We start from the raw sequence: 57,671 nt of genomic DNA, 5'->3' as shown, positions 1-57,671 counted from the left end.
AGGAAAATGAATGTTCATCATCTTGATCGTATAAAGTATGAAACAGTATTCCTTTTTGCAAAGGTGATAAACCATATATATCAATAACGTCTCCCATTTTTACACCCTCTTCTTTGTTAATTTAAGTAATACTTTGCTCAAGCTTTCTTCCGTAAGATCCTCTGCATCAGCAAAATCTGATACCGTAAAAGCAGACTCTGTTGTTGGTTTATTTATAAGTTGACGAAGATGCCTCAACATACCATCTGCTATCAATTGAATTTTTAATTTAGAAAACTGTTCTCTACTATACATCCAAACAAAATGTAACTTTTCATCTTTCACCATTCCGATAACATCAATTAGATGAGATGGTTTGGAATCTGGATCATGATCTAAAAATGTAAATCCTGTCTCTTGCATAAACAAAGATTCCCTTGAGAAAACCTGATCAAATTGGCCCAAATAGTTAAAACTTATTGAAGGCTTTTGCTGATAAAACGGAAGTAATCCTTTATTCAAGTAACGTAAAATACCATAGTCAACTCCACGATTCGGAATTCGACGCAATTGTTCTTTGACAGCCTTTAACCCTTCAATAGGTGTTTGAGTTCCTTGAAAATTGAGATGAACGGGATAAATACTCGTGAACCAGCCCACTGTCCTTGATAAATCAATACCTTCAATTACCTCTTCTCTTCCGTGTCCTTCTAGATGAATAGAAACCGTTTGCTGATTTGTACAATCGACGATAGCTTGTCCTAATGCCGTTAATAGTACCTCATCAATCCTTGTCTTATGAGTTACTGGAACTTCGTGTAACAATTCATATGTTTCTTCTATTCCTAAAGTCCCTGTCACTTGATCAATCGATTCTTCTGTTGTTTCTTGTATTGGATAGTCCATTGGAATTTTCATCGTTTCTTTTTCTACTTGTTCATTCCAATAATCTTGTACTTCTTTCGAAATACCCGAATCACTGTACGTCTGGAGTCGTTCAGACCAATCTTTAAAAGATGTACTTTTCGCAGGTAAGCGAACTTCTTGACCTTGTTTCATCTGGTTATATACCGTCTGTAAATCTTCCAATAGAATCCTCCATGATACTCCATCTACTACTAAATGATGAATCACCCAGAATATTCGATCATTTCCAGTCAAGTTATCCTCAAAGTACACTATCCTCATTAACGGACCAGTAACTAGATTGAAACTAGCTTGATTAATGTTCATCTCTTCTTGTATTATTGTATTCCACTCTTTTTCATTAACTTGATTCCGTTTTACAACATGGAGTACTGACAGCTCATCAGTCCCTTCATTTCTCTGCCTCCACGTTCCGTTTGGTAACTGTTTGTACCGGAAACGTAAAGCATCATGATGTTTGAGTAAAGTTACTATCGCTCCCTCTAGTAACTTCACATCGAATCTTTCTTTTACTCTTAATAGCATTGATTGATTCCAATGCTCCAGATGTGGATGTTCTTGCTCGAAGAACCAACACTGAATTGGAGTAAGAGACACATCACCTATCACAATTCCCTGCTCCGCTTGTACTCCCTGCGTTTTTATAGCCACTTGTGCCAGCTCAGCGATAGTTGGGCATTCAAACATTTGCTTTGGAGTAAGTTTTAACCCCACTTGACTTGCTTGAGATATGATTTGAATACTGAGAATCGAGTCGCCACCAATTTCAAAGAAATTATCATAGATTCCCACCTTTTTAACACCTAATACTTGCTTCCAAATGGTAGTCAGTATCTGTTCGTTACTATTCCGAGGGCCAACAGATTCACTATTAATCTGCTTTTCCTCCGGCATAGGTAAGGCCTCACGATCAACTTTACCGTTAGCTGTAAGTGGAATAGCTTCCATCACCACAAATCCCGAAGGAACCATATAACTTGGTAGTTTCGCTTTAAGATACTCTCTCCACGCATCTACATTTCCATCTCCTACAACATATGCTACTAATCTTTTATCGCCTGGCTGATCTTCTCTTACAATTACAACTGCCTCTTTTACAGATGCATATGTATGTAAAGTAGACTCAATCTCCCCAATCTCAATTCGGAAACCACGTATTTTAACCTGATGATCAATTCTTCCACGATAATCCAGATTTCCATCTGGCAAATACCTCGCTAAGTCTCCTGTCCGGTATAATCTCGCTTTCGGATCACTACTAAATGGATGAGATATAAAACGCTCTGCTGTTAATTCAGGTCTCTTTAAATACCCACGTGCCAGTCCTGCCCCACCAATATAAAGTTCACCATCAACACCTATAGGAACAGGTTGTTGATAAGCGTCCAGTATATACACTTCTAAATCGGGAATCCGCTTGCCAATATTACTTCTTGAAGCATGCTGCACATCTTCTAGAGTAATTGGATAATATGTAACATGAACGGTAGTTTCTGTAATTCCATACATATTAATTAACTGTGGTTTTTTCTCCCCATACATTTGAAACCACGGTAACAAGCTAGTAGGTTCTAACGCTTCTCCGCCAAATATGACATAACGCAGTTGCAAATTTTTATTCATATCTTCTTGTTCACACACTTGTATTAATTGTCGAAATGCGGAAGGTGTCTGATTTAGAACTGTGACTTCTTCCTCCACCAATAATTGATAAAAATCCTTAGGTGATCGACTAATCCAGTACGGAACAACAACTAATTTCCCACCATATAATAATGCTCCCCAAATTTCCCATACTGAGAAATCAAATGCATAAGAATGAAAAAGCGTCCAAGTATCTTTTTCATTAAACTGATACCAACAATCCGTTGATTTAAATAACCGAATGACATTGTGATGCTCTATCATAACACCCTTTGGATTCCCCGTTGATCCCGAAGTATAGATCACGTATGCTAAATTTTGGGAACTGACATCAGAAACCGGTAAAGTCTTACTTTCTTTCCCAATCTCATCTTGATCACGATCCAGGCAAATCGACTCAACATTTTCTGGTAAACATTTCAATTCTTTTAAACTTTCTTGCGTTACGAATAACTGAATGCTAGCATCTTCTAAAATATATTGAAGTCGCTGCTCTGGATATGTTGAATCAAGTGGAACATAAGCCCCACCAGCCTTCAAAATCCCTAAAATACCTACAATCATTTCGAGGGAACGTTCAACGCACAGTCCCACTAAAGTATCAGGTCTTACTCCCTTTTTCTGCAAATAATGAGCTAACTGATTTGCGCGTTCATTAAGCTCTCTATAAGTAACTTTTTCTTTTCCATACGTAACTGCAATATCGCGTGGATAGTTCAACGCTTGCTGTTCGAACAATTCATGAATAGTTACTTGAGATGGGAAATCCAGCTTAGGATTGTTGAACTCAACTAAACTTCTTCTTTTATCTTCATCAGAAATGATTTCGATTTCAGCTACCTTCTGCTTTGGTTTTTCAAAAGTGTTTTCCATTATCGCTAACATCACGTTAAAAAAACGTTTTATCTCTTCCTTAGAAAATAGCTCCTCACGATAATCAATATGTACATGTAAAGAGTCAATATCAATTAGATTTTCAATATGCACTGCAAAATCTTGCACCTCTTCATGGTTTGGAATCCATAGTGAGTCACCACTTTCATCACGATCCCTATAATCAATCGTAGTTCCGAAAAGTCTCACATTACTATTATTCTCTTTATTAATCTGCTTTAATAACAAATCAAATGGATATTTCTGGTGTCTCAATAATTTGCTTTGTTTTCTGGATACCCTACTAATAAATGAAAGTACTTCTTCTTCCGGATCAATATCCATTCTTAAAGGAACTGTACTCACCATCATTCCAATCAATTTTCGCTCCATTTTAGTCATACGATTGCCGTAAGCCATTCCTAAACCAATATCAAGCGATGAGGTCCACCGATACATGGATAACGAGAAAGCAGCAACAAAAAAAGTGTATAAACTAATTTTGTAATCTTCAGAAAATTTTTCTATCTTTCTCTTCAAATACTCCGTTAATATAAATGTCTCACGTGATGCTTTGGTACTAACTTGGTACGTATTATAGGGCTTCAATCCGGTCACAGATGGCAGTGTTTTAAATTCCTCTAACCAGAATTTTTGATCTTTTTGAAAGCGACTACTATTCAAGTATGTTTGTTCATTAGTCAGAAATTGAACATATGAATTTTCACTTTCGCCTTCCTCATTCTCGTTATACATTTCATAATAATATTTTGCAATCTGCTCAGTAAATATTTGAATTGATAAACCATCCATAATAATATGATGAACATTTCCAAAGACTGCACATTCATTATCGTTTAATTTTATTAAAGCGAAATAGTATAAATTTGAATTAAATAATGTAAACGTTTCTTTTGTTTTCTGCTCAATCCATTCCTCAAGCAAATTTGTATTCTCCACATTACTGAAATCAAAAAACTCAAATTCTTGTTCTTCATGTTTAATAAAATATTGTTTCGGTTCCTGATGCCCATTTTCTTTTAACCTAATGCACAGACCGTCATTTTCACTAATGACGCGATTCACAACTTGGTTTAATTTTGAATAATTCATTTTTCGATGAAGTTTAAATAAAAATCTTAAATTACATATTCCTTTATCAGAATGAATAACTTCTGTATACCATATTCTTCGCTGCGAATGGCTTAATGGATAACATTCCTCATTGGTCATAAAAATCTTCCCTTCAAAAATTATTTGCTCTTATAGGTTCGTGTTTATGTTTAGCCCATAAATATTTCTGCAGTGAAACTCCAATTACTCCAATGATAACAAGCCCAATCCCTCCATAAACATAAAGTTGAGTTACTCCGAACAAATGCACTAATGGGCCACTCATAGCAGGAGAAATAATTAAAACTGCGTTTGTTAAACTGCTTTGAATACCAAATACTCTTCCTACTTGATCTTGATCCGATTCTATTTGTAAAATGACTTGATTAGATACAAGCATCAGCCCACTTCCAATACCAGCGATAAAACTAATTAAATAGGCCAAAACGAAGACCGTACCGGGCGTTATCAAACCAATCCCCCCAAAACCAATTCCCATTAAAACCATACCTCCACATACTACCCAGCCATATTGAAATTGTTTTAATTTCTGAGTTAGTAATGCACCAAGTATTCCGCCAAGACCAATAATAGAAATGATATATCCCATTTTACTTTTATCATGTGGGAATAAGCTCTTAAATAAAGTTGGGAATTGTGAGTCTACTAATTGTAATACTGCCATGGCTATTGTAACAAAAATCATAGTTGATAATATTATCCGATTAGATAACACATAACCCCACCCTTGTACCCAAGCGGTCCAGGTACTTTGTTTTTGCTTTTCAACAAATTCTTTCGATATAGTTTCTTTAAATTTTATTGTGGGTATCAGAACTAAGGTAGCTAATAAACAACTTATAGCTCTTATAATGAGGCAGAACTCTGGTTGAAACCAGCTCAGCAACATGCCCCCTATAAGTGGGCCTACTATCTTGGTACCCTGCTCTACTATTCCGTTGATACTTACTGCTTTAGTAAGCAAATCCGGGGAGACAATCTGTCTTGTTAGTGTTTGCTGTGCAGGATAATAGAAAACAATAAAAATGGAACGAATCATTAATGCCACTAAGAGCCAGTGGATATCTTGTACAAATAAAAGAGCAATCGTTATTAGACCAACCATTAGATTACAGAACATCATAATTGGAATTTTTCTAAAACGATCTGCAATAACACCCGCCCATGAGCCAAAAATAATTCCTGGAAGTGCATATGCAACAGGAATCAATCCAATCATAGTAGGATCTACTTCCCATTCAAACCCAACTATAGTCATAATCGCTAACATATCAATAAAAACACCAAGCATAAGCAATGAATAGGCAGAGAAAACTTGTAAATAAACCCTATTTCCTAATAGGCCTTTTGAATCAATAGTTTTCATAAAAGCAAGCTCCTTAGGTTACTAATATAAACGCTTTTGCGTATAAGTTACCCCTTTATTAAACCTAATTAATCATTATAAAGATTTCACCTAGAATTTAACTTCGTCAAAACCTAGACTAATCTCAAGGTTCAGCGTATTTTAAATAGTCAGATAAATTTGAGTACACCTATTTCTTTGTCTTTATATCAACTGTTACAAAATAGACCTTTACCTTACACTAAAAACAGTTAAACATTAACTTAATATAACCATTTACAGTTGTTGCACATTCAATTCACATCCTTTTTAAAATTGGCTTTTTTCTATCTCAAATACTATCACACAAATATTTCACCTACTATATTCATAAAGTTGAAATATTTGAATCAGAAAATTCGGATAAAAAACCAAATCCACAAATCATAACAAACTATTATTTAGTTATATTTTCATTTTATAGATAGCTTTAACCATAAGAATATTAAGAATTAAGTTTTTTAATTTTATTAACATAATAGTTTATAGAGACTATAAATCCTACTAAATAAAAAGGTACATATACAATAAAGTATATGTACCTTTCCCTATCCTACATATTTTCTATTCAAATTAATTCCAATAACTAAAATAGATATTAAAAATATAATACTAACAATTACTAATGCACTCATAACAAAGATTGAATAATATATAGTATTGATTTTTTTACATTTACTACCTACTTAACTTATTGGACATTACTGCTTTAAAAAAATTACACATTATACGCAATCGGGATAAATCCCCAAAATATGATTTGACTATGTTATTATATAATATTGTTATGAATATATTTTAAGGTAATGTAACATCAGTTTTTCTATAAAAGAACTTAATTTTTATGTAGTACGAATTTATTTAGTAATATAATATATTAATTTAGGTATAAGAATGTTTAAAGATCACCTATTTCCGTAGGTGATCTTTTCTTGTGATACTGTATTTGTGCACTACTGTAGAAATATATCGTAGATACACTTTATTTGCTAAATTTTTAGTTCTTTCCATTTATTAAAAAACATAGCTTAATACAATTAATATCATATTTGTTAAATTGCAAACTATTATTTTGTCTTCTGTACAGGCAAACTACTAAAAATCAATTCAGCAACTTTTACATATCCTTTTGAGTTTGGATGAATTAAATCCTTAGACCAAAGCGTATTGTCATTAACTAAATGATGATTCCAAAAATCAACATGATGAAGCTTATACTCTCTGCTCAGTGAATGTATAACTTCATTTGCCTCTAATAATTGTTCTTTTATTACTTGTTTTTTTTCAGAAGCAAAAGGAAGCCTAACTGTAAAATCGGGAAGGTTTGCTATAATAATATCCGCCCCTGCTTTACTTAATGTATCTATCATAAATTCCATATCGTTCTTATATGCATCATGATTCCAACGTCCTTTTAAAACATCGTTTGCCCCTGCAATGAGACTAACCAAATCTGGATTAAAAGTTAATGCCTTTTCCAATTGCTGCGAGCGAATTTCTTTAGTTACTAACCCACGCTTTGCAAAATTGGCATATTCTATATCTTTTTCACACAGTTGAACCAAATGATCTACCCAGCTTTTTAATGCAATTCCCTCAACTTCATCCCCTATCCCCTCTGTAAAACTATCACCAATCGAGACAAATCGCTTCCACATATCTATTCCCCCTTTTTATTATTCATATCTATACTATACATTAGCTCACAATGTAATTGTTCTTTCTAAATGTTTTTGATTTCAATTATATTCCACTTTATTATATTTACATTTAGAATCCAAAATTGACCGATTCCTAAGTATACTTAGGAATCGGTCATATTCATATATTTACTAAAGAAATGAAGTTAAACTTTAATCAGTAGAGGTTTTCTTCATCCCTCACTGATTATTAGTTGAACCAATTGGGCTTTTACGGACAGTTAATTTCCCACCTAACTTCTTTGCTCTCGCTGAATTTTGAAGTGAGGGATCTTACTGTCCGGCAAATAGCGGGATATAATCCCTCTAGGTATTATACTTTTTTCAATAAATTTGTTGTTCTTTGTTTTGCCCAGTTGATACATTTCTTTTCGATTAAATGATACGAAACTATAGAAAAAAGTAGTGTCATTGTAATGCACAAAGTAAGAAGGAAAAAGATAGGTATCTTTGTATACAAAAGTTTAAATAGTACCATCATGATTGGAAAATGACACAAATAGATACTGTATGAAATTTCTCCTAAGTATACAAACACACTCTTATTTAAAAGTATTTTTACTTTTAGGTTACTCATAGCCATTATAATAAATATACTAACCCCCATTACGACACCCCAATCTTTTAATAAGAAAGTAGTATCATTACGGGAAAAACCATAAATTAAAATGGAATATAAATATAGAATAATTCCTAAGGCAATAAGAAATCCTTTTTTAAATTTTTTCATATTCCTATATGAGTAGATAAGTTTTTCCTGATGCTTAAAAAGTAACATTCCAACCATAAACATAGATGTAAAATGCAGTGTATCGGCATAACCATTATAAAATCCTTCAGCTTTCCCAATATGCAACATATTAAGAAAAACACTAATTAAAGAAAAGCTCAAAGCAAATAGTATCGTTTTCTTCCAATTCAGTTTATAAAAAAGAAGGAATAACAAAGGAAACACAATAGATATACGCATTTCTTGAGCCAATGACCAAATAACTGGATTATAATTTTCCGTAAAAAAGTTATTAAGAAGCACAAAGTGGTTTATAATATCTAATTTTGTTATAGACCCTTGCCACCTATCATAGAACCAATCCCGTAGTCCTACCACTTCATATGGCGAAAATAAAATAAATAAAACAAAGGTAACGATTATCCAAAAATAATAAGGAATATAGATTCTTACAAATCTCTTAATTAAATATCCCCAATAATTTGTTTTTGAATAATAAAGTGCCATAGATAGCACAAAACCACTTAGTACATAAAAAACGATAACAGCTTCCCCACCCGCCCATAAAAACCTAAGCGGGGAAAATTTAATAGAATTAGGCAACGATGGTAGCATTAAACAAAAATGTCCAAATACCACAGTAAGTGCCGCTAACCCTCGTATGGAATCTAATTCTTTTATTCTCTTACTCATAAAATGTTCTCCTTGTAAATTGTAGATTTTGCTTTTCATAAAGGCCACTATGCAAATGTAGTGGGAGAATTGTACATATTGTTTCTTTAAATTCCTAATATAAGCAGTACAAAGTTAATTTGACCTCCATTTCTTTATATACATAATTTAAAACAAAATATTTAATACAAAGAAAAGATTTTATTAAATTTTTATAAAGTGAAACTTTAATCAGTGGGGGTCTTACTGCCCGTTAATGCGGGATAAAATCTAATTACAGAAATACTTACCGGATATTATTTTTTTATTGTCATTTGATGGAATAATGGGTGGTTTTTCATCATGTAACTTTATTAAACTAACCTTGCACCAGAATCCTTCAAATCGAAAGATTCATAATAAACGCCATCCTTTCTGTATATTTCTACAAAAAGAATAGCGTTTTTGGGGTATATGGATACAAATTTATTTTAGCTTGATAGAAATACAAAAAGTTCCGAAGGACCAAATTTGAAATGTAATACAATCTTTCATTCCAAACTATCCACATAAGAATCTATAATACTTTGAAACGTTTTGTTTCAGACTAATATTTAGTTGTATCCTATAAAATTAGCTTTTTACTATATCAACCGTACTATCCCACATACCGCTAAAAAAAGATCCTGTTTTACGTATAAAACGTGTAAACCAATTTGCTTGTTCCACATCAGATTTTGTTACAAGGTCTATTTGTAATGATTTACCTGATAAGAACCCAGAATCTGTATTATCTTTAGGAGAGATAATCATTTTACTAATAGTTACACCTTCTTTAATAGGCGCTTCTTGTTCCGTATTCAATACTTTAAATTCTTTTTTATAAATGTCTTTGTTGCCCTTCGGCATTGGAAGTGAAACAGCTTGCTTCGTTTGAACTACTACATCTTTGTCTTTTGCATTTGCCACTCGAACTGTTTCATGTCCTTTTACTACTGAATCTTTTCCATAGACATTCTTCACTTCAAAATTCGCAAATCCATAATCGTATAATTTCTTTGTTTCATCAAAACGTGCCGTATGAGATTTTGCTTTTATCACTACAGAAATTAGGCGCATACCGTTTCTTTCTACTGTACCAGTGAAACAATCTCCCGCTTCTGGAGTCGTTCCTGTTTTCAAACCATCTACACCTTCATATTGCTTAATTAAACCTTTTAACATCCAGTTAAAGTTCGCCATATCAATTGGATATTTACCACCCTCTTGGAATGTTTTTTTAGGAATTTTTGCTGTATTTAATATTTGGGGAAAATCTTGAATAAGACGTTGTGCTAAAATTGCACAATCCCTTGCAGACATTTTATTTTTCTCGTCTAGAGTCGTCCCTTCTAGGTGATATCCTTTTAAATCTTGATTTGTTAAGCCTGTAGAGTTTACAAACTTATAATCTTTCATTCCAAACTCTTTCGACTTATCGTTCATCATTTTTACAAAATTGATCTCTTTACCAGCAATCTGTTCAACTAAAGCAATTGTTGCACCATTTGCAGAGTAAATCGCCATTGCCTCATATAACTCTTTTACCGTATAAGAGCCACCATTTTCTAATGGAACATTTGATAATGAACGATCTTGCGAAATCTTATGTGCATATTCAGAGATTTTAACTTTTTGATCCCATTTAAGTTTTCCTTTATCCACCGCTTCATGAACTAAGTATTCGCTCATCATTTTTGTCATACTAGCAATTGCCAATGATTCATCTGCATTTTTTTCATATAAAATTTTTCCGGAATTTGCTTCTATTAAAATTGCTGATCCTGCTTCAACGTCTATAGCAGGAATTGTTTCCGCTGATGTTCTTCCAAATGTAACGACCATGCTACAAAATAGTGTAAGCACTGTTACTATTGCAATAAATCCCTTGCAAAACATATCTTTCACTTCTGTTACCTCCAATATTTTTGTACTCAAAAAACGTTGTTCTAACATAACCCTTCAAAAAATAGACAGCGTTATCAAATTCTATATACATATAAGACATTAGGACCACTTTCATATAGAACATCTCATCCCACCCTTTTAGACACACTGACACTTAGTATTCCCACACATATCCCTCTTTTTAATACCTTTGTATTTTTCAAAATGATTCGTACTTTCATATTTTTTAGGATTACACTTAATAGACAATATAAGTAATACATTTGTTCCACATTTACAAAAAATAAAAAACTACATCCTATACTGGATGTAGTTTTTCTAACTGATCTATTTATTTTTCACTTGATTTTTATAAAAAGCAAATAATGGTTCGATGGATGGACTAGATAACAGCGGGATTGCCTTCTCAATCAATTTCCTATCCCAATCAAACCAACGCATTTCCATTAATATATTTATCTCTATATCAGTGAATCGTTTCTTTATTTCCTTAGCAGGATTTCCACCAACTATTGTATACGGCGGAACATCTTTACTTACGACAGATCCTGCAGCAACAATTGCTCCTTCACCAATAGTAACGCCAGGCATTATTATTGCATTCATTCCAATCCAAGCATCACTTTTAATGACTGTATCACCCTTCGGTTCATATGAATGTTCAATTTGCTCAGCGAATGGATATACTGTAATCCATTCTGCGTGATGATTATGATTACCGCCCATTAAAATGACTACTCCACTAGCAATACAAACATATTTCCCAATAATAAGTCTATCAAGATGCCATCCCATCTGTTCAATTGGATTGAAAAGTGCACGGGACTTAGCATCCCCCCACAAATACCTTACACAGCCATCTTCAAAATTTTGATGACTATAATACCCTGAATAATAGGAGTACTCTCCTACTTCAATGAGTGGATTTGTTACTATATCTTTTAAATACTTCGTTTCTGACCAATGATTAAATAATGGATGCTTCATAACTTTATTCCTCGCTTCTAAGTATTGTAGATTTTTGTAATTCACTTAGAAGCTTAATACGACTGCTACATTTTTTAGCTTTCTCAAACGACGAACCATTAAATTCAAGCCTTTCTTTTATAATAAAAAATCATAACTTGATAATTTACATAAGTCAAATTGTAAAATTATATACCCAAACTTAAGATGTGCATTGAAATTTCAGTTTTAAAATAATCATGTTTTCAATTAATAAATCGCAATTACATATAATAAAGGTTTATTAGCTATATCTCTAACTTCTTTCTTATATTAGTCTTCACTCCCTCGATATAATTTTATTATTTATTAATTTGTCTGATAAATCAATAAATGTTAATATGATTATAGAAGATATTATCACCCATTAGATTTCACAGCTAGTTTTTTACAAAACGATTTCTGAATCCTTAAGTAAATAGGAGGTTTAGAACATGAAACTTTTAAGGCAATCAACAATTATTGGTGCATTGACTGTTGGAGGATTTTTATTTTCGAATACAATTGGTACGCTCCCACCTGTGTCTGCTGAATCGCAACTTACACAAGAAGAATCACGATTTTCAGATAATTGGCGTTGGCAAAGCTATTTTTTATTACATCATAATGCAGATTTTATAGAAGAGTTAGCAGTTGTTGACTTAAAACATGGAGATACATTCGATGTTACTATATTTACTGGTGGTAAAGATACTGGTATTGTAAAAATATATCAATTGAGTGGAAATGAAAATGATGAAATAAACTTGCATAGATATAAAACCATTTATGACTCGGGTTTGAAACATAATTATGGTAGATTTGTAACACCTATTACTAAGGCTTATAATCCTGGAACATATGTAGCTGTTATGAAACTTGGAGAAAATTATTATTATGGAGGCAGTTTTAAAATCTCAAAATAATTTACGTTTATCTCACCAATAAATATTGGATACCATTGTTATTAGACAAAAACTATTTTAAAAGCTCTCTGCCTTATATAAGGTAGAGAGCTTTTTGATTGTCTGCCCTTTTTAAGGTTAGAAAAAATCCTTACTTTCTTTATAAATTAGCATTTTTATTCACGAACCGTTTTCACTTCTTTATGCCCTACAATTCGATATGCAATATTGCATATTCTATATGTTCATTCTTTAAACATGCGATAATTTATTTCTATAAAGGTCTAAAATTAATATTGGAAGGAGAATATTACATGTCTTTCTTTTCTTGGTCTCCTCTTATTTTCTTAATAGTTGTCGCAATTATCATTTCTATTCAAAAGGCTAAGAAACAATAATTTATTATTTGGAGGTGTAATAATGTCATTTGCAGCATGGAGTGCAATTTTTATGACTTTAATCGGAGCAGTGTCCGGAGCAATCTTTGGTACAATATCCTCTAGAAATAAAAGTGAAAATTAAATACTAACGTAAAAAAGAATTTCTAATAAAATTCTATACAAAAAAGTAGCCTATAAAGTTTTATTGGCTACTTTTCATTTCATCCATATTATTTAGCTAAATCTTTCGTACCCTTCATTACATCAACGAAGAATCCCCAGTTATTCACAACAGAAGAAATACTAATATGTTCATCTGGTGTATGAACGTTAAAAATGTCTGGACCAAATGAAATCGCATCTAAGTCAGGCATCTTTTGAACGAATGCACTACATTCAATACCTGCATGTACAGCGAAGATTTCAGCATCCTTGTTGTATTTTTCTTGATGCACTTTTTCAAACAAATTACGAATTTGTGAATTCGGATTGTATGGCCATTCTGGATACTCTGACTCTATTTCAAATGTTGCACCAACTAATTCGGCAATACATTTAATCTCATCTGCAACATGTTGTTTTAAACTACTTACAGAACTTCTCACTTCGTTACGTAATTTAATTTCATTTTGCAACGTTTCAATAACGCCTAAATTTGTTGAACTTTCTACAAGACCTTTAATATCCATGCTCATACTTTGAATGCCGTTTGGAATTAAGAATAATGATGAAATAAGTTGCTTTTGTGTCTCTTTAGCAAATACTTTTTCTACTTTTTCATCCAATTTTGTAATTGTAACATGAACATCTGGATCAACAGCACGCATTTCTTCTTGTAATACTGTAGTCCAAGATTCTAGTTTTTCTTCTACTTTCTCTACATCTTCTGTACGTAATACAATTGTAGCTACACTTTCACGCGGAATTGCATTTGTTTTTAATCCGCCGTGAACTTCACTTATACCAAATTGAATATTTGCTGATAAATCACGTAATACTCGTCCTAATACTTTGTTTGCATTACCACGCTGTTTATCAATTTCCATACCAGAATGTCCGCCTTTTAGACCACCAACATATAGACGGTATGCATCCGTATTAGCTGGCGCTTCATCCCATATTACTGGAATTGTTTCAACAGCTTTCGCACCACCTGCGCTACTTACAAGTAATTTATGATCTTCTTCAGAATCAATATTTATAAAAATCTTACCATCAAAGTGATTTGCATCAACAGCGAAAGCTCCACCCATTGTTGTTTCTTCTTCAGTAGTAATAACTACTTCAAGTGCTGGATGCGGAATATCTTTTGAATCTAATAAAGCCATTGCATACGCAACTGCAATACCATTATCAGCACCTAAAGTCGTTTGATTTGCATATAACATGTCCCCAATGATTCGTAATTCAATTGGATCTTTTTCAAAATCATGTACGGTTGCTTGATTTTTTTCACACACCATATCCATATGACCTTGAATGATAATAGCTGGTACATTTTCATAGCCAGCAGTTGCTTCTTTTTTAATAATGACATTCATTGCTTCATCTTGAATCACTTCTAAATTACGCTCTTTTGCAAAGCCCACTAAATAATCACTAATTTCTTTTTCATTACCCGATCCTCTAGGAATCTTTGAAATTTCTGCAAAATGATAAAATACAGGGTGCTTTGTTAATTGTTCTAAAGTAGAATACATTTTTAAGCTCCTCTCAAAATGACAAAATAATATGTAAGTCTTTTATCATTATACCATGATTCATTATTTTACCTTTCTTTTAACTTTTTAATATATTGTTCATTTTATGGACAACACTCTTACAACATTGTAAGGGGGTTGTAATCTAAATCGATTTTTCTCATTTCATAATAGCCGTATACTGTGTAAAGAAACAAATTGAAGGAGATAAAGAAAATGAAAAGGTTTTTAGCGATTATTACACTATGTTTATTATTTTCTAGTTTTACTATTGGATGTGAAAGAGCATCATTAAATCGAATTGGTAAAGATGTATATTACGTACAGATACAAGGCGAAGGAACTATCGAAAAAGTTGAAGGTAAAAACTTAAGAAACTACACACTGCCTGCTTATGACGAAGACGGAGTAAAAAAACAAATTACATTTAGAAGTAAGAAAGCATCAAACGAACATAAATTAAATGAAAATGCATTTTTATGTCTTTATGTAGATCAAGATGATAAGAGTAAAAATGAAATATCATCAATTGAAGTGAAGTCATATGAAGAGGTTCAGGAAGCTGACTTACCTGCAAAAGTAAAAGAAAAGTTAAATGCTAAATAAAAAACAAAAGAAAATGCACTATGCATTTTCTTTTGTTTTTTTCACTCGTATATATTTTGAACCGCTATTATTCATCAGTTTCTCTAAACGATTTATATTTTCTGTTAATGCACCTTTCACAAGAGAGAAATCTGTATTTGGTTCTTCTTTTTTTTCTTTAAAAAATGAAGACTTTTGTACATTTATTTCAGCCATCTCTTCTCCCCCTTTTCAAAAAGATACAATCTTCTATTTATATTATATCGCAAATGTACGCAGCATGTACAAGTATCATTTTCTTTTTAATTCTTCTTCTAACTCTTCTACTTGCTGTAATGTATCTCCTTTTATTAACGAGAAATCTGTTGTATCTTCATTATCTTCTTTAAAAAAATCATTGTCATAATCTTTTATCACTACAATCACCTCTACGTGCTAGTGTAGGAATGATTGTCCGATTTTATACAAGTTTGTCTAAATTCGCTTTACCTTTATGTATAAGTGAAAAGGACAGAAGAAAATCCTGTCCTTATTTACTAAAATAACTATGATGTATTGTTAAATTATATACATTTTCAAAATCTCGATCTTGCAGATTATTTTTCTTCCCATCAATAACAATGAAAACATCACTCACAGTTTTTGCTGGTATAATGCCGACATTTTCTACTTGTACCGCTTTCTGCTCATTCAACTGCTCAATGTGTTCAAACGGAACGATAATACTAAATTGAGAACGGATACCGCGAAAGTTAGTATTTAATTCCTTTGCCGCTTCAAATACGACAATTTTCGCACCAATCTTTTCCCCATACGAATCTAAAAATACGTTTAAGCTTTTTGTATACTCTTCTTCCGTATGCCATTCCATTGTACCGAACATTGCTGGATTGACATTTTGAATAATTGTTGTATATATTTCCCCTCTTGCTTTAGAAGCAATTAAAGACCGTTTTATCGATTGAACAGTCTTGCCGATATCGCTAAATTTCGCTCCCCATATTTCGGAAATATTAGGTGTTAAAATAAATGCGATATCAACGAAAATAACCATTGCAGTGAACATTAATAGGTTTTTCCAGAGGGTTAAATCAATTCCTTTTATCATGAAATACACGGTGACTGATATTATAAACAACCCATACCAAGTCTTTCTAATACGTTGCTTTTTCTCCTCGTACAACTCTTCGTTTCTCCAGTAAAAGAACACAAGAACGAGAAAAACGATTGCTAAAATAAATAAGCCGATTCGAATGTTAGAGATCACCAATGACATCACCCTCCATTCAAAAACTACTCACGATATCATTACATGCACAAGCAGCCCTCTTTATGACAAAAGACGTGGACAAGCTTCTAAATTTAGCAATATCGCATATACATTAGAAGGTACCACGTCTTTTATCATGAATCTACATTGTATATGTAGACAAGCATGCGTTTCAAATTTTCATGTTAAAAAGAAATATGTTTCGGAATTTTCCCTTTTGGTACTTCTCCGTCCATACTTAAGTAATAATGACGAATCGGACGTAAATCATCGTCTAATTCATAAACGAGTGGAATGCTCGTTGGAATATTTAATGAAACAACACCATCGCTTGAAAGGTTATCTAAGTATTTCACTAGCGAACGAATCGTATTACCGTGTGATGAAATAATTACCTTTTCACCACTTTTTAATGATGGCGCGATTTCTGAATGCCAATAATCAAGTACTCTTTTCTCCGTATCCACTAAACATTCAGTCAATGGAAACTCACCTTTTTTAAGTGTTTTATATTTTGGATCATTCATTTCATATCTAGGATCATCCTCAGTAAGAGCAGGTGGTCTTACATCAATACTTCTTCTCCAAATATGAACTTGCTCCTCACCATACTTTTTCGCAGTTTCATCTTTATTCAACCCTTGCAATGCACCGTAATGTCTTTCATTTAGCTTCCAAGATTTATGTACTGGTACCCAAGCAAGATCCATCTCATGAAGTACAATCCATAACGTCCGGATTGCTCGTTTTAATACAGATGTATACGCGACATCAAAAGTATATCCATTTTTCTTTAAAATCCCTCCTGCTTCTCTCGCTTCACTTAATCCATTCTCTGATAAATCTACATCTGTCCATCCTGTAAAGCGATTTTCAAGATTCCATAAACTTTGTCCGTGACGAATAAGTACAAGTTTTATCATAATAATTCCCCTCTCGGAAATGTGAATTTTATTGTTCCATTGCGTACACGTATAAAGTATCTAGTAATGTATCTTTTTATCCATTCACTCTATGACCAATCCATAGTTGCCAAATGTATGGATAAAATTTGTTCTTTTTCAAACTATAAAAACAGATATATTTCTTATTATTTCTGATCGATTACAACTGCTCGTTTTGATATCCAAGCATCAAAACCTGATCGACTATTTGCCATTTCATTCATAACTTGATGCCAATTTTCTTCACATGATTCACCAAATTTTGAAAAAATAGCACTCATCTGTTGTCTTTGAACATCGCTCAATTTTTTCTCTAAATCTACACCTATTTCTGTTAAAGATAACTGTTTCACACGGCGATCATGTGTAGCTTCATTACTCTCAATTAAGCCTTTTTCCACAAGTTGTCGTAGTGGTCCGTGAAGAGCTTGTTTACTTATTTCTAACAGTGATAATAACTCATTTACACTTATCCCTGGAAATCGTGCGATAAAAAATAAAATTCGGTGATGTACTCGTTGTATGCCATACTCTTTTATAATTTCATCTGGCTTTTCAGTAAATGTTTTATATGCAAAGTAAAATAATGCTAATGCTTCATTCATCTGTTCTTCTTTATGTTGTGTCATCTGCGTTCCCCCTGTATGTAAATTATACCACAATCCAGTAATCAATATTTTAATCAACGTATTAGAACTTCTTTAATTTATTGAAATATACATTGCACAATTAGGAGATGATTCATTTGAAATCGCAATATACTGTAAGTACATATTTATTAGATCGACTAAGCGAATTAGGAATTGAGCATATATTTGGTGTTCCTGGTGATTATAATTTGGCTTTTTTAGATGACGTACTAGCACATGAAAAGCTAAAGTGGATTGGTAATTGTAATGAATTAAATGCGGCATATACCGCTGATGGATATGCTCGTATAAAAGGAATTGCAGCTCTTATTACGACCTTTGGCGTTGGAGAATTAAGCGCCCTTAACGGTGTTGCTGGGTCATACGCAGAAAACGTACCTGTTATAAAAATCACGGGGACACCACCAACAACAGTAATGGAAAATGGAGCACTCGTTCATCATACGTTAGGTGATGGAAAGTTCGATCATTTTTCCAATATGTATAGAGAAATCACGGTGGCACAATCAAAATTAACACCTGAGCATGCCGCTGAAGAAATCGATCGTGTGTTACGTGCATGTTGGAGTGAGAAACGCCCTGTTCATATTCAATTACCGATTGATGTGTATAATAAACCAATTAATAAACCTACAGAACCAATTTTACATAGACCAGTTCTAAGTAATAAAGATGCGTTGGATAAAATGCTTCTACATGCTACTTCAAAAATAAACAGTGCCAAAAAACCAGTTATTTTAGCTGATTTTGAAGTAGCTCGTTTTCATGCGGAAGAATATTTGCATCAATTCGTAGAAAAAACTGGGTTTCCTATCGCAACATTAAGTATGGGAAAAGGAATATTCCCTGAACAACACCCTCAATTTATAGGAATTTATACTGGTGATGTTAGTTCTCCATACTTACGAAAAAGAATTGATGAATCTGACTGTATTATTAGTATTGGCGTGAAATTAACTGATACTATTACTGGTGGCTTTACACAAGGCTTTATGAAAGAGCAAGTTATAGAACTCCATCCCTATACTGTGAAAATTATAGATAAAAAATATGGACCCGTTGTAATGAAAGATGTTTTACAACAGTTAAGTGATTTAATCGAACATCGCAACGAGGAAACACTTGAAATTAAGCCCTTTATTTCAGAATTACTATCTATGACAGAAGAGTTCAATCCAAAAGCTCAAATGGTTACACAAAAACGTTTTTGGCAACAAATATACCATTTCTTACAAGAAAACGATGTTTTAATTGCTGAGCAAGGAACACCTTTCTTCGGTAGTGCTGCTATCCCTTTACCAAATAACACTACATATGTAGCACAACCATTATGGGGATCAATTGGTTATACATTACCTGCTCTACTCGGTACACAGCTCGCTGATTTATCGCGACGTAATATTTTAATTATTGGTGATGGTTCTTTCCAATTAACTGTTCAAGAGTTATCGACTATACTTCGTCAAAATTTAAAACCGATTATATTTTTAATTAATAACAATGGATACACTGTTGAACGTGCAATTCACGGCGAAAATCAACCGTATAATGACATACAAATGTGGGATTACACGAAACTAGCAAACGTATTTGGATCAGAAGAAAAAAGTCTAACATATAAAGTGGAAAATGAAATAGAGTTAGCAGAAGTCTTAACTAATATAACTTTAAATAAGAATCAACTTATCTTTATTGAAGTTGTAATGAGTCAAGGGGATCAGCCTGAATTGTTAGCTAAACTCGGTGAAAGATTCGGCATGCAAAATTCTTAAAAAGAAAAGAGTAACTATAAATAATGACAACTTCAACTAAGAGATATGAAACTTGTTTATATACTCAAAATACACAAGGAAAAGGATGGCAAGTGCCATCCTTTTTGATATATATTGAACTTTCCCTATTTTTAAGACCATTCTTCAACTAACCCCAGTATAACAAGCAAAAACTTTCAATCTAGCTTTAACTTTACAGCTCTTGTAGCAATAAAAGTTTTAATATACTTATCTAATATTCTAGTTCCACCAAAATCATCCTCAAAAAAACCAGTTATAACTAAACCAGCTTCAACTTGACCTTGAATTTGGTCTTCAAGAGTATGTGCATATTCTATTGTTTGATTAGAATTTACATAATCTTGAACTTCATTCTCTGGTAAATAATCTAGTGTTGATGATGGTATTGAATGTTTAACATCTAGAATACCCTTTTGCTCTTGATTGTCATCAAAAATCCATAGTAATGGATTTGTAAATCCAGAAATAAGAATACCTCTATTCTTTAGTACCCTTGATACCTCATTCCATACAAGATGAACATCTTTTACAAACAAATTAGAAACGGGATTTACGACAATATCAAAATATTCATCTTCAAAATCACTAAGGTCTGACATATCTCCTTGCACTGTTTTTAAAGTTAACCCATCCCGTTCTGCCACCTTTTTATCTTGTTCCAACTGCTTTCTTGATATATCAGTAACTGTTACATCCGCCCCAGCAGCAGCTAGAACTGGTGCTTGTTGCCCTCCACCTGATGCTAAGCACAGTATTTTTAATCCTTCTAATGACTTTGGAAACCAATCTCTAGGAACTGATTTTTCTGTGGTAACTGTGATTTCCCATTCACCTGATTTACTTCTTTCAATAACCTCGCTACTTACAGGTTGCGTATATCTAGAACCTTCTTCAACCTTTTTATCCCATGCATTACTGTTTTGTTGAGTTGTATCCATTATAACTATTCCCCCTAGCTATCTTGTTACATTTTAAGTGTAAGATCATTTACTATTTATGCTTTCCTTTTTCTATTAACCTAAACAATAATTAATACATATTTTTCTATATTTATATTAACAGATAAAAAGTAGTAAGAAAAATAAAATATTCTAAATAGAAAAAATATAAATTCATTTAAGCAAATCAATTACATATAAAAAGGCATTCCAAACCTGTTGACGGTTGGAACACCTTTTTATATATTATTTAAATTTTCACCCTCTGAACTAAACCCATTAAACAAATATATTACATTTTTTATTCCGCAAGCGTTAACTGCCAAGACACACCATATTTATCATTTAACCAGCCAAATTTTTTACTAAATGGATAAGAACCTAAAGGCATTAGTACAGATCCATCCTGCGCTAACTTATGAAAGACCGCTTCAATTTCTTCTTCTGTCTCACAATTTACATAAAGAGACATAGATGGTGTAAATGTAAAACCATGCTTTACATAACTATCAATGCACATGAATTCTTGACCATTTAACGTAAAAGTTGCATGAATGACAGAACCCTCTTTACCTGGTCCGTTTTCATCGTAGCGAGAGATACTTACAATTTCTGATTGATCGAATAGCGACGTGTAAAAGTTCATTGCTTCCTCAGCTTTACCTTCGAACATTAAAAACGTAGTGATTTTTTGATTTGTGTTACTCATATAGAGACCGCCCCTTGTTATGTATTTATGTAAAACATACATCGGCCAGCCAGAACCGAACGTACATTCTTATAAATGTATTGTCTATAAAAAAGATGAGTTTGTCAATTAAATCCCTGTTTATTTCTTCTTAAATAATGCTGTCCAAAGAAATGATTCTCCAAACATAGTATTTTGTTGGTCAATTTGCTTCATCTTTCTAATTTCAATCACTTCAAATTCTTTAAATATCTCTCTTAATTTTTCTTCAGAATATGCAAGTCCACCTTGTAAACTCCACCCTCTATATACGTCCCAATCCGTTATTTCTGATCCATTTCGCTCATCTAAATCGCCTGCTGCAAAACATGTTAATCCAAAATAACCACCCGGTTTCAATGATTTTTTAATTAAATCCACATAATGTAGCCTTCTATGTGGTGGAATATGATGTAAACAGCCTGAATCGTACACAAAATCAAAATCATTTTGACAATCTAAATTAAAAATCGAATCACAAATAAAATCGATTTCTATTCCTTTTGCTAACGCTCTCTCTTTCGCCCAATTAATGCCCTCTATCGATAAATCCACTGCTGTTACTTCAAATCCTTCATTCGCTAAATAAATTGCATTTCTTCCTGGACCGCATCCAAGTTCCAGCACTTTCCCTCTGGAAATCCATCCTGTTTCTATATATGAAACTAGATTTTCATCTGGAACATTTGCAAAAAACGGAACATCCTTTTCCCTATTCTCATAAAATTCATTCCAAAATGGTTCTGCTGGTCTTAATAATGAATCAAGCATTTTAATAATATCTTCTTGCGTGTGCAACGTTTCATTTTTCATTTGTACTCCTCCATTTTTAAATAATCAGAAAATTATTATATATCTTTTTAAGCTTTCAGACAAAGAAAAAAACTCCTACATTTAATAGGAGTTTTTTTCTTTAAAATCCAAGTACAGCTAACCATTTTAACAGCTTCTCTTCTCGCACTTTCAACTCATTATTCCTAAGCTTACCTAACTGAATTTCGCTAACAATTTCTCCATCCACCATAAAAAGAACTCTTTCTGTTTTCGCTGCTACTTTTACATCATGAGTCACTAACATAATGGTCGTTCCATCACGGTTAATATTTAATAATATTTGCATTACCTCTTCTGTTGATTTTAAATTTAGAGCACCAGTTGGCTCATCAGCAAAAATAACATTTGGATTATTGATGAGCGCTCTACAAATAGAAACTCTTTGTAATTGCCCTCCAGATGCTTCGGTTATATAATGAGATGCTATATCACTAATCCCCATTTTCCCCATTAGCTCCAGAGCACGTTGATTTACTATTTTCTTACTCTCACATTTCGCTAAATATGCTGACAAGATGATATTATCAAATAGATTCAAGTTTCTAAGAAGGTTGCTCTGCTGAAAAATAAATCCTATTTCAGTAAGGCGCAATTTGGCTAACGCTTCTTCTTTCATACATGATATTTCTTTACTATCAACTTTCACACTTCCTGATGACATTTGATCCATTCCACTAATATTATATAGTAACGTCGATTTCCCAGAACCAGAAGGCCCCATGACCGATACAAACTCTCCCTCATAAATATCTAAATCTATATTTTTTAGTACTTGATAAATTGTATTTCCATCTATTGAATATTTTTTGTTTAATTGTTTAACTTCTAAAATTTTGTTCAAGTTACACACCCCTACTCTCCATTTGGCTTTACATCGTTTGTTTGTTTCATAGTAAAACTACTGAAAAGTGTTGTTGCGGCCACAGATATAAATAATATAGCTGGACATATTACATAAGAAACGATAGGATTCACGACAAACTTTATATGAGCTGCTCCCATAAATGAGCCTAACCAACTTACTAACATTTCACCAAACGTAGCAGCTAGTAATGTCCCTGTTACAATGCCTATTAATACAATGACAATAGAACGAGTTATATACTGTATACGAATATCTTTGTTAGAAAAACCAATACTTTTCATAATTAATATTTGTGAAGAGTCTTTTGCCAATAACATTTTAAAAAACATCGCAGTAATTAAAACTGATATCAATATAGCAATCAAAATTGCCACTTGCGTCACGAGTCTTAATTGTTTAATTGTCTCTCCTAAAGTTTGCGTTAAATAATCATCTGTATCTGTTATTTTTGCAGAACTAAAATTATGTTTATACTTCTTCACTTTTTCTTGTAAATTCACAGTAGGCTTCATATCTACGTTTACTACATACCATAATATATTTTCGCTATTATAAGAGAAGCTCGCTTTAGCTGTTTTCCCACCATTCGTTACATCTTGATATATCCCACTAATAGTTAGTGCTTTTTCTTTTCCTTCTACAAATAAAACGATTTCATCCCCTACATTCTTTTTTAATTCATTTGCATTCATATAAGATAGAGCAATCTCTTTTTCATTTTTTGGTGCTATTCCTTGAACGTAATCTAATGGAAATTGAGTGAAGTCTCCTACTTCTACATTTAAGTTTTCATGTGTACCTTCAGCGTTCACCATTTTAAATGTACTCGTTACAAATGCTGCATATTTTTCTACGTCTTCATCATTTCGTATATATGAAATTACGTCCTTAAATCGTTTCTCTATATTTTCAGATTGCTGTAAATCTATTCGAATATCACTTTTTCCTGTTCCCATGTAATTTACAAACTTCGGTGACTGAATCGTATACAAAAAGTTAACAGGTACAACAATCATGAACACGGCTATGATTAAAACGATACTTAATACGCGATATAACTTAAAGCGTTTTACGACATCTTGTATACCAATAAATATATTTACATTTGTAATTTTAGTTTGAGAGAGAGAAAAAGAACTTTTCACCTTTCCCTTTCCTAGATTACCTCTTGATCGTAAAGCATCTATTGCTGTAATTCTCCTGAAATTCCGCAAAATAATACGACAGAAAAGGATAACGGCTAGAAATAACAGAGTTGTGACTATTAATGGTACAATAAAATGTAAAACACTTGTATTTGCTGTTCCCATATAAAGTGAGATATTAGAGGTAAATATTTTTGTAACAAATAACGAAAGAATATATCCACATATACACCCGCTAGCAGCAATAACAACATATTTTGTTACATATAATTTTTGGATCTCTTTGCTTGTAATGCCGATAGCTTTCATAACACCAATTTCCCGATAATCTTCTTCCATAGAAGTCATAATCGTAAATCTTATACATAAAATTGCGATTAATATTAATAATGCACTTATTATGATAAGTACTGCAGCTATTATTCCATCTGTTAATGAATTGAGTGTTTTAAAGAGTGAATACGTAATAGAGGGACCTTTTTGAGGTAAATTCGATGACTGGTATAGATTTTCAAATTCTTTTATTTTATTTACATCTGTTAGCTGGAATTCAATAAGATATTCACTTTCTCCAAAATTCCCCTTTATTCTTTCGAAGTCTTCATCGCTTATTACAAATCGTTTTGAACTAACAAGTGATGGGTTCATTTGAACATCACGAACAAATGCCGAAATAGCCAATGCTAGTTCATTATTATTTTTAACAACCCATATTTTATCTCCAATTCGCAAATTATATTTTTGCATATAATAAATTGGTACACCTATTTCCCCTTTCCTAACATCGATCACTTCATTATTTAAATCTAATAAAAAGTCAAAATTACTATTTTGTTTAACGAAGCTAATGTCCATTACACTATTATGTTCCGCTTGATTTTTCTTCTTTATAAAAATGTTAGACCCGCCTATTTGAACCATCTCAGCCGTTTGCTGTTTTTTTACAAAAGGAGTTTTCGCTACAAATGAATCGATTGACTTTTGATTTATTTCTCCGGCATGCATTTGTACGAAGTGCGGTGCGTTTGATACTTTAAACAATTGATCCATCGAGTTCAATAGATTTATAACGTTACTTGAAGCACTTGCCATTAAAAGGCTTGATAACATGATAAACATAAATAAGATGGTAATCATCATTTTATTTTGAGAGAAATCTCTTTTTAACATTCTCCTAATCATATTAAGCTAGTTCCCCTCATTCCATAATATTTTCTTCGTCACTATCGCTATTATTATCATTATGAAACTAATAGCTAATATAGGTAAATAAATTTTCATATTGAATTCTTCAAACATAAAACCATAAATGACTTGCCCAATTGGTGCCATACATTGAGATACCGCTGTTATAATTGCCATTACTTTCCCTAGGTTTTCATTCGGTGTTTTCTTTTGGACTACAGTAATTACATAAATAGATACAATTGTCATGATCATTGCAATTAGAATAGAAGAGAGTATAAAGAGGATAAATGGTGGATAGTATCCTAAATTAAGAATAACTGGCGTAACTGATAGTGCCATCGGTATTACTAATAAAGCTATTAACAGCATCCAATAATACAATGTTTTCATCTGTAGCTTTTTCGCAAAAAAACCTATTGATAATGCACCTAAAATAGTAGCAAAATCGATCAATCCCATTCCAATTCCGTATAACGTGTCGCTACTTTCCATCGTTACTCGTATAATAATTGGAGCACCAACTACAAATAGCGGTGTTAGTATTAAATTTAGTAATGCAGCTAAAAGCATAGATTTCAAAATAAATGGTTGTTTTAAAACGAATACGAAGCCATCTTTCATATCCTTTACAATTGTCGGTATAATATGGTTTTCTTTTGCTCTTTTTATAAAAGGTATTGTAATAAATATTTCTAAAATCGCAGATAAAAAGAAAGCAAGGCAACTTATTATTACAAGTATTTTCAAACCAATTATGCCGTACAACATTCCTCCTAATACAGGAGCTACTATATTAGATAATGCTTGCACACCATTTACGATACCGTTCGCTTGTTCTAACTTTTTCTCTGGAACTAATTGAGGAATACTCGCCATTACAACTGGTGAGTACATTGCACTAATGACTGCAAGTAAAAACATAATAGTTCCAATCAATATAATAGATACAGATCCAGTAAATAATAAAACTATAAAGCTTAATACAATCACAGCGTTTATAAAATCAAAACTAACCATTAAATTACGACGATTGAAACGATCTGCTATCGCTCCGCCAACAGGAGCTAACAAAAACGGAATACTCGTTACCGCATATAATCCTGCGAATATATCAGCACGCCCTGTTATATCTAGCACATATAATGACAGAGCAAAACGTAAAAGTGTTGAACCTAAAATAGTAATAATTTGCCCACTCACCATTAAATAAAAATCTTTCATCGAAGGTTTTATACTAATAGACATCATAATCACACCCTTCCTTTAATTTAGACCGACTGTCGGTCTATAATAAACAAACAGAAAAACATTATTTCTGTTTCATTAAAACCCCCATCATATAATCAAAGGATCCTTCTTTCGCTCCAACAGATACTTCCATCATTTTAATATAAGCTTTTGCTCTCCTCATCATTTCTTCCGGTTTCCATTGGAATAACCCATCATCAAATATGACTTGCGCTGAGGATAGTAATAGTTCAATAGTTTCTTGTGGGTATGAAGTCGAAAATATTCCCTCTTCAATTCCTTGTTCTAAAACTTCTGTTAATACAGGAGATAAATGTATAATGGATTGTACTAAACTTTTTTGATGCATTTCTGCATTATTTGGTTGATGAAATTGCTCAATCATTTTATCTTTTACATCTCCTGATTTTGGCGATTGCTCCATTAAAACTCGAAATAATTTTTCTAATACTGGTATATTCGGATTAGAGACGATTACTTTCGCTTTAGCAACATCTTCTTTAATGATTCTCATAATAATCTCATCCATTACTTCCTCTTTCGACTTAAAATAATGATAAAACGTCCCCTTTGCTATCCCTATCTCTTTTAAAATGTCATTTACTGTTGTTTTCGTATAACCTTTCGTAACAAATAATCGTTCAGCCGTTTCTAAAATTTCTTTTCTACGCTCCTCATACTCCTTAATTATTCGCATTCACGTTCTCCTTCCCACCAGACCGACTGTCGGTCTATTTTAATTATATGTTTAATTAGTAAAAAGTTTCCTATTATTGTATATACAACATCCTACTTTCTATTTCCTTTATAAATTTTTATTTTTTAACGTCCGCTCAATTTGTTTAAAACGTATCTCATGTTTCTTATCGTCACCTTTCATTTTAGGAAAAGAACGATGCCCTCCGCTTGATCCTATTTTCTCGATTCTTCATCCAGACGCACAATACTTTGTAGTTTTTCAGCTCCTTCACCACAAGTCAGCGCATCTCCTTTACATCGATGATTTCAAAAAATGAAAATTGGTTCATACGATACGGTTCCCCCTGTTCGATCTATGTACTTATGAATGGATTATTTTTTTGAGTTCCAATATGTAATATTGCATATTTTGTACGTTTAATTTTTGCACATGCGATAATTTATTTGTAAAAATATAAATTATTAATAAGGGTGATTTATATGAGCAAGTTCCGAAAGAAGATGATTAAATATTTGCAAATATTTTGGGGATGCTTAGCATTTGGTGTATTAATGTTTGCTATCTTCTTAATTATGGATTTAACAGATGCATCTTTAAATACATTAGGCTGGAGAGACTGGCTAGGTTCTGCAGCAGGCGCAGCCATTTTATCTGTTGGGATGATAAATTGGATTTAAAATAAATATTTGGTCCATATTGAATGTAGGCTGTATGCCAACATTCATTTAAAGTGGTCTTCTCTGTATCTCCTTGTATTGAGCAGTTAGCTTTTGCTAGCTGCTCTTTTATTTCTTTCCTGCTCTTACTTCTTTAAGAATTCTTTAACTGCGTTTTCCCAATAAGTACAAATATCCATTCCCCTTTTTTACAAAATGAAATTTTTATTTTGTTATACGCTTCAATTTGTTCCATATTCATTCTCCCTTTCTCAACTATTAACCGGACAAGCATATATTATTGTATGGAGGAATCCACTCATAAAAATCTACCTTTCTTGCCAAAGAGCATGCTTATATGCGTGCTCTTTTTTATTTTTTTCCTTTCATTTCTGAATAACATTTTTAACCCTGTTCATACTATTTTTCAACTTTAGGTTACAAACTATTTCTGTAAGCATAGTGTTTCCTTTTGTACAACAGACAGTTAGTTTTATTCATAACAGTACACGTCTGCACTATTCATTATAAATTTTCATATATTGTATTGTGCTTGTCCAAAACGTGAGGTTATTACTCACGCAATCTAAATGAAAGAAAGGAGTGAAAATATGCGTTCATCTTGTCGTAAGCACACAAACTTTAATTGTGGAGCACAAGCCCCTAGTACGCTACCAGCTCTCGGTTTTGCTTTCAATGCTACTTCACCTCAATTTGCAACACTATTCACGCCATTACTATTACCTAGTACGGGCCCAAACCCTAATATTACTGTCCCTGTAATAAATGATACAATTAGTACTGGAACTGGAATTAGAATTCAAGTAGCTGGTATTTATCAAATCAGTTATACATTAACAATCAGCCTCGATAACGTTCCAGTAGCCCCGGAAGCAGCGCGCTTTTTCTTGACACTAAACTCATCAACTAATATTATTGCAGGATCTGGAACCGCAGTCCGTTCTAATATCATTGGCACTGGTCAAGTAGATGTATCCAGCGGTGTCATTCTAATAAACTTAAACCCTGGTGATTTAATTCAAATTGTACCGGTTGAAGTAATTGGTACAGTAGATATTCGTTCTGCCGCTTTAACAGTTGCACAAATTCGTTAATAAAAACAATATGCTTGGCAAATTAACATTTAATATTCCTTATACACCCCAAAATATATGTTATAGATTTAACACACATTTATATCAAACAAGCATATTTTATTGTATGGTGACTATCTAGTCATACTAATCTAAAGCGTTCATAAGAGCACACTTATATGCGTGCTTTATTTTTCATGAAAATCAAGCTTTAATATAACTATTTTGTTTTACTTTATACTCATCGCTCTTTTGAACATTTATCCTTTTATTGTTATATTTGCTCATTGTTTTTCTCTTTTGTTTTACTAATTAGCTGATTAATTTCACAAACCCCTTTTATTAAACATCCCATGTTTCTTCACCCCTTGAATATTTTTGAAATAAAAATACATACTATTTTCAAGCCGCCGTGTCCACGGCTAATACTTCTTTCTTTTGTTACAGCAGAAGCAGGTAGGTTCTTCACTTATCTGCTTTCTCTGTATATTTTTTATGAAATCGATAATAATACCAACAAGCTGTTTGAACTAGCAGCTTCACTCTTCTCATAATGGGGATGCAAATTATCACAATTAGCTAACTCATTGAACACATTGGCAGACAACCAAAATTGTTGTCTGCTTTTTGTATAAGATTTTTCATTTTACATATACTAGTTTTGAGCCTGTTACCAATGCAAGCCATTTTGGTGTTTTGAATTCCGACTAAGCTTTTTGTTGCATAGATTATTACATCTTTGACAACACTGATTTAAAGCGCGTTTTCTGGTTATTCGTAGTTCTAATCCAGAATAATTTTTCTCCTATTAAAGGACAGCAGATACGACTGCTAGTCCTTTTTTCTTATACCGCATAATTCCCCTTCTGGTAGCTTCGAACCACATTACCCTTATCATCGTAATAAGTAATTTCTCCATCGAACAAAACGAACAAATGAGTTTTCCAGTTCCCGATGATCGTACCCCACATGTCAGCTACATTTGCTCGCATACCCGTGTAGGCGAAATGGAGGTTACGATAATTTTACATTTTCTTGAAACCCTGCTCTGTACATACGCTTGATGTCAAAAACATCTTCATTCTCGCACTTTACAAACTTCATAAATTCCGCTATCAACATTGTTATACATTTTTGTTCTGAACTTGCTGCCAATACAGATAACTTGCTTTACTTTCCATTTCAGCAACAATAATTTTCTCGTTCGGCCAATGTTCGAAAATGGTTGTTAATTTAAAATTTGTAAATAAGAAAGCTCAATCTTCGCCCGCCCTTATTTTTTCCATCTGCCAATATGAGTTAAATCCTTCATAAACTTCTCTTGTTCCATTTCAATAATTGCGGAATGTATAATAAAAATATTCGCTCGCTTCAATACCTTTTCTTTCAACAAAAGTGTTCTACCTAAATAGTAGACATAATAAGTTCCGTTCTCTTTTTGCTGCAGCATAACATTCCAGTACCGTTTGAATATGTTACGAATTTCTTTCACCCCATCGTCCAATTCTTTGTTTGCAAAAGATGTTTTCATATCGTTATACCAATTGATTTTTTCATAATCCGTATCATCATCAGGGGAGCTAGTACGAATTGCTTTCTCTCGATTTTTTTCGATTAAATATTGTTCATATGTAAGTTGCACTTGTTCTTGAATTGGGACATGGTAGTAATACCCTTGCTCTACTGGTTTTGGACTATAAAATTTCCTTTATAAGTTTTAAAATTCATTTTAAATACGGTGAATGAAATTTTCGTTTTTTCTCGGCATCACCCTTGTTGTATACAAGCAAAAAAAGAGCCGCAACACTTTGCGACTCTTTTTGAATAATAACTATTTAACGCCCACGTCTTTGCTGACCTTGTTTTGTACTACTTTTCTTATTACTTGGCTTATTAAATGATCGATTGTTATCATTTCTCGAACTATTTCTTGGGCCACCTTTTGAACCACTTCTTGAACCTTCACGGCTATCTCTTTGACGATATTGATCTGATTTCTTTGGATCCGGCTTTGGTACCGGTTTTCCATTTTCATCTACACGTTTTATCTTCGGTTGTTCGATTATTTCTCTTTGCAATGGTGCACCAAGCGTTTTTTCAATTTCTTCTAAATGTTTTTCATCTTTCGCTGCAACGAACGTAATTGCAAGACCTGATCCACCTGCACGTCCTGTTCGGCCAATGCGGTGAATATAACTTTCTACATCTTCAGGGATATCAAAGTTAAATACGTGCGTTACACCATCTACATCAAGTCCACGAGCTGCTACATCAGTCGCAATTAAGTACTGAATTTTAGCTTCGCGGAAACTCTTCATGACTCTTTCACGTTTCGCTTGAGGTATATCACCATGAAGTTCAGCACAATTATAACCTAGTCCTTTTAAATTATCATAAAGCTTACTTGCTCTAACCTTTGTACGACAGAAAATAACAGCTAAAAATGGCTGATCACGATCCATAACAAAACGAAGTGCATCTGGCTTTGCACGATCTGTCGTCTCAATGACACGCTGCTCAATTGTATTTACCGTTACTTCTTCACTTTGTACTTGAATCATTTGCGGCTCATCCATATAACGTTTCGCCAATTTTTTAATATCTTTTGGCATCGTTGCTGAGAATAACATCGTTTGTTTACTATCAGGTGTCTCATCTAAAATATCTTCAATATCATATAAGAAACCGAAATAAAGCATTTGATCCGCTTCATCTAGTACAATCGTTGAAAGATTACTTAAATCAATTGTTTCACGACGAATATGATCTAATAAGCGTCCTGGTGTCGCAACAACTATATGTGTATTTCCTTTTAATTTTCTCAATTGCTGTGCTACATCTTGCCCGCCATAAATCGCTAGTACATTAATATCTTCTCTTTGAACAAGCATTTTTTTAATTTCAGTCGTAATTTGCAGTGCTAGTTCCCTTGTTGGTGCAACAATTAAAGCTTGAACATCACTAGACTCTGGATCGATTTTTTCTAAAATCGGTAACACGAATGCTAACGTTTTACCTGTTCCTGTTTTCGCCTGCCCAATAATATCTTTACCTGACATAATAACTGGAATTGCCTGCTCTTGAATTGGTGTTGCTTCTGTAATTCCATTTTCACGTAATGTATGATTAAAAGTTTCACTAATTCCTAATTCTAAAAAGTTTTTCAAATAGACCACTTCTTTTCCTTATTTTTCACATTAGCTTTCATTGTACCATTTGTTTCGCCAAATATGAAAAATAAAAAAATTCTTATCTTCTTTTTTTATATTCATCGTGTACTAGTTGGACAAATTCTTTTTGTTTTTTCTCTGATTTTATTAATACTTCCATGTTAGTAGTAGACAAAATGAACTTTTTAATTTTTCTATTACTCCAAATTAATTTTGTATACTTTGCATCTTCGTGTAGCCTTCGAAACCACTCGAATTCACTTAACTTTGCAATATGATGTTTTAGTTTTATGTCATTTCGAGGGTAAAATGTACTTATAGCCATTATTACATCAAGCAATAAACTCATCTTCTTCCCTCCTATACATATATATTTCAATGTTAAGGAAACATAGTTACAAGGTGATAAAATTGACTAATACATTCATAAAAATTTTTTGCGTATTTTTCTTACTATATTTTCAATCCACCACAATTATAATGGCGAAATCTCAAACAGATGTAATAAGTGAATTCAAACAAGCTTTACTCAAAAATGATAAAAAATTAATGCGGTCATATGTAACAGAAGGGATTGAACTACAATGTTAATGATTTGATTAGAATTGCGGAATCTATGAATTAAAAAAACCGATCTTTTCAATATAAGAAAGATCGGTTTTTTATTATTTTATATAATGAGTTTTCCTCCATGATAACAATAATACGTTGCTGCTTTAAGGTTTTTAATTCTCTTTAAAGATTCTTCCGCTTTTTCTATATTTAAACAAAAATTTGGATTAGCTATTACTAATTCATTATTATCTTGAACGGCCGCATCCCCTGTGATTACACATTCTAAGTCTGGAAAATATAATGAAATATGCCCTGAAGTATGTCCTGGCGTCGCTACTATTTGACATTCATTATTCAAAATCATTTGACCATCACATACTTTTTCATCGACGGAAATATGTCTTATATTTTTTAATTGCTGTATAAACCACCCACCAAATTCTTTCTCTTCAATTGGCATATGTTCTAACATTTCTTCAGCTTGAACTAGTCTCTCCGATTTTATTTCACCATTAATGTAGTTAGATTCTATTTCACTAGCAATAATATTAATGTGAGGATATTTCACTTTGAAATCATATAAAGATCCTATATGATCGTCATCATAATGAGTAATAATTATATTTTTTAAGTTTTTCATCTCATACCCATGTTTTACAATTGCATCTTCAATTAAAGGTAAAAAGTTTATATAACCTGTATCTACTAAAGTTAATTCCTTGTTTAATATAAGTAAGCTCGGATAAATACATTGTTTTCCCCCATTAAATTCAAATTCAATTGGTAGTTCTTTTATCTTCATTTTTCTTCCCCCATACCCGTTATTAAATGTTTAATAATAAATCATCCACATACATTTTACTGTACATACTTATGTAACGAAACACTCTGAGTCGTTACATAACAAACATTCTATTATTTTGAACAGGTAATTCCTTATTTTTATGGAAATATACAATAAGATAAATAATAAAATTGATTATTCCTTCACTTTTTTGTCTATCCTTTTAAAAAATCTATGTTTTTGTAAAAGGAGTGTTTATATGGAGAAACAGACACTTTGGAAAAAATTCAAAAAAAGCTCAGCAAACCTCGGGAAATCTAGCGTATATGAAAGTATTATTTTATACTATACAATGAGAAAAAAAGGGTTACCTACTAAAGCGAAATTCATAATATTAGCCGCTTTATCCTATTACGTATTAACAATCGACTTCATTCCAGATATAGCTGCTATTATTGGGGTTGGCTTATTAGATGATGTTTTAGCAATCGCTATAGCGCATAAATTTGTAATGCGTCATGCAGATGCTGAAATTCGTGAGAAGAGCAAAGTAAAAATGGAGTCATTATTTACTTCAGCACGAGCATAATGAAACTATCTAGTCATTTACCTAGGTTTTTACTTTCAAAAAAGCTAACTTTAATTATTGATAGTTCTATTTAACCTTCATCATGAGAGCATTACAGAATAAATTCTTAATTTCTCTTAGCTCTCAAGCCGTAAACAAATAGGGGCCAGTACTTGTTTCTAAGTTCTGACACCCTATTATTTGTTCTTATATTTATCTGTTATTCAATTTATTCAGGAAAGATTCCCGTAGAGACATCCTTATATAAAGAAAGACCATATTAGTGCAGATAGTTTATACAGTTACATGCGTCCCCCTATACAAAACTGCTATTGCCACTACTATAAGCATCATCCCCATAATAGCAGGTGCGGCATGACCAAGTGATACATAGATTTGTCCTCCAATAATTGGCCCAATCATTCTTGCCAAAGCTTGAATAGATTGGCTACCAGCTTGAATCCTTCCTTGTTCACTAGAATCAACAGACTTAGAGAGCATCCCATTAAATGAAGGTCCGAAAATTGAATCACCAAAGCCAAACATTAACATTCCAATGATAAGAAGAGGATATAAGGAAAACAAAGCCGATGCTGCAATAAAACTGTAGCCAATAATCTCCGAAACCATCCCAAGTATTGCTATTTGTTTATCAGTAAGCTTGATCAAAAGTTTTGGCATTATAAAAGCTTGTGAAATGATATCTTGAAAGCCCATAATTGAAAACATAAGTCCGATTAGTGCAGGCTTCCAGCTAAAAGTATCCATCGTAAATTGTGTAAAAATTGCTTGTAAAGATCCGTTAGGTATCCAAAGTAAAAACGCTGAGACAAGTAACCATTTTAAGTTTTTCATGGAAAGTATGTTTGCCAGCTGAGCAAAAGGATTTAACCTTACAAAAGTAATTTCTTTTAACCTATTATTTTTGTCAAGACTCTCAGGCATATATTTCATCCCATATAAGACATTTAATAAAGTTATGAACGCTCCGAAATATAAAGGTACAGAATGACCAAACTTTGCAAGTAATCCCCCAAGAGTTGGTCCGATAATGGTTCCTGCACCTACCACTGCACTCACCCACCCAAAATACTTCGTTCTCTGTTCTGAGGGAATGATATCTGCAAAATATGCAAAAATTGTACTGATGCTCCCGCCTGTTATTCCTTCTATTATACGTCCAGCAAATAGTACCCATAAAGTCCCTCCTATACCAAAAACTAAGTACCCAATTGCAGAACCGAAAAGGCATATTAAAAGTAATGGACGACGGCCATATTTATCGCTCAAAGCTCCGAGTACAGGAGCAGCGAAAAATACGCAAACCGCATAAACAGAGGTCAGTAGGGTAACAACTAGAGCTTGTTCTTCTGTACTACTTATATAAGGCTGCACTAAGAATGGAACAACAGGCAGTATGATACTGAAACCTATTCCACAAAGAAATACAGAAATAAGGCCGAATATTAAAGCATGTTTATCAATATTTTTTTCAGTTTCACTTTCATTTTGTGATCTAAATATAGACATTTAACTTCTCCTCTTAAAATATTTTGTTGCTTTGTCAACAAAATAATAACTCCGTTTTGTTGATTAGTCAACAAAAATACAATAATAAAAAGGTAGCCTTACTGTGAGCAGGCTACCTTTTTATTATTTAAATGTATCCCGGATTAACGAGCAATTAAGTTCGTTTTCGGGATTAACTACCCGTTAATGCCCGAATGCTTCAACTTTATTACGACTTAATATGTATACCTTGTTTCTTTATTTCTGCATCCAAATGCCTACTATACTTTTCCACGAAGCTAATTATACTGTCGAATTCTGACTCGGTTACTTGCTCAAATACAGCTTTATCCCGCTCTTGAAACTCCTTGTGCAACTCTTCGTGAATTTTATATATTTCTTTCCCTTGTTCAGTAAGCCTAAAATAGATTTCTTTTTTATTCTCTGATTTCTGGTAACTTTCGATAAGGCCTTTTTTTATGAGCTTCTTAGTCATTCTACTTATTGCACCGCGAGTCACATAAAAAGCCTCTGCAAGTTGTGTCACGTTAGAATCTGCATTGTTTTCAATATATTCAATGCAATGTACTTCAGAAGACTTAAAACCTTTAAGACCTTCTTCCATCTTATCCTTATTAAGCCAAACCATCTTATTATATAATTCCCTGAAACCGTTCATGACCTGTTCTTCCTTATTCATGGTCTATCCTCCTAACCGCTCATTCATACGTTAAGACCATTATATTAAATTTCTGTTTCCGTTTCGACAATATTGATATAATTATTTGAGTTATCAATGAAAATAGACGCTTAAATAAAATAATTCACTTTACGGAAAATAAGGCATGTGTATTAAAACTTGTACTACACATTAGACAAAAAGTAAGAGCTAAGACTAGTTTTCTTAGCTCTTCTTTCATAAAATTTATGTTTTTTAAAGATTATTTCACTTCATTAGCTACAAAAAATTGCTCACAAACACTGGAAATGCGCTGCAAGTCTACGTTTCCACCAGATATAACCGCGACTACCTTTTTCCCTTTAATATATGGATCCACTTTCCCTGCAAGTAGAGCAGCAGTAGCTAATGCGCCAGCCCCTTCTACAACAGCTTTACCACGTTGTAATAAGTCTTTCATCGCTACTTCTAATTCACCTTCTGATACAGTTACAATATCATCTACTAATTCTTTTACTACTTCAAAAGTTAAATCGCCTGGTATTTTAACTGCGCAACCATCTGCTATAGTAGGTGCCTCATAATGTTCTACAATCGTACCTTTGTCATAAGATGCTTTCATCCCATGAACATTATCTGCTTGGACACCAATTATATTAATGGATGGATTAAAAGATTTTAATGCAACAGCAATTCCAGAAATAATTCCACCTCCGCCAATTGGTACAATGACAGTATCAACATCCCACATATCATCAAGAATGTCCAAACCAATTGTACCTTGACCAGCCATTACTTCTATATCGTCATATGGATGTAAGTATGTTTCACCTGTTTTCTTAATAATCTCCTCACATTTTGCCTTCGCATCATCAAAAGTTTCACCATATAAAATCACTTCTGATCCATAGCCTCTAGTTGCTTCAACTTTCGCCTGAGGTGCAGAAATTGGCATCACAATTTTACTCTTAATACCAAGTAAATGAGCTGATAAAGCAATTCCTTGTGCATGATTACCAGCGGAACAAGCAATTACTCCTCTCTCTTTTTCCTGATCTGTTAACTGTGACATTTTATTAAATGCACCTCGAAATTTAAAAGAACCCGTTAATTGCATATTTTCTAATTTCAAGTGAATTTCTCCACCTGTTTTACTAGTCAAATAAAATGATTTTACTAAAGGCGTTTTACGAGCATTTCTGTCTAAAATGTTTTGAGCTTTTTTAATATCATCTATATGTAACGGTAGTTTTTTAGTTATCATACTAACACCTCTTCCAATGATCTATTCCTAAGTTTTCGTATGTAGCAACTCCTTTATACGAAACCAACTATATTAAGAAAAAGTCTTTATATATGTACCTCACTCTGTAATACACACAGTTGTAAACAATTCAACATCCTCTTCATATCACGTTCTTTGTAATGATTCAGGCATGCAATTTGGATCCAATTATTCTTTTGTAAATAAGATGACTCATAATGAACAATGTATCCTTGTAACGCTAACGCATCGCCAATCACCTTAGAAGACTGATTTTCATTTAATTGAATGGTAACTATAATTGGCGCGGCATGTTCTTTAGGTGAAACAAGATTTAAACCCATATTAGTAATAGCTTGTTCAATATATGCATACGTCTCGTTTATTTTTTCAAATGCTTTTGCATCTTCAAATCTCTTTAATGCTTCTTTCAGTGCATAAATTAAATTCCATGAATGAGAATATGGAATACTTTCATTTTCTTCGTACATACCAACGTCCATATAGGCCGGTAATGTCTCGTTTACTTTCACATTATGATTATAAAAAACGAAAGATAATCCAGTAAACGATTTAATTGCCTTTCCGCTAACACCGCTTGCAAAATATACATCCTTCAAGTCTAACGGTATTGCTCCAATCGAACTGATACAATCTACACATAGCTTCACATTATACTTTTTACTTAAAACATTTAGCTTGTCTAAATCATTTAACATTCCAGTTGATGTTTCATGGTGAACAAACCAAAGCCATTCATAATTTCCAGTTCCCATTATTTTTTCTAATTCGGTATAAATAAACGGTTCTCCCATTTCTTTTTTATACATATCAAAATGTAATTGCGCGCGTGATGCATGTCCAACTAATCTATTACCAAATTCCCCATTTGTTAATACTAGTCCTTTCCCTTTTAAAGAACGTAACTGTAAAGCAATGGCATCATTTGCTAACGTCCCTGTTCCTAACATAAGTTGTACATGCTTTGCTTTTGTCATGTGAAGTAACCGTTTTTTCACATTGTCCATCGTCACTTGAAATAACTTAGAACGATGCGAAATAGGCTTAGTAGAAAATGCCTTTCGAACATTTTCTTCAATATCTACTGGACCAGGTAAAAACGTATATTCTTTCGTCATAATTCCCCCAACACTCGATGCTTCAAACATAGCAGGGGCAACATACATTGGCTGGAAGGCTGCTGCTTCTGTACCAACTAACGTATGGAAAGATTTGAATCCCATTTGCTCATATAAAGGTAGTTCACGTGTTGTAGCAGAAATGAGTGCCAATTCATATCCATTTAGAAGCAAATAACGATGTAAAAAGCGAATTAAACCTAACAACGCTCTTCCATTTCTATATTCACGTTCTACTGAAAGTAAACGAATTTCATATACGTTTTCTCCATGTTCTTGCAAATAATAATCTAGATTTGGAATTTTATTGTCTAACGAGAATGGTCGTTTTCCTCGCAAAGTAACCATACCTACTAACTTATCGTCATCTAAACAAATTAAATATGTATTTTCTTCATGGAAACGATCTATACGAACACGCTCTTTCGTTTCTTCATGTTGCGGAATTTCTTCTACAAAAGTTTTATAATTCAACTTATGTATACTTTCAAATTCCAAAGCTTGATCAGCAACTTTATAAATTAACCCCATGCCTTCTCTCCTTTATGTATTTAATAAAAATTATAAGTGGAGATTAACTCCACTTATAAAAAGTTCATTTCATTCTCGATTTACATATAAAATAAGTACAATGATAAGTGCACTTAAAATAGTCGTAACAATAGAGTAAGAATACAAAATCATGCACACTGGTAAACAAGCGATTGTAATTAGTCCTGGCTTAGTAAATCCTTTAAAGATTAAATAAAATATAATGAAAACAGTAACAAGGGTAAGCGCTATCAAATAATCAAATGCAATTAATCCTCCAATAAATGTTGAAATCCCTTTTCCACCCTTGCCTTTAAATACAATCGGGTAAATATGTCCAAGTAAAACAGCCAGTAAAGCTAACATTACAAATGTAGAATCTTCAAAAAGGTATTTTGCAATAGAAACTACGATTGCCCCTTTGATCGCATCACCTAAAAATGTAGCGACGAAATAACCTTTTCCATATACGCGCCCCATATTTCTTGCGCCAGGATTGCCGCTTCCTTCCTGCCGAATATCAACATTATGTTTCCATTTCGTCACTATATAAGCGGTCAATATGTTTCCAAATAAATAAGAAGCCACCAAATACAAAAATTGTATACTATTAATCATGTAATCATTCACTTTCTACATGGGAGTACTTATACAATATTCAATGACTATGTATATTGTACTTTTCTTACTTTACATCCCTTTATACATTTTAACATCATATTTTTACAAATCATACAAAAATTCTCATACCGCTATTTATTAAAATATAAATTATTCATTAAGTAATAGGTTCCTTTCACTGCTAGTTCTGATGGTGATACAAATATAACTTCTCCCATACTTTTCTCGCAGCATTTCTTAAATTCAGCATATATTTCAGGAACGAAACGTAATATACTGCCACTTACTGCAATTGAAGTTGATAAATCAAACTGCATCTTATTGTAAATATTCACCGTAATTCTCGTTAATTCCGTAGCCGCTTGCACCATAATTTCATGTGCATCATCATTCCCATTTCTCGCTTCCTCAATAATGAATGGTGTGATTGCTGCAACTTTATCTTTTGAAAAACTATATACTAGTCTTTTTATATGAGACGATGTCAAAAGTTGAAACTCTTCTTGAATTCTTAAGCTTAATGGGCAAAGTGGAACTCCTTGATCAAATTGATTTGCCATTCTCTTTAAACCTTGTAACGCAATCCAATATCCGCTTCCTTCATCTCCTAAAATATGTCCCCATCCACCGCTATACTCGTACACTTCTCCTTTCTTTCCTAAACAAATCGCCCCTGTACCGCCAATTGTTAAAATTCCATCCTTTCCTTTTAAAGCAGCTGCATGAGCAATCATTGCGTCATTAAAAACTTCAATTTGTGTTCCGTACTTCTTTTTTAGACGTAATGTTAATTCATTCGTATTTGCTCCACTTACACCCGCTAATCCTAAACAAATACAAACGCAATTCCCATTTAATAACCCTCTCTGGCATTGATCAATCGCTTCCATAATATGAAAAAGTGCTTCTTCAAAATCTATTAATATATTTCCAAAACCACTCGTAGCCCTTTCAAGTTCACTTCCGTCTTGATTAAATGCAATTGCTTCTGTCTTTGTTCCCCCGCCGTCTACTCCAATCATATATTTCATATGTTCGCCTCATTCTCTTCAAATTGGAGGGAATGTTATATTCCCTAAAACAACAGATTGCTTTGCACCTGTTGCACTTGGCACATTACTCGGATTACGATGATACGTTTCGTTTGCTAAAATGGCAAAGGCGATTGCTTCTTTCGCCTCTGAAGAATAGCCTATATCTTCTTGAATGAATATGGCGCATTTTTCATCCTTCAATCCATACCGTATCATTTCAACAAGTGTACGATTATAACTGCCACCACCGCCTAAAATCACCTCATCGATTTCATAATACGGCAGAATAAACTCCTTATACTGATGAACGATTGAACTTGCTGTAAACATCGTGACAGTCGTCAATATATTTTCTTTACTATGCTTTTCATACTGCTTCAACAACTCACTGACAAATTCTTCTCCAAACTGTTCTCTACCAGTTGATTTCGGTGGATTCATTTTTAAAAATGGATGATTCATACAATATGTCAAAATTTCATCTACAACTACTCCCTGTTTTGCAATCTTACCATTTTGATCATATGACAACTGAAATAGCCTTTGACATACTTCATCCATTACCATATTACCTGGACCAGTATCAAAAGCTATAACGCTTTTATCACTTAGGTGACTTGGTATTACGGTAACATTACCGATCCCGCCAATATTTTGTAGTAGTCTATTTTTAGTTTGATGACGATACAAAATGATTTCCGAATATGGTACAAGTGGTGCACCTTGTCCCCCTGCTGCGATATCCATCGTTCGAAAATTAGAAATAACCGTCGTATTCGTTTCATATGCTATAACTGCTGGTTCTCCAATTTGCAATGTGGAAGGAATCATATTACCATCTTGCTTTGGCTGATGATAAATCGTTTGTCCATGAGAACCTATTAAATCTAATTGTTTCAAAGGAAAATTGACCTCTTTACAAACTTCCTTTACAACACCTGCGAAGCATAAACCGAGTTTGAAATTTAAACTGCATATGAGTTGTACATTTGAATTTTCTATTGATAACGCCTGCTGGATCTCATTTTTCATATCATTATAAAATGGAACTGTAGTAAAATGGATGAGTTCAACTTTAGAATCTACACCGCTTCCTTCTATATGAACGAGTGCTACATCTATTCCGTCTAACGAAGTACCGGACATTATCCCTGCAATATACATAATATGCATGACCTCCTATTTACTAAAAAACAATCATGTAAGTTACAAACGTACAACCGATCGAAAATAATATAAATCTATAAAACAACTGAGCTTTCGATGCGAACGATCCATCAATGAAAGAAACAACTACTGTAAGCAAAATACTTGCCGCAATGCTTGTAACGAGCCATATACTATGCATTTGTGATAAATCTAGCATTCTTAATAAAGGTACAAAAAGTAAATTTGCACATATCACTCCAAATAATAATAAAAATACACCTTTATAACTAAATTTTATATTCATTCCATTTCACCCTCTCTGGACTTCATGTGAAAGAAGTGATAGACAAAATGCCTATCACTCAAAAATAAAATATAAAACTTACGGATTAACAGATTCCCCATCACCATTTTTCTCAATTTCAAGCATGTTTTTGTCGTACATTTTAAAGAATGGTAAATAAATAAGGAATGATATTGTTATGTTTATAAATACGAGTACAATCGCTCTCCAATCCCCACCTGTTGCTAAATATGCACCAATTGGAGCTGGTAATGTCCATGGAGGCATTATATGTGTTGGTGTAACAAACCCCATCGCAGTTGCTGAGTATGCAATAGTTGCTGTTACTAGTGGTGTAATGATAAATGGGATAATTAATATTGGGTTTAGTACGATTGGCAATCCAAAAATAACAGGTTCATTAATATTAAAAATACCAGGTACAATACAACTTCTCGATAATGCTTTCGAATATTTCGATCTACCAAATACGATCATGGCTAATACAAGTCCTAGCGTTGCGCCCGAACCACCAATCCATATAAACCATTGGTATAATGGTTCTGGTGAAATGAATGGTAACTGATTTGCGCCACTAGCAACTGCTTCACCATTTTTCCCTAAATATACTTCCCATAATGGCCGGGCAACAGTTCCAACAACCGACACACCATGGATTCCGAATGACCAAAAAAATGTAATTAAAAATACTGGAATGATTACACCGAAGTAACTATCACCAGCTTTTACTAACGGTGCCGCTAATTTATCAACTACATGATGTAAATCAATACTAAAAACGACAGTTACTAAACTCATTAAAATAATAACGAATGCAGCAGGTATAAGTGCTTCAAACGAACGTGAAACAGACGGCGGTACTTGTTCTGGCATTTTAATCATTACATTTTTCGTCTTACAAAATCTTAATATCTCAACTGATAAAATAGAAACAATCATTGTCACGAATAATCCATGACCCCCGAGATTTGTCATCGGAAGCATAAACCCTTTTTTATCAATTAATTCAGGCGTTAATGTTAATAGTAATGAACATACTGCAAGCTGTGCTCCTGATAAAGCATCTAGCTTATAACTTTTCGCTAAATTATATCCTATTCCAAATGCTATATATAAAGACATAATAAACATCGTTAAACGATATGGTATTAATATACTTGTTTGATTTTTTAATGCCCAAACAGATATGAAACTATCTTTCGGTAATGGTGGAAATGCTACGATTAAAAAGAAACTTCCTACAATAATAAATGGTAACGCTGAAATAACTCCATCACGGATTGCTTGTAAATGCCTCTGTTCAGAAAGCCTTGCCATCGGTCCAGATAAGTTTCTATCAAGAAACGTGACAAATTTATTCATAACGCTTCCCCCTAACTAATTAAATCATTTACAGTTTTTAATAAAGTCGGTCCGCCAAGCGGCGTGTATGCTTGTGGCGGTATGATACCGCACGGGATAGATTCCTCTTCTGCGAATTTTTTAACAGAGTCAAATCTATGTCTTACTTGAGGTGCAACCATTACAACGTCCCAGCCATTCTTTACTTCTTCCTCTATCTCACTTGTTCCAATGGCATGGACTTCCATGTTTACACCTTTTTTCTCCGCCTCTTTTTTTAAAGCGTTTACAACAATTGCACTGGACATCCCTCCAGAACAAACGAATAAAACCTTCATTTATTAATCCTCCTATACTTATAAATTATCCCCTTCGGATGAAAGGGAATTTCACTTTACTAACAAGCATATGAAGAAGTAAAAGAATTTAGTTATATTGAAAGTAAATTTCAGTAAAAATATTTTTCCTATTAAATTAATGTTTCAATATTTATTTTTCTCAATTGTAAGTACAACCTCACCTCGGATATCATATTAGCTAACCATATAATAGGGAGGCGTATAAATGATCATGAAACGTTTATTAGTGATATGTTGTATCGTCATCTTTTTTATTCCTTTCTCTTTTATTTCTCCTCACTCTACTTATGCTGAAGTAAATACTACGTATAAAAAACTTGAATTACGTGCTGTATGGATCGCATCTGTTCTTAATATTGATTGGCCCTCAAAAACTGGCTTACCCATCGGAAATCAGAAGCAAGAATTTATTAGATTATTAGACGATGTAAAAAACACTGGTATGAATGCAGTTGTTGTACAAATTAAACCAACTGCTGATGCTTTTTATCCTTCAAATTACGGTCCTTGGTCTGAATACATTACGGGGACACAAGGAAAAGACCCTGGATATGATCCACTCGCATTTATGATTGAAGAAGCACATAAAAGAAATATAGAATTCCACGCATGGATTAATCCATATCGAATAACGATGAATCACACTGATATAAATCGATTAACGAATAATCACCCTGCAAAACAGCATCCGGATTGGGTTGTACCTTATGGCGGGAAATTATATTACAACCCTGGTATTCCAGAAGTGAAAAAATTTATAACAGAAGGTGCTTTAGAAATTGTACAAAATTACGATGTTGATGCACTACATATGGATGATTATTTTTATCCATATAAAGTAGCGGGTGAACAATTCCCCGATCAAAAAACGTACGAAACATATAATAACGGTAGATTTACAAATATAGAGGATTGGCGACGTGACAATGTAAATGAACTTGTAAAAGATTTAAATACTGCTATAAAACAAGAAAAATCATACGTAAAGTTTGGCATAAGTCCGTTCGGCGTATGGCGAAATATAGCTGACGATCCAACTGGCTCTAACACAACTGCAGGCCAAAGAAACTATGATGACCTTTATGCTGATACACGTGAATGGATACAAAAAGGTTATATTGATTACATTACACCGCAAATATATTGGAATATTGGTTTCACACCAGCTGCATATGACATATTAGTAGATTGGTGGGTAAAAGAAACACATAATAAACCGATTCACCTATACATCGGTCAGGCAGCCTATAAAATTAATAATAATTCTGTCCCCGCTTGGTCTGATCCTGAAGAATATCCAAGACAAATTACATTAAACCGGTTATCTCCTGAGATAAAAGGTAGTATGCATTTCAGCTTAAAAAATATTAATAACAATCCTCTAGGCATTAAAGATAGACTCACAAACGACACATATAAACATCCTGCATTAATCCCGCCTATGCCTTGGCTTGATCATGATCCACCTAAACAACCGACTTTAAAAGGTGCTATTCCAAGAGATGAAGGTATTGCAGTAGGTATCATTGATAATAGAGAGAATGACTCTGCTTATTACGCCATTTACCGTGTGAATGGAAAAAATGAAGTGGATATACAAAATCCAAAACATTTACTTACTACTGTAAGAAAAACAAAACTTGGAGAGATTTATGTAGATAAAACAGCTATTTCTGGAGAAACCTACACGTATGTAGTAACTGCAGTTGATCGATTGCATAATGAAAGTGTTGCTTCTAGTCATACAACCGTTAAAGCAAAATAACAACTAATAAAAAAACGCCTTAAAAGCTAAGAACTATAGCTTTAAGGCGCTTTTCATTTATTTATTTTTAAACTTCTCAGTCGCTGCTCTCATCTTCACATTCAAATCGTGATCAATCGAGTCACGAATATCTCGCTCGACTACTTCCATTTCTTTTTGGAAATTTTGCAAGTAGATTTTTAATTCTTCTTCTTTTTCTGGTCGTTGTGAAGGTGGTAATTGTACGACTAACGATAGCATCGCTGTTAAATCTTTCATTAAGAACGTTTCAAGTTTATGTTGTTGTTCAAACATACGTTGCTCCTGAAAATACGGCAAGGCATTTAATACTGAAATTGTAATTTCATCAACCGTTCTTTGTAATGAAGGGTTTATTGAGCGTTTATACGTTTGAATTGTATTTAATGCATCTGGATATCGATCATAAAAATACAATTTATAAAATGAAAGGTCTGATGGTTTTACTGTTTGCTGCGTTTCTTGTCTTAAAAAATCTTTTACTTTCATCGCCGCTACATCAATATCTTCATTAGTAAGTTTTTTCGTTGTTTTTGCCATTACATGTACTTTTTTCTGTTTTTCTTTCGGTAACATTGAGAATACTTGCTCTCTCGTACGTTGACCCGATGCACAAAAAAGAGTGTTTAATGTATATTGTTCTTTCTTTCCTTCCGTACGAATCCAGCGATAAAAGAGTGGGTGTTGTGTAAATTCTTGTAGAAACGGTAATGATTTATTCGATAACTTATCTAAAGAATCATGTGCTCTTTTATATGGTTTCGTCCATGAAAAATACAGTTTACGTCCGAAATATACAACTAAAACAACGACAGTAAATGCGATTAATAGCAATGTACCCAATAGTACTAATACTGTTTGAATGAAACTCATTTTTTCACCTCCTCTAAAAGTCTGTTATTTCCTTGGACGCTGAATGAGTTTTTGTTTCATTTCATCATTAAATGTGTCTAATTCAACTACAAACTTCTTACTTGACTCGATAATACGTTCTGATGATTTCTCAGAAGCTTCAATCGCAGCAAATACATTTTGGAATGATTCACGTAATTTATCCATGCTAATAGCAGGATTTTCAAGAAGTTTTGTTGTCTCTTCTGTATTTTGTTTTAATGCTTGTGAGTTACTTAATACCATTGATTCAATTGCTTCATTTGTCGCATTCACTGCATCAATTGTTTTACGCTGATTTGTTAACGCTAGCTGGATAGCAGCTGAAACTGTTACAACGTTTTGCGTCATCGTAATTGCATTACGAATTGCCTCTGTTAACTTTTCATTATTTTTCTTAATAATGTCTACAGATGCGATAGATTGTAATAGTACACTTTTCGCTTGCTGCATATTTCGTGTACGTACTAGAATTTTTTCTAATGCATCGTTAATTAATGGAATATCTCTTTGGCGTTCTGGATTTTGTTTCTCAGCTTCCAGCATACCAGCGAGTTTTCTGCCTAAGTATACTTGTTTATCAAGAGCGTGAATTTTATCATGCGATTGTTCTTTAAGCATTTCAAGACCCACTGTATCTTCTTGTAAGTTGTCACGACCAATTAGAAGGGATCTTATAATCTCTTCAATTTGTTTATCTATAGATTGATATTTATGCACGTATGTTTCAAGTGGATTTTTCTTGAATACTTTAAACATAATTTTCTTCATACCACTTGCTTTTAATGAATTCGGATCAAGCTCTGATACCACTTTGCGTAATTCTAACAATGTATTTGGAATTTCTTCATTCTTTCCATTCATCATCGCTGTTACAGGACGTTTTAATGCTGATAACGTTTGTCCTGCTGCTTGTTGCTCTTTATCCCCTAAATCTCCTAGCTGTGACAATACTTTTGATAAATCCGTATTTTGCTCGCTATTTAATTTTTGGACATAAAGATCAGCTTCTTTATTCAGTTCCTCTAATTCTTGATCTTTTATAACTGTATCTACTACTACTTCTACATTATTATCTTTCACAATGGATACAGGTTCTTTTTTCTCGAGTTCAGTCAACAAAATCGCTCCTTTATTTATATGTGCGAATTTATATGCACTATATTTCATCTATTATATCGTATTTCATATACATTCTAACTGCTTGAAATCGATTTTTTTAGAAATGCCTGTTTATGCAGTCATTCCCTGTTTCTTAGTATAAGTATACCTGTTCTCAACATTATTTTCCTCAGACTTAAGACCTAGAGAACAACATGCTGAAGGCGGATTCTTCGTATGTTACGTATATAAATTACGTCCTTCCCATCCTACTGTACTCAATCTTTTGACATACACCCTTTTTCAATGTGATAATTATATTACGCTCAATCCTAACTCTTCTTAAGCGCTACAAATGCTCCATTTTGAAATGCCAATAACACCGTTTCAAACATTTCATCTTCTTCAATCATTTTTCTAAACTCGGCTAACTCACTTGCATGAGAGGTTGCGTTATCAACAACAAGAAAACCCTTTGGTTGTAAAATGCGTTTTATATGCTCAAGCCACCACATGTATTGCGTCCGTTCTGAATCTAGGAAAATAAAATCAAATGAATGATCTAGTTGCACATCTAAAAATGCCCCTGCTTCTTGATTATGAACATCAATCCTTTGTAAAAGGTTTGCCTTTTCAAAATTGACTAGTGCCTCTCCAACTCGTTCTGAAGAAAGCTCTACAGTTGTTACATTTCCATTTGTTTCTTCTACCGCGCTAGCTAACCACAATGTAGAATAACCATTAGAAGTTCCAATTTCTAAAATGCTTTTTGCGCTACATCCTTTTACTAAAATTGATAAAAATTGCCCCATCTCACGAGAAATATTCCGTAATTTTTCTTCCCGTGTTTTTTTATTTCGATCATGCTCTTCTCCATATTGTTCAAGTTGAAATAATAATGAATCTAACGTATCCATTCTTTTCATCGCCTTTCCAAGCAATATGATGAAAAAGCTCTTGCTGCCCGTCTACTTTCATTATATGCGAAACGAAATCCTTTTTCTCGTTATATGACAAAGATTTGAATTTTTTTATAGCATATTGTTTCGTTTTTTGGTAAAGTTAATTTCTACGTGCAATTATTCCATTCATACTATTTTTAATTCAATTGCAGTTGTTAAATCATATAAACCCCAATTAAATGAATCGGTATTTCAAATTCAATTAAGCGCCCTTTCCGGACGCATTTTCTTTTGTTTATATATTTCTAGAAGAAAGGATGCTTACAATGAACGTGATTAGCTTAGATGCTGCTCGAAAACGAAAACAGCATAAAAAATTAATGATTACTATACCGATTATTTCACGTATTTATGAAGAAGATGGGGAAATTAAATTTGAGGTAGCAGGCGAAAAAGATGTACCTCTTGAAATGTTAGAGAAATAAAAAAAAGACGCACTTCTAAAGAAATGCGTCTTTTTTTATACCGTTACATTTAAGTGCATAAGTTTTTTAGGATTAACCATCATATAAATGTTTGAGATTTTCTCATTCTCAAATGTAAATGAAAGCACATAAGTCACTTTATTATTTACTTTAACAATAACACCTGGGGCTCCATTTACCATCTTATAATCAACATTGTACTCTTCCGGGAACTTCTTCCCAATTCCAAAGAATAAACGTATAATTCTATCTGCAGAATAGATTGGATGGATTGCAGTTGTAGCTTTACCACCACCATCAGCTTTTAATATCGCATCTGTTTTTAATACTTCTAACATGCCTTGTGCATCCCCACACTGCAAAGATGATACAAATTTCTCCACATAGGCAGCCATCTTCTTCGTACTTAATGTTGACTGCTTCGGCTTACCCAAAATACTTTTCCTTGCACGTTGAAAGATTTTTCGGCAGTTCGCACTACTCTTATCTACAATTGAAGCGATTTCTTCGTATTCATAACTGAAAACCTCTCTTAATATGAAAACAACTCTCTCTACCTCAGACAATTGTTGTAAAAGTAATAAATATGCCGTAGAAATTGATTCTTTCATTACAAATGACTCTGATGGATCATCAACCTCTTCCACAAATGGCTCTGGCAACCACATTCCGACATATACGTTCCGTTTATGTGCTGCCGAACGTAATTTATCAATTGAGCGATTTGTTACCATTTTACATAAATAGGCTCTCATATTTTCTATAGTTTGAACGTCCTCCATATTATTAAGTGATATAAATACGTCATGGACGATATCTTCAGCATCCATAACACTCCCAAGGATTCTATATGCTAACGAAAATAATAATGATTGATACGTTTCATATAATTGCTCCGTTTCCATGATGAACTGCCTCACTTTCGGATTGCTTTAATATGTGTAACGCTGCACGTTTTCCGCTTGCCACCGCAGCATCAGCTAATATTTCATCATGCCCAGCCCAATCTCCTGCAACATAAACACCTGGCATTCCAGGTATGTTAGGGGCTGGTTTTTCAACACGGTCAATATGAGGAAAATCATATACTACCGTTATTTTCGGTAAATATTGCTGTGCAACAACTTCTCTTTTCCAATTCGGATGTAACAATTCCATCATATTTTCTAACTGTTCTTTCTCTTCTTGAATATGATTCAGTTCTAGTACAGGGTTATGGTATTTAATTAGACTCACTACAATTGATCCATCTTCACTTAATTTCGCTGCTCTCGATTGATTCGTGAAAAATATAGGTTGATCTAATCCCAATGCAAAATGATGTAAAGGATTCGGTAATTGTTTTAAACCAATATCTAACGCTTCCACGGTCACTTGTATAGATTGTTCACTCCATTTTTGCAAACTTGTTCCTTCTGTACCTTTTATAATTTTACATGCCTCTTTCGGTGGAGTTGTTACAATGACTGCACCTGCTTCAAATACTTCATCGTCAAAACAATGTATTCTTTGTTTTCCTTCACAATGCTCTATTTTTAAAACATGCTTTTTAGCCAGAAATTGTACACCACTAGTATTCGCTATTCCTCTTAAATTTGTTATTATCGTCTCCCAACCACCATCTACATAAAGTACTCCTTCTTTCATAGAAAGCTGTATTTGCTTTAGTACGGAAGATGCTAATTGTATTGTAGGAGCATACGTATATGTTGTTGTTCGGCATAATGCATAAAACATATTTCGAACCATTGGATCTTTAATTTCATTTTCTGCCCATGTAGTTAGGCTCATTTTCGGAACTTTTCCTACATCTAAGTTTCCTAAATGAATCATAAGACGAGCGAACTGTACTTTTGCAGACCATGAAAGTAACGGTGTTGATAAAATGGAGCGAAAATCTGTTGGAATGGTATAAATATCCCCTTTCCATATTCCATGTGCTTTTGTAGATGGGATTCCACCTGGAAGGTTTACTCCTAGCTCATTAAAGGTTATAAACGCTTCTCCACCTCTATATAAAGCATGTGCACCAAGATTCATACAAATGCCGTTTTTATTTATAGTCATCCCTCGACCGCCGAAGTGACTGGACTTTTCTAATACAATAACTTTCCTTCCAGCTTTCGCTAAATATATAGATGCTGTTAATCCAGCAAGCCCACCACCAACAATTGCTACATCAAAATTTTTCATAATAAAATCCCTCCTTATACGTTCTACATACAAGACGAACGATTAAGGGGGGATGTGACATTCAGTTACACATAATTTATTTCACCTAACCACTTTATTGCAGTATCAACTGTCAAACAGTTACACCTTCTACAAACAAACTTATTTACATAATAATGTTATTTTCTATTCAATTACATGCTGGTGCCAAATTTCTCTTTCTTCTTCAGTCATCCCCCCTATTATTTTTGAAAAATCTATTTTCCTATCAAATGAGTCTTTTAACATATAAAATTGTTCAAACGATCCTGTAAATATTTCTAATGATCGAGAACAACAAACCGTTTCAAGGTTATCAATTGTTGCGCCATCTAATTCTAATTCCTTTAGTCCTTTCATTTTACCTAATGCCGATACATCTTTTACCTTTGTATCTGTCAACTTTATATTTAGAATTGACGCATTGTGTCGAAAGCAATATAAATTAGCGATGTCGCTATTTTCAAATTCAATTGTGATTAACTTATTTAAATTTTGCAAAACAAGTAAATCCAATTCACTAACATTCTCTAAACCTAAAATATATAAATGCTTTAAATTATCTACTTTCGAAATCGCATAGAGCTGCTCACGATTTGAAATATGTACAGAAAGCGATTCTAATTTTTGAAACTGCGGTAGCAACGAAAAATCTTGAATACTAGTATGTGTAATATTTAATTTTTTTAATGATGACATTTCTACAAGTTCCGATAAATTATTTATCTTCGTATTCTTTATATTCATTTCTTGTAAGTGTTTTAGATGTATGATTGGCGTTAAATCTTGAACCGGATTATTAACTAAATATAACTTCTTTAAAGAATTCATTCGTTCTAATCCTGCTAAATCTCGAATTTCATTTCCGGATAAAATTAGTTCTCTCACTTCTGTACACATCTGTAATGGACTAATATCTACTAACCCTTTTCCACCTAAATATAATCTCTTCTCTCTAATAAACCTGTCTGCACGTTCAGATGCACCCACTATATATCTCCAATTCTCATCTAAACTATCGTACCAATTTTTAACGTTATTTTCAGATTGAAATATAAATTGGGGCTGTAAAACAGGTAATTCAATATTAAATAAAGCGTCTAAAAAATGTATATTATCATTAGCACCATAACTCCAATATAAATAATCTTCCTCTTGATGAATGGTGAAATTTTTATTTTTTAGCGTTTGTAAAATAAATAGTAACAAATCTGAAATTCTATTTGCAATTACATATTTCACTTCTTCATCTCGTCCAAAATTAATAACTTGTCCCACTTTCCCCTTTTCATCCGGATCAACATCTATTCCTAAATTGTTACCGCCATAATCTTTACTAATAGGTATCCAATTGTGATTCACATATCTTTCCTTAATATATTCTTTTGGTATTGAAAATGCATCAAAATTCAAAAAAATATCCTCTTCAATTCTTTTCCATATTCTCCACTCATCCAAAACTTCATCTAACGAGAGAAATGGCAAACCAAAAAACAACCCTGGTCCTGATTTATCCTCACCGTTATGTGCAAGATAAAGATTACGTAATTCATCTGGAAACGCAATTCCCATTTCACTTTCGACATATTGAATTTCTTCTATTGTTGCAGGTGCATTCAAAAACGGTTGAAAGTAATTTTTTAATTCAACTTCCAACTCTTTTAAAATTGTATGGTTCATTTTCTGCACTCCCCTTGTACTCCAAATTAAAAAAGCGCTACCTTTTACATTAATTGTAATTAATAGCACCTTTTTTCGCAATGAAACTCTTGTAATTATAGTGTATTCAAACGAACATTTTTATCAATTTACAAACGAAGAGCAGCAACGCTTTCACATTTCAATAACTAGACTCATATCCTAAATTCAAATTGCATAAAAATATAAGAAAGGCGGGTAATACAAATGACTTCTAATATCGACTACACTTCCCCCTCAACCAATTTCACCCATGATTTAAATAAAAGTAATTTTTTTAAGAAAGATGCCCAAAATTATATAAACGTACTTGGCATAAAACAATTAAATACTTTAGAAAATACTTCTTTATTAGATATCTATTTAAGTACAGGAAATGTTGTAGAGCCACATATTCATCAAAATGCAGCTGAACTTGTTTACTGTATTTCAGGATCTGCTGTTGTTTCCTTACTTAATCCTTTTACAAACCAAATATTAAACTTACCGATAAAACCAGGGCAAGTTGCCAACATTCCACAAGCGTGGTGGCATTATGAAATTGCTACAGCAGATGGTACTCACTTATTAGCTATTTTCAATGCCCCAACCCCAGAAGTTATTTTTGGTTCTGATATTTTAAGATTAACTCCCGCTAATTTGATGGCTCATACTTACTGTCTCGATGAACAACAATGGAAACAAGCGATATCCTCTATTCAATCCACTACAGTAATTGGTCCTCCAGCAAACTGTAATCAGAACCGCGGCACGATAACCCCAACAACTCAGCCTCCTAACCAACAACAAAATTTATATTACCAAGATTCATACTATTTCCCTCTTTACTGGGGATATTAATTTATTTCATTAATAGACAATTATTGATCTCCTCGGAAAATACGTAGGAGATTTTTTATAGTATATCTACCATTCCTATTTTTTTCGTAACAATTAATAGAGTACATACATATACTATTTATATATTTAATTGGAGGTGATAGTACTATGAGTAATTATAACTATCGAAAAAACTACTCTAATAATAAAAATAGTAGTTCATCAGCATCCTCTCAGTCTTCGAATTCTCAATCTTCCAATTCCCAATCACAAAGAGATTTAGCCGAACAAGGCTATGTAAAGAAAAAAGGATGTAACTGTAATAAAAACAAATAGTTTATTACTAATTTGAACTATAACATTTCAACGCTCACGATAAATAACTTTCTTCTCTTGTATACCGTTTATGAAATGGATGAATTCTATTTTTAATAGAATTCATCTTTTTTATTTATAGGTAATTTTTTCAAATCATTTAACTTATTCCATAAATAATAAAGTATAAATCATGCATTTTGATTTTTCTTATATACCAACTTAACAAAGAGTAATTTCTCAATTAATTTATCACCTATCTTCCCATAAAATATAGCCCCTCCTAATAAACTTAGGAAGGGCTATATACAAATGCCAATTTAAATTTCAAACAGACATTGTAACAAATTAAACGATATTAATACCTGCACTTACAAATCCAGCTACTGCAGCTATTGGACTTGCTGCTGTTAATGAAACATACAACAGTATTTTATCCCCAGCTGCTACTGGAATAGCTTCAGCTATGATCCCTGATGCTGTAGAACCAATCGCTATTGCGGCAAATGCTGGTGTTAATAATAGAGGTGCGCCTTGTACTGTAAACGTATTACTTGCTGCTGGTGCAGTTAATATTTGTATCTGTACTTGCACAGGTGATATTGGAGCTAATGCAGCTGTTGCACTAAAGAAACCTGCTAATGACGTAATAGTTCCTGCACGTGGTGCTACAAATGCATAATCACCTACACCTAACGCTAAAGTGATACTAGTTCCACCAGTTAAAGCTACGCCAGGCTGACTAAATCCAAATCCAAGAAGAGTTCCTGTATTAGCTACTAATGCGTTAACTAACGCAGATGGTGTTGTACCTGAAGCGAATGGAATAATAGCTCCGCCACCTGTTGCTCCTGTTAAGCCTGTTGCACCAGTTAAACCTGTTGCTCCTGTTGGACCTGTTGCTCCTGTTGGACCTGTCGCTCCTGTTGGACCTGTCGCTCCTGTTAAGCCTGTTGCTCCTGTTACTCCTGTTGCTCCCGTTGGGCCAGTTGCTCCTGTTACTCCTGTTGCTCCACCAGTACCTGCTGGACCTGTCGCTCCTGTTGGGCCTGTTGGACCTGTTGCTCCTGTTGCTCCCGTTGGACCTGCTCCGGTTCCTGCTGGACCTGTTGGACCTGTTGGACCTGTTGGACCTGTCGCCCCTGGAGTAGCATTGATTAATTGAATTAATAAATTAAAAAGAAGTTGTAAAGTTGCAGAATCAACATTTGAGTTGCAGGATATAGGGATAAGATCTAAAGCGAAGAAGAATTGTGCAAGGGCGCTATAAAATTGTTGCAATAATGTTGACAATTGTCCTAAATTAGGTGCTGGAGATTGTAATAAAACTATAATACTTTGAGTTAATTGTTTCAAAAAATTAACTTCTGGAGAAGGTAATAAGGAATTTAAGAAAATTAAAAATTGATTAAATAAATCGAGTAACACTAATCTGTTTGCATTACTTGGATTTGCAAAAAATGCTGAAATAGCTGATACTAATGAGTTTAGTAAAGTAATTAATTGACTTAATTGTTCCCTAGTAATAGGAACTGATTGTGGATTTTTACAACAATCTGCTGAAAAAACAATCGGATTGCAGTTATTATGATCAAAACAATCATTATGTTTCATTTATTTCCTCCTTACTTTTCTTATAGTTGAGTGTTTTCCTATTCTAAGTACTATAAAAGATGCGATTGAAAAAAGTAGTTGAGTTATATGTTTCTCTTAAAATAGGAAACATGAATGATAATCAAACTTGAAAACGTTATTTAATTATGTTCATGACTCACATATTAATTATATGTTTTTAATAATTGACTGCTTAGATTAAACACCTAAACTTAAGAGTTTATTTTATTTTTCCACGTTTATCCCTTAGAGCCAAAGACACATTTTAAGTTGAATACAAAACTCGAATTTACGATTAATATACATTCCGCAAGTAACAACATCACTTTTTCATATAAGTAAAGAACATTTCTTTACTAAAATTGGGCTCACCTTATAAAGGGGAAGCCGTTTCTATTATAAAAAACTCTCATACAATATAGTGGACAAGTTATTTTATACTTCGTTCTAATAAAATATTGTAAGGAGTGAGAATTAATTGCCAATCATCCAACCATTTATGGCATCTAGAAGATTTACATCTACACTAGGAGCTGGAACAGGTGCAGCTTTTGCAATTGCTGCTACAGCTTGTTTAAACGATGCTGGTACTACTGCAACTGCTTTTCCGACTTTTACGTATTACAACTTTTATGTAAACGGCATTCTTCAACCTAGTGTGAACTCCAGTATTACTACTGGACCTACTGGTGCTATTACAATTCCTGGCGGAGATGCATTAGACGGCGGAATTCCAATTACAATCGAATTTATCGTCACTTAGTTTATCTACTTTAATGTAGAACAAAAAGACAGATTCTTTTTATTTAAGAATCTGTCTTTTTTAATTAATAATGATGAATTGCAAAATAATTGAAGAACCTTGCGTTGGTGGTTGATTATCCAATAAAGTTAGCTGACCATTACTAACCTGATATAATGGTTGTGGTTGAAGTATTCCATTAATAAACAAATTAATATAGGAAACCTCATCAGGAGGTAATATGTGTGTTGTACCATATTGAGCTATCCCATCTGAATCTGTATATATAAGTTTTTCTCCATCTGAAAAAGTGTAAAATAATAAATTAGTTGTTGTTATTGGTCCAATAACTCCAGTTGGACCCGTTGCCCCTGTTAAACCAGTCGCACCTGTTAAACCGGTCGGGCCTGTTACTCCCGGTGATCCCGTTAAACCAGTCGCACCTGTTACTCCCGGTGATCCTGTTAAACCAGTTGGACCTGTTACTCCCGGTGATCCCGTTAAACCGGTCGGGCCTGTTACTCCCGG

Annotated in this window: 52 protein-coding genes and 1 pseudogene (1 of these 53 running past the window's edge); 11 read left to right on the top strand and 42 right to left on the bottom strand. The window is 33.3% G+C overall.

Features of this window, described 5'->3' with window-relative positions; translation table 11 throughout:
* The 7 genes from RBB48_RS21155 to RBB48_RS21125 all read right to left on the bottom strand — a co-directional run.
* Positions 1 to 97, bottom strand: partial view of a non-ribosomal peptide synthetase gene (locus RBB48_RS21155; protein WP_306008030.1) — the 5' portion only. The gene continues 6,374 nt to the left of window position 1, outside the view; only the first 97 of its 6,471 coding nucleotides appear in the window; the start codon lies at positions 95 to 97; the stop codon falls past the left edge of the window.
* Between the two features lie 2 nt (positions 98 to 99).
* Positions 100 to 4,656, bottom strand: a complete 4,557-nt coding sequence (locus RBB48_RS21150) for a non-ribosomal peptide synthetase (RefSeq protein WP_306008029.1) — start codon at positions 4,654 to 4,656, stop codon at positions 100 to 102.
* Between the two features lie 13 nt (positions 4,657 to 4,669).
* The gene (locus RBB48_RS21145; RefSeq protein ID WP_000848289.1) at positions 4,670 to 5,923 is read right to left on the bottom strand and encodes an MFS transporter; all 1,254 of its coding nucleotides are present in this window, start codon (positions 5,921 to 5,923) and stop codon (positions 4,670 to 4,672) included.
* Positions 5,924 to 7,008: 1,085 nt separating this feature from the next.
* A complete protein-coding gene (locus RBB48_RS21140) occupies positions 7,009 to 7,599 on the bottom strand; it encodes an SGNH/GDSL hydrolase family protein (protein ID WP_088063388.1) in 591 nt (196 codons plus the stop codon).
* 355 nt (positions 7,600 to 7,954) lie between these two features.
* Positions 7,955 to 9,103 (bottom strand): acyltransferase family protein, encoded by a 1,149-nt coding sequence (locus tag RBB48_RS21135; RefSeq protein ID WP_088063387.1) that lies wholly within the window; start codon positions 9,101 to 9,103, stop codon positions 7,955 to 7,957.
* A gap of 552 nt (positions 9,104 to 9,655) precedes the next feature.
* Positions 9,656 to 10,969: a D-alanyl-D-alanine carboxypeptidase family protein gene (locus RBB48_RS21130; RefSeq protein WP_098134232.1), complete on the bottom strand. Its 1,314-nt coding sequence runs from the start codon at positions 10,967 to 10,969 to the stop codon at positions 9,656 to 9,658.
* A gap of 327 nt (positions 10,970 to 11,296) precedes the next feature.
* Positions 11,297 to 11,956, bottom strand: a complete 660-nt coding sequence (locus RBB48_RS21125; protein ID WP_088063385.1) for a CatB-related O-acetyltransferase — start codon at positions 11,954 to 11,956, stop codon at positions 11,297 to 11,299.
* A 452-nt stretch (positions 11,957 to 12,408) separates the two neighbouring features.
* On the opposite strand from RBB48_RS21125, the gene RBB48_RS21120 reads away from it, so the two are divergent.
* Positions 12,409 to 12,879 carry a DUF5065 family protein gene (locus RBB48_RS21120; RefSeq protein WP_149213303.1) on the top strand — a complete coding sequence of 157 codons (471 nt, stop codon included), beginning with the start codon at positions 12,409 to 12,411 and terminating at the stop codon, positions 12,877 to 12,879.
* A 589-nt stretch (positions 12,880 to 13,468) separates the two neighbouring features.
* On the opposite strand, the gene pepD is transcribed toward RBB48_RS21120, so the two are convergent.
* Positions 13,469 to 14,938: a beta-Ala-His dipeptidase gene (gene pepD / locus RBB48_RS21115; protein ID WP_306008028.1), complete on the bottom strand. Its 1,470-nt coding sequence runs from the start codon at positions 14,936 to 14,938 to the stop codon at positions 13,469 to 13,471.
* Positions 14,939 to 15,154: 216 nt separating this feature from the next.
* On the opposite strand from pepD, the gene RBB48_RS21110 reads away from it, so the two are divergent.
* Positions 15,155 to 15,544, top strand: coding sequence for a YxeA family protein (locus tag RBB48_RS21110; RefSeq protein ID WP_060488821.1), 390 nt, complete (start codon positions 15,155 to 15,157; stop codon positions 15,542 to 15,544).
* A gap of 18 nt (positions 15,545 to 15,562) precedes the next feature.
* Here RBB48_RS21110 and spoIISB read toward each other — a convergent pair whose 3' ends face one another.
* The 5 genes from spoIISB to RBB48_RS21085 form a co-directional block, all read right to left on the bottom strand.
* On the bottom strand, positions 15,563 to 15,739 hold the full coding sequence (gene spoIISB / locus RBB48_RS21105) for a stage II sporulation protein SB (RefSeq protein WP_046959435.1): 177 nt from the start codon (positions 15,737 to 15,739) through the stop codon (positions 15,563 to 15,565).
* A gap of 75 nt (positions 15,740 to 15,814) precedes the next feature.
* A complete protein-coding gene (locus RBB48_RS21100; RefSeq protein ID WP_000588712.1) occupies positions 15,815 to 15,940 on the bottom strand; it encodes a hypothetical protein in 126 nt (41 codons plus the stop codon).
* A 112-nt stretch (positions 15,941 to 16,052) separates the two neighbouring features.
* Entirely contained in the window at positions 16,053 to 16,790 is a 738-nt protein-coding gene (locus tag RBB48_RS21095) for a type II toxin-antitoxin system SpoIISA family toxin (RefSeq protein WP_306008044.1), read from the bottom strand.
* Positions 16,791 to 16,978: 188 nt separating this feature from the next.
* Positions 16,979 to 17,716, bottom strand: coding sequence for a 2,3-diphosphoglycerate-dependent phosphoglycerate mutase (gene gpmA, locus RBB48_RS21090; protein ID WP_088063381.1), 738 nt, complete (start codon positions 17,714 to 17,716; stop codon positions 16,979 to 16,981).
* 167 nt (positions 17,717 to 17,883) lie between these two features.
* Positions 17,884 to 18,366 carry a MarR family winged helix-turn-helix transcriptional regulator gene (locus RBB48_RS21085; protein ID WP_088063380.1) on the bottom strand — a complete coding sequence of 161 codons (483 nt, stop codon included), beginning with the start codon at positions 18,364 to 18,366 and terminating at the stop codon, positions 17,884 to 17,886.
* A gap of 107 nt (positions 18,367 to 18,473) precedes the next feature.
* On the opposite strand from RBB48_RS21085, the gene RBB48_RS21080 reads away from it, so the two are divergent.
* Positions 18,474 to 20,159 (top strand): alpha-keto acid decarboxylase family protein, encoded by a 1,686-nt coding sequence (locus tag RBB48_RS21080; RefSeq protein ID WP_088063379.1) that lies wholly within the window; start codon positions 18,474 to 18,476, stop codon positions 20,157 to 20,159.
* A gap of 176 nt (positions 20,160 to 20,335) precedes the next feature.
* Here RBB48_RS21080 and RBB48_RS21075 read toward each other — a convergent pair whose 3' ends face one another.
* From RBB48_RS21075 to RBB48_RS21045, 7 genes are all read right to left on the bottom strand, one after another.
* Positions 20,336 to 21,118, bottom strand: a complete 783-nt coding sequence (locus tag RBB48_RS21075) for a class I SAM-dependent methyltransferase (protein ID WP_088063378.1) — start codon at positions 21,116 to 21,118, stop codon at positions 20,336 to 20,338.
* A 301-nt stretch (positions 21,119 to 21,419) separates the two neighbouring features.
* The gene (locus RBB48_RS21070) at positions 21,420 to 21,827 is read right to left on the bottom strand and encodes a VOC family protein (RefSeq protein ID WP_088063377.1); all 408 of its coding nucleotides are present in this window, start codon (positions 21,825 to 21,827) and stop codon (positions 21,420 to 21,422) included.
* 120 nt (positions 21,828 to 21,947) lie between these two features.
* Complete coding sequence (locus RBB48_RS21065; RefSeq protein WP_149213306.1) at positions 21,948 to 22,658, bottom strand: class I SAM-dependent methyltransferase; 711 nt, start codon at positions 22,656 to 22,658, stop codon at positions 21,948 to 21,950.
* 100 nt (positions 22,659 to 22,758) lie between these two features.
* Positions 22,759 to 23,520 (bottom strand): ABC transporter ATP-binding protein, encoded by a 762-nt coding sequence (locus RBB48_RS21060; protein WP_142291731.1) that lies wholly within the window; start codon positions 23,518 to 23,520, stop codon positions 22,759 to 22,761.
* Between the two features lie 11 nt (positions 23,521 to 23,531).
* A complete protein-coding gene (locus RBB48_RS21055) occupies positions 23,532 to 25,871 on the bottom strand; it encodes an ABC transporter permease (RefSeq protein ID WP_306008027.1) in 2,340 nt (779 codons plus the stop codon).
* A gap of 6 nt (positions 25,872 to 25,877) precedes the next feature.
* A complete protein-coding gene (locus tag RBB48_RS21050; RefSeq protein WP_306008026.1) occupies positions 25,878 to 27,125 on the bottom strand; it encodes an MFS transporter in 1,248 nt (415 codons plus the stop codon).
* A 61-nt stretch (positions 27,126 to 27,186) separates the two neighbouring features.
* Entirely contained in the window at positions 27,187 to 27,822 is a 636-nt protein-coding gene (locus RBB48_RS21045) for a TetR/AcrR family transcriptional regulator (protein WP_306008025.1), read from the bottom strand.
* A gap of 482 nt (positions 27,823 to 28,304) precedes the next feature.
* On the opposite strand from RBB48_RS21045, the gene RBB48_RS21040 reads away from it, so the two are divergent.
* Entirely contained in the window at positions 28,305 to 28,502 is a 198-nt protein-coding gene (locus RBB48_RS21040; protein ID WP_088063371.1) for a hypothetical protein, read from the top strand.
* Positions 28,503 to 29,092: 590 nt separating this feature from the next.
* On the top strand, positions 29,093 to 29,596 hold the full coding sequence (gene exsF, locus RBB48_RS21035; protein WP_088609915.1) for an exosporium protein ExsF: 504 nt from the start codon (positions 29,093 to 29,095) through the stop codon (positions 29,594 to 29,596).
* Positions 29,597 to 30,848: 1,252 nt separating this feature from the next.
* On the opposite strand, the gene RBB48_RS21030 is transcribed toward exsF, so the two are convergent.
* The 3 genes from RBB48_RS21030 to RBB48_RS21020 form a co-directional block, all read right to left on the bottom strand.
* The gene (locus tag RBB48_RS21030) at positions 30,849 to 31,217 is read right to left on the bottom strand and encodes a hypothetical protein (RefSeq protein WP_179211936.1); all 369 of its coding nucleotides are present in this window, start codon (positions 31,215 to 31,217) and stop codon (positions 30,849 to 30,851) included.
* A gap of 193 nt (positions 31,218 to 31,410) precedes the next feature.
* Positions 31,411 to 32,751, bottom strand: a complete 1,341-nt coding sequence (locus tag RBB48_RS21025) for a DEAD/DEAH box helicase (RefSeq protein ID WP_306008024.1) — start codon at positions 32,749 to 32,751, stop codon at positions 31,411 to 31,413.
* A 73-nt stretch (positions 32,752 to 32,824) separates the two neighbouring features.
* The gene (locus RBB48_RS21020; protein ID WP_306008023.1) at positions 32,825 to 33,094 is read right to left on the bottom strand and encodes a hypothetical protein; all 270 of its coding nucleotides are present in this window, start codon (positions 33,092 to 33,094) and stop codon (positions 32,825 to 32,827) included.
* 29 nt (positions 33,095 to 33,123) lie between these two features.
* Between RBB48_RS21020 and RBB48_RS21015 the strand changes: the two are divergent.
* A pseudogene (locus RBB48_RS21015) lies at positions 33,124 to 33,327 on the top strand (hypothetical protein); the annotation flags it as partial.
* 88 nt (positions 33,328 to 33,415) lie between these two features.
* Here the strand turns inward: RBB48_RS21015 and RBB48_RS21010 are convergent.
* Positions 33,416 to 34,102, bottom strand: a complete 687-nt coding sequence (locus RBB48_RS21010; RefSeq protein WP_306008022.1) for an MBL fold metallo-hydrolase — start codon at positions 34,100 to 34,102, stop codon at positions 33,416 to 33,418.
* Between the two features lie 241 nt (positions 34,103 to 34,343).
* Here RBB48_RS21010 and RBB48_RS21005 point away from each other — a divergent pair, with 241 nt between their 5' ends.
* Complete coding sequence (locus tag RBB48_RS21005; protein ID WP_088609920.1) at positions 34,344 to 34,673, top strand: YkvA family protein; 330 nt, start codon at positions 34,344 to 34,346, stop codon at positions 34,671 to 34,673.
* Between the two features lie 273 nt (positions 34,674 to 34,946).
* Here the strand turns inward: RBB48_RS21005 and RBB48_RS21000 are convergent, their stop codons facing one another.
* From RBB48_RS21000 to RBB48_RS20955, 10 genes are all read right to left on the bottom strand, one after another.
* A complete protein-coding gene (locus tag RBB48_RS21000) occupies positions 34,947 to 36,182 on the bottom strand; it encodes an MFS transporter (RefSeq protein WP_088609921.1) in 1,236 nt (411 codons plus the stop codon).
* 208 nt (positions 36,183 to 36,390) lie between these two features.
* Positions 36,391 to 36,861, bottom strand: coding sequence for a MarR family transcriptional regulator (locus RBB48_RS20995; protein ID WP_088063364.1), 471 nt, complete (start codon positions 36,859 to 36,861; stop codon positions 36,391 to 36,393).
* 241 nt (positions 36,862 to 37,102) lie between these two features.
* Positions 37,103 to 38,104: a bifunctional threonine ammonia-lyase/L-serine ammonia-lyase TdcB gene (tdcB, locus tag RBB48_RS20990; RefSeq protein ID WP_088063363.1), complete on the bottom strand. Its 1,002-nt coding sequence runs from the start codon at positions 38,102 to 38,104 to the stop codon at positions 37,103 to 37,105.
* Between the two features lie 86 nt (positions 38,105 to 38,190).
* Complete coding sequence (locus RBB48_RS20985; protein WP_306008021.1) at positions 38,191 to 39,774, bottom strand: aminotransferase class V-fold PLP-dependent enzyme; 1,584 nt, start codon at positions 39,772 to 39,774, stop codon at positions 38,191 to 38,193.
* A gap of 69 nt (positions 39,775 to 39,843) precedes the next feature.
* A complete protein-coding gene (gene plsY / locus RBB48_RS20980; RefSeq protein WP_149213314.1) occupies positions 39,844 to 40,392 on the bottom strand; it encodes a glycerol-3-phosphate 1-O-acyltransferase PlsY in 549 nt (182 codons plus the stop codon).
* A 134-nt stretch (positions 40,393 to 40,526) separates the two neighbouring features.
* A complete protein-coding gene (locus RBB48_RS20975; RefSeq protein ID WP_149213315.1) occupies positions 40,527 to 41,426 on the bottom strand; it encodes a BadF/BadG/BcrA/BcrD ATPase family protein in 900 nt (299 codons plus the stop codon).
* A gap of 18 nt (positions 41,427 to 41,444) precedes the next feature.
* Positions 41,445 to 42,593 (bottom strand): anhydro-N-acetylmuramic acid kinase AnmK, encoded by a 1,149-nt coding sequence (anmK, locus tag RBB48_RS20970; protein WP_088609924.1) that lies wholly within the window; start codon positions 42,591 to 42,593, stop codon positions 41,445 to 41,447.
* Between the two features lie 22 nt (positions 42,594 to 42,615).
* Complete coding sequence (locus RBB48_RS20965; protein WP_060488784.1) at positions 42,616 to 42,882, bottom strand: hypothetical protein; 267 nt, start codon at positions 42,880 to 42,882, stop codon at positions 42,616 to 42,618.
* Positions 42,883 to 42,960: 78 nt separating this feature from the next.
* Positions 42,961 to 44,244 carry a PTS sugar transporter subunit IIC gene (locus RBB48_RS20960; RefSeq protein WP_048546835.1) on the bottom strand — a complete coding sequence of 428 codons (1,284 nt, stop codon included), beginning with the start codon at positions 44,242 to 44,244 and terminating at the stop codon, positions 42,961 to 42,963.
* 11 nt (positions 44,245 to 44,255) lie between these two features.
* Complete coding sequence (locus tag RBB48_RS20955) at positions 44,256 to 44,561, bottom strand: PTS sugar transporter subunit IIB (protein ID WP_000865895.1); 306 nt, start codon at positions 44,559 to 44,561, stop codon at positions 44,256 to 44,258.
* Positions 44,562 to 44,787: 226 nt separating this feature from the next.
* Here RBB48_RS20955 and RBB48_RS20950 point away from each other — a divergent pair, with 226 nt between their 5' ends.
* Complete coding sequence (locus RBB48_RS20950) at positions 44,788 to 46,347, top strand: glycoside hydrolase family 10-like protein (RefSeq protein ID WP_306008020.1); 1,560 nt, start codon at positions 44,788 to 44,790, stop codon at positions 46,345 to 46,347.
* Between the two features lie 57 nt (positions 46,348 to 46,404).
* Here the strand turns inward: RBB48_RS20950 and RBB48_RS20945 are convergent, their stop codons facing one another.
* The 3 genes from RBB48_RS20945 to RBB48_RS20935 all read right to left on the bottom strand — a co-directional run bounded on the left by RBB48_RS20945 (position 46,405) and on the right by RBB48_RS20935 (position 49,283).
* Entirely contained in the window at positions 46,405 to 47,238 is an 834-nt protein-coding gene (locus RBB48_RS20945) for a DUF3974 domain-containing protein (protein ID WP_306008019.1), read from the bottom strand.
* 24 nt (positions 47,239 to 47,262) lie between these two features.
* A complete protein-coding gene (locus RBB48_RS20940) occupies positions 47,263 to 48,375 on the bottom strand; it encodes a toxic anion resistance protein (protein WP_000137411.1) in 1,113 nt (370 codons plus the stop codon).
* A gap of 314 nt (positions 48,376 to 48,689) precedes the next feature.
* On the bottom strand, positions 48,690 to 49,283 hold the full coding sequence (locus RBB48_RS20935; RefSeq protein WP_098047835.1) for an O-methyltransferase: 594 nt from the start codon (positions 49,281 to 49,283) through the stop codon (positions 48,690 to 48,692).
* Positions 49,284 to 49,585: 302 nt separating this feature from the next.
* On the opposite strand from RBB48_RS20935, the gene RBB48_RS20930 reads away from it, so the two are divergent.
* Complete coding sequence (locus tag RBB48_RS20930) at positions 49,586 to 49,744, top strand: hypothetical protein (protein ID WP_001100983.1); 159 nt, start codon at positions 49,586 to 49,588, stop codon at positions 49,742 to 49,744.
* 35 nt (positions 49,745 to 49,779) lie between these two features.
* Here RBB48_RS20930 and RBB48_RS20925 read toward each other — a convergent pair whose 3' ends face one another.
* The 3 genes from RBB48_RS20925 to RBB48_RS20915 form a co-directional block, all read right to left on the bottom strand.
* On the bottom strand, positions 49,780 to 50,649 hold the full coding sequence (locus RBB48_RS20925; protein ID WP_088063357.1) for a sigma-70 family RNA polymerase sigma factor: 870 nt from the start codon (positions 50,647 to 50,649) through the stop codon (positions 49,780 to 49,782).
* A complete protein-coding gene (locus RBB48_RS20920) occupies positions 50,627 to 51,937 on the bottom strand; it encodes a phytoene desaturase family protein (RefSeq protein ID WP_306008018.1) in 1,311 nt (436 codons plus the stop codon). Before RBB48_RS20920 ends, RBB48_RS20925 begins: the two co-directional genes overlap by 23 nt.
* Positions 51,938 to 52,102: 165 nt before the next feature.
* Positions 52,103 to 53,635, bottom strand: a complete 1,533-nt coding sequence (locus RBB48_RS20915; RefSeq protein ID WP_098134219.1) for an SMI1/KNR4 family protein — start codon at positions 53,633 to 53,635, stop codon at positions 52,103 to 52,105.
* Positions 53,636 to 53,860: 225 nt separating this feature from the next.
* Between RBB48_RS20915 and RBB48_RS20910 the strand changes: the two genes are divergently transcribed.
* Entirely contained in the window at positions 53,861 to 54,493 is a 633-nt protein-coding gene (locus RBB48_RS20910) for a cupin domain-containing protein (protein WP_097906641.1), read from the top strand.
* 642 nt (positions 54,494 to 55,135) lie between these two features.
* On the opposite strand, the gene exsJ is transcribed toward RBB48_RS20910, so the two are convergent.
* Positions 55,136 to 56,401 (bottom strand): exosporium protein ExsJ, encoded by a 1,266-nt coding sequence (gene exsJ / locus RBB48_RS20905; RefSeq protein WP_306008017.1) that lies wholly within the window; start codon positions 56,399 to 56,401, stop codon positions 55,136 to 55,138.
* A gap of 478 nt (positions 56,402 to 56,879) precedes the next feature.
* Between exsJ and RBB48_RS20900 the strand changes: the two genes are divergently transcribed.
* Positions 56,880 to 57,164: a DUF4183 domain-containing protein gene (locus tag RBB48_RS20900; RefSeq protein ID WP_088063353.1), complete on the top strand. Its 285-nt coding sequence runs from the start codon at positions 56,880 to 56,882 to the stop codon at positions 57,162 to 57,164.
* Positions 57,165 to 57,224: 60 nt separating this feature from the next.
* Here RBB48_RS20900 and RBB48_RS20895 read toward each other — a convergent pair.
* Positions 57,225 to 57,671 (bottom strand): DUF4183 domain-containing protein (locus RBB48_RS20895; protein ID WP_306008016.1); only part of this gene is annotated, 447 nt, incomplete at its 5' end.

It is taken from the genome of Bacillus sp. MMSF_3353 (assembly GCF_030733445.1).
In the GTDB taxonomy this organism is placed as follows: domain Bacteria; phylum Bacillota; class Bacilli; order Bacillales; family Bacillaceae_G; genus Bacillus_A; species Bacillus_A wiedmannii.
This window is presented reverse-complemented; position numbering and strand designations above follow the sequence as displayed.

What these genes read in the sequence shown, in the direction of transcription:
- RBB48_RS21150 (WP_306008029.1), bottom strand. Translation starts at nt 4,656, where the DNA reads ATGACCAATGAGGAATGTTATCCATTAAGCCATTCGCAGCGAAGAATA.
- RBB48_RS21145 (WP_000848289.1), bottom strand. Translation starts at nt 5,923, where the DNA reads ATGAAAACTATTGATTCAAAAGGCCTATTAGGAAATAGGGTTTATTTA.
- RBB48_RS21140 (WP_088063388.1), bottom strand. Translation starts at nt 7,599, where the DNA reads ATGTGGAAGCGATTTGTCTCGATTGGTGATAGTTTTACAGAGGGGATA.
- RBB48_RS21135 (WP_088063387.1), bottom strand. Translation starts at nt 9,103, where the DNA reads ATGAAAAGCAAAATCTACAATTTACAAGGAGAACATTTTATGAGTAAG.
- RBB48_RS21125 (WP_088063385.1), bottom strand. Translation starts at nt 11,956, where the DNA reads ATGAAGCATCCATTATTTAATCATTGGTCAGAAACGAAGTATTTAAAA.
- RBB48_RS21120 (WP_149213303.1), top strand. Translation starts at nt 12,409, where the DNA reads ATGAAACTTTTAAGGCAATCAACAATTATTGGTGCATTGACTGTTGGA.
- pepD (WP_306008028.1), bottom strand. Translation starts at nt 14,938, where the DNA reads ATGTATTCTACTTTAGAACAATTAACAAAGCACCCTGTATTTTATCAT.
- RBB48_RS21110 (WP_060488821.1), top strand. Translation starts at nt 15,155, where the DNA reads ATGAAAAGGTTTTTAGCGATTATTACACTATGTTTATTATTTTCTAGT.
- spoIISB (WP_046959435.1), bottom strand. Translation starts at nt 15,739, where the DNA reads ATGGCTGAAATAAATGTACAAAAGTCTTCATTTTTTAAAGAAAAAAAA.
- gpmA (WP_088063381.1), bottom strand. Translation starts at nt 17,716, where the DNA reads ATGATAAAACTTGTACTTATTCGTCACGGACAAAGTTTATGGAATCTT.
- RBB48_RS21085 (WP_088063380.1), bottom strand. Translation starts at nt 18,366, where the DNA reads ATGACACAACATAAAGAAGAACAGATGAATGAAGCATTAGCATTATTT.
- RBB48_RS21080 (WP_088063379.1), top strand. Translation starts at nt 18,474, where the DNA reads ATGATTCATTTGAAATCGCAATATACTGTAAGTACATATTTATTAGAT.
- RBB48_RS21075 (WP_088063378.1), bottom strand. Translation starts at nt 21,118, where the DNA reads ATGGATACAACTCAACAAAACAGTAATGCATGGGATAAAAAGGTTGAA.
- RBB48_RS21070 (WP_088063377.1), bottom strand. Translation starts at nt 21,827, where the DNA reads ATGAGTAACACAAATCAAAAAATCACTACGTTTTTAATGTTCGAAGGT.
- RBB48_RS21065 (WP_149213306.1), bottom strand. Translation starts at nt 22,658, where the DNA reads ATGAAAAATGAAACGTTGCACACGCAAGAAGATATTATTAAAATGCTT.
- RBB48_RS21055 (WP_306008027.1), bottom strand. Translation starts at nt 25,871, where the DNA reads ATGATTAGGAGAATGTTAAAAAGAGATTTCTCTCAAAATAAAATGATG.
- RBB48_RS21050 (WP_306008026.1), bottom strand. Translation starts at nt 27,125, where the DNA reads ATGATGTCTATTAGTATAAAACCTTCGATGAAAGATTTTTATTTAATG.
- RBB48_RS21045 (WP_306008025.1), bottom strand. Translation starts at nt 27,822, where the DNA reads ATGCGAATAATTAAGGAGTATGAGGAGCGTAGAAAAGAAATTTTAGAA.
- RBB48_RS21040 (WP_088063371.1), top strand. Translation starts at nt 28,305, where the DNA reads ATGAGCAAGTTCCGAAAGAAGATGATTAAATATTTGCAAATATTTTGG.
- exsF (WP_088609915.1), top strand. Translation starts at nt 29,093, where the DNA reads ATGCGTTCATCTTGTCGTAAGCACACAAACTTTAATTGTGGAGCACAA.
- RBB48_RS21020 (WP_306008023.1), bottom strand. Translation starts at nt 33,094, where the DNA reads ATGAGTTTATTGCTTGATGTAATAATGGCTATAAGTACATTTTACCCT.
- RBB48_RS21010 (WP_306008022.1), bottom strand. Translation starts at nt 34,102, where the DNA reads ATGAAGATAAAAGAACTACCAATTGAATTTGAATTTAATGGGGGAAAA.
- RBB48_RS21005 (WP_088609920.1), top strand. Translation starts at nt 34,344, where the DNA reads ATGGAGAAACAGACACTTTGGAAAAAATTCAAAAAAAGCTCAGCAAAC.
- RBB48_RS21000 (WP_088609921.1), bottom strand. Translation starts at nt 36,182, where the DNA reads ATGTCTATATTTAGATCACAAAATGAAAGTGAAACTGAAAAAAATATT.
- RBB48_RS20995 (WP_088063364.1), bottom strand. Translation starts at nt 36,861, where the DNA reads ATGAATAAGGAAGAACAGGTCATGAACGGTTTCAGGGAATTATATAAT.
- tdcB (WP_088063363.1), bottom strand. Translation starts at nt 38,104, where the DNA reads ATGATAACTAAAAAACTACCGTTACATATAGATGATATTAAAAAAGCT.
- RBB48_RS20985 (WP_306008021.1), bottom strand. Translation starts at nt 39,774, where the DNA reads ATGGGGTTAATTTATAAAGTTGCTGATCAAGCTTTGGAATTTGAAAGT.
- plsY (WP_149213314.1), bottom strand. Translation starts at nt 40,392, where the DNA reads ATGATTAATAGTATACAATTTTTGTATTTGGTGGCTTCTTATTTATTT.
- RBB48_RS20975 (WP_149213315.1), bottom strand. Translation starts at nt 41,426, where the DNA reads ATGAAATATATGATTGGAGTAGACGGCGGGGGAACAAAGACAGAAGCA.
- anmK (WP_088609924.1), bottom strand. Translation starts at nt 42,593, where the DNA reads ATGTATATTGCAGGGATAATGTCCGGTACTTCGTTAGACGGAATAGAT.
- RBB48_RS20965 (WP_060488784.1), bottom strand. Translation starts at nt 42,882, where the DNA reads ATGAATATAAAATTTAGTTATAAAGGTGTATTTTTATTATTATTTGGA.
- RBB48_RS20960 (WP_048546835.1), bottom strand. Translation starts at nt 44,244, where the DNA reads ATGAATAAATTTGTCACGTTTCTTGATAGAAACTTATCTGGACCGATG.
- RBB48_RS20955 (WP_000865895.1), bottom strand. Translation starts at nt 44,561, where the DNA reads ATGAAGGTTTTATTCGTTTGTTCTGGAGGGATGTCCAGTGCAATTGTT.
- RBB48_RS20950 (WP_306008020.1), top strand. Translation starts at nt 44,788, where the DNA reads ATGATCATGAAACGTTTATTAGTGATATGTTGTATCGTCATCTTTTTT.
- RBB48_RS20945 (WP_306008019.1), bottom strand. Translation starts at nt 47,238, where the DNA reads ATGAGTTTCATTCAAACAGTATTAGTACTATTGGGTACATTGCTATTA.
- RBB48_RS20935 (WP_098047835.1), bottom strand. Translation starts at nt 49,283, where the DNA reads ATGAAAAGAATGGATACGTTAGATTCATTATTATTTCAACTTGAACAA.
- RBB48_RS20930 (WP_001100983.1), top strand. Translation starts at nt 49,586, where the DNA reads ATGAACGTGATTAGCTTAGATGCTGCTCGAAAACGAAAACAGCATAAA.
- RBB48_RS20925 (WP_088063357.1), bottom strand. Translation starts at nt 50,649, where the DNA reads ATGGAAACGGAGCAATTATATGAAACGTATCAATCATTATTATTTTCG.
- RBB48_RS20920 (WP_306008018.1), bottom strand. Translation starts at nt 51,937, where the DNA reads ATGAAAAATTTTGATGTAGCAATTGTTGGTGGTGGGCTTGCTGGATTA.
- RBB48_RS20915 (WP_098134219.1), bottom strand. Translation starts at nt 53,635, where the DNA reads ATGAACCATACAATTTTAAAAGAGTTGGAAGTTGAATTAAAAAATTAC.
- RBB48_RS20910 (WP_097906641.1), top strand. Translation starts at nt 53,861, where the DNA reads ATGACTTCTAATATCGACTACACTTCCCCCTCAACCAATTTCACCCAT.
- exsJ (WP_306008017.1), bottom strand. Translation starts at nt 56,401, where the DNA reads ATGAAACATAATGATTGTTTTGATCATAATAACTGCAATCCGATTGTT.